53 protein-coding genes, 2 tRNA genes and 2 pseudogenes (1 of these 57 running past the window's edge) are annotated in these 55,806 nt (G+C 57.1%); 35 read left to right on the top strand and 22 right to left on the bottom strand.

Annotated features, from left to right (window positions below):
- Nucleotides 1-858, bottom strand: the 5' portion of a protein-coding gene (gene cls, locus ACR1XV_RS05010; RefSeq protein WP_480529257.1) for a cardiolipin synthase. The gene continues 555 nt to the left of window position 1, outside the view; only the first 858 of its 1,413 coding nucleotides appear in the window; its start codon is at nucleotides 856-858; its stop codon lies off the left edge, out of view.
- A gap of 71 nt (nucleotides 859-929) precedes the next feature.
- The gene (locus ACR1XV_RS05005; protein ID WP_480529256.1) at nucleotides 930-2,000 is read right to left on the bottom strand and encodes an AI-2E family transporter; all 1,071 of its coding nucleotides are present in this window, start codon (nucleotides 1,998-2,000) and stop codon (nucleotides 930-932) included.
- A 158-nt stretch (nucleotides 2,001-2,158) separates the two neighbouring features.
- Here ACR1XV_RS05005 and ACR1XV_RS05000 point away from each other — a divergent pair, with 158 nt between their 5' ends.
- Entirely contained in the window at nucleotides 2,159-3,016 is an 858-nt protein-coding gene (locus ACR1XV_RS05000; protein WP_480529255.1) for a YihY/virulence factor BrkB family protein, read from the top strand.
- Between the two features lie 99 nt (nucleotides 3,017-3,115).
- Entirely contained in the window at nucleotides 3,116-3,310 is a 195-nt protein-coding gene (locus ACR1XV_RS04995) for a hypothetical protein (RefSeq protein ID WP_480529254.1), read from the top strand.
- A 3-nt stretch (nucleotides 3,311-3,313) separates the two neighbouring features.
- On the opposite strand, the gene ACR1XV_RS04990 is transcribed toward ACR1XV_RS04995, so the two are convergent.
- From ACR1XV_RS04990 to ACR1XV_RS04980, 3 genes are read right to left on the bottom strand one after another with little or no spacing between them, the layout of a single operon-like run.
- On the bottom strand, nucleotides 3,314-4,030 hold the full coding sequence (locus ACR1XV_RS04990) for an RlmE family RNA methyltransferase (protein WP_480529252.1): 717 nt from the start codon (nucleotides 4,028-4,030) through the stop codon (nucleotides 3,314-3,316).
- Between the two features lie 52 nt (nucleotides 4,031-4,082).
- Nucleotides 4,083-4,418, bottom strand: coding sequence for a hypothetical protein (locus tag ACR1XV_RS04985; protein WP_480529250.1), 336 nt, complete (start codon nucleotides 4,416-4,418; stop codon nucleotides 4,083-4,085).
- Between the two features lie 11 nt (nucleotides 4,419-4,429).
- Nucleotides 4,430-5,542: a Ppx/GppA phosphatase family protein gene (locus ACR1XV_RS04980; RefSeq protein WP_480529249.1), complete on the bottom strand. Its 1,113-nt coding sequence runs from the start codon at nucleotides 5,540-5,542 to the stop codon at nucleotides 4,430-4,432.
- A gap of 241 nt (nucleotides 5,543-5,783) precedes the next feature.
- On the opposite strand from ACR1XV_RS04980, the gene ACR1XV_RS04975 reads away from it, so the two are divergent.
- The 5 genes from ACR1XV_RS04975 (at nucleotide 5,784) to ACR1XV_RS04955 (ending at nucleotide 9,188) form a co-directional block, all read left to right on the top strand.
- Nucleotides 5,784-6,080, top strand: a complete 297-nt coding sequence (locus tag ACR1XV_RS04975) for a virulence factor (protein ID WP_480529247.1) — start codon at nucleotides 5,784-5,786, stop codon at nucleotides 6,078-6,080.
- Between the two features lie 26 nt (nucleotides 6,081-6,106).
- Nucleotides 6,107-7,033 carry a methylenetetrahydrofolate reductase gene (locus tag ACR1XV_RS04970; RefSeq protein WP_480529246.1) on the top strand — a complete coding sequence of 309 codons (927 nt, stop codon included), beginning with the start codon at nucleotides 6,107-6,109 and terminating at the stop codon, nucleotides 7,031-7,033.
- 9 nt (nucleotides 7,034-7,042) lie between these two features.
- Nucleotides 7,043-8,104, top strand: a complete 1,062-nt coding sequence (locus tag ACR1XV_RS04965; protein ID WP_480529245.1) for a methyltetrahydrofolate cobalamin methyltransferase — start codon at nucleotides 7,043-7,045, stop codon at nucleotides 8,102-8,104.
- Between the two features lie 128 nt (nucleotides 8,105-8,232).
- Nucleotides 8,233-9,057 (top strand): polyphosphate kinase 2 family protein, encoded by an 825-nt coding sequence (locus ACR1XV_RS04960; protein WP_480529243.1) that lies wholly within the window; start codon nucleotides 8,233-8,235, stop codon nucleotides 9,055-9,057.
- A gap of 57 nt (nucleotides 9,058-9,114) precedes the next feature.
- Nucleotides 9,115-9,188 (top strand) — tRNA-Gly (locus ACR1XV_RS04955).
- A gap of 6 nt (nucleotides 9,189-9,194) precedes the next feature.
- Here the strand turns inward: ACR1XV_RS04955 and ACR1XV_RS04950 are convergent.
- On the bottom strand, nucleotides 9,195-10,055 hold the full coding sequence (locus ACR1XV_RS04950) for a class I SAM-dependent methyltransferase (protein WP_480529242.1): 861 nt from the start codon (nucleotides 10,053-10,055) through the stop codon (nucleotides 9,195-9,197).
- 23 nt (nucleotides 10,056-10,078) lie between these two features.
- Nucleotides 10,079-12,124, bottom strand: coding sequence for an ASKHA domain-containing protein (locus ACR1XV_RS04945; protein ID WP_480529241.1), 2,046 nt, complete (start codon nucleotides 12,122-12,124; stop codon nucleotides 10,079-10,081).
- 214 nt (nucleotides 12,125-12,338) lie between these two features.
- On the opposite strand from ACR1XV_RS04945, the gene guaB reads away from it, so the two are divergent.
- The 3 genes from guaB (at nucleotide 12,339) to ACR1XV_RS04930 (ending at nucleotide 17,365) form a co-directional block, all read left to right on the top strand.
- On the top strand, nucleotides 12,339-13,787 hold the full coding sequence (gene guaB, locus ACR1XV_RS04940) for an IMP dehydrogenase (RefSeq protein ID WP_480529240.1): 1,449 nt from the start codon (nucleotides 12,339-12,341) through the stop codon (nucleotides 13,785-13,787).
- A gap of 22 nt (nucleotides 13,788-13,809) precedes the next feature.
- A complete protein-coding gene (locus tag ACR1XV_RS04935) occupies nucleotides 13,810-14,973 on the top strand; it encodes an RsmB/NOP family class I SAM-dependent RNA methyltransferase (RefSeq protein ID WP_480529239.1) in 1,164 nt (387 codons plus the stop codon).
- A gap of 106 nt (nucleotides 14,974-15,079) precedes the next feature.
- Entirely contained in the window at nucleotides 15,080-17,365 is a 2,286-nt protein-coding gene (locus ACR1XV_RS04930) for a hybrid sensor histidine kinase/response regulator (RefSeq protein WP_480529238.1), read from the top strand.
- 5 nt (nucleotides 17,366-17,370) lie between these two features.
- On the opposite strand, the gene ACR1XV_RS04925 is transcribed toward ACR1XV_RS04930, so the two are convergent.
- Entirely contained in the window at nucleotides 17,371-17,964 is a 594-nt protein-coding gene (locus ACR1XV_RS04925) for a gamma-glutamyl kinase (protein ID WP_480529237.1), read from the bottom strand.
- A 190-nt stretch (nucleotides 17,965-18,154) separates the two neighbouring features.
- Here ACR1XV_RS04925 and recA point away from each other — a divergent pair, with 190 nt between their 5' ends.
- From recA to ACR1XV_RS04905, 4 genes are all read left to right on the top strand, one after another.
- A complete protein-coding gene (recA, locus tag ACR1XV_RS04920; RefSeq protein WP_480529236.1) occupies nucleotides 18,155-19,219 on the top strand; it encodes a recombinase RecA in 1,065 nt (354 codons plus the stop codon).
- A gap of 178 nt (nucleotides 19,220-19,397) precedes the next feature.
- Nucleotides 19,398-22,070, top strand: a complete 2,673-nt coding sequence (alaS, locus tag ACR1XV_RS04915) for an alanine--tRNA ligase (RefSeq protein WP_480529235.1) — start codon at nucleotides 19,398-19,400, stop codon at nucleotides 22,068-22,070.
- 1 nt (nucleotide 22,071) lies between these two features.
- Nucleotides 22,072-22,359, top strand: a complete 288-nt coding sequence (locus tag ACR1XV_RS04910) for a DUF1330 domain-containing protein (protein WP_480529234.1) — start codon at nucleotides 22,072-22,074, stop codon at nucleotides 22,357-22,359.
- 355 nt (nucleotides 22,360-22,714) lie between these two features.
- On the top strand, nucleotides 22,715-23,332 hold the full coding sequence (locus ACR1XV_RS04905; RefSeq protein ID WP_480529233.1) for a transglutaminase-like cysteine peptidase: 618 nt from the start codon (nucleotides 22,715-22,717) through the stop codon (nucleotides 23,330-23,332).
- Nucleotides 23,333-23,440: 108 nt separating this feature from the next.
- Here ACR1XV_RS04905 and ACR1XV_RS04900 read toward each other — a convergent pair whose 3' ends face one another.
- The 5 genes from ACR1XV_RS04900 to ACR1XV_RS04880 form a co-directional block, all read right to left on the bottom strand.
- Nucleotides 23,441-23,968 carry a hypothetical protein gene (locus ACR1XV_RS04900; RefSeq protein ID WP_480529232.1) on the bottom strand — a complete coding sequence of 176 codons (528 nt, stop codon included), beginning with the start codon at nucleotides 23,966-23,968 and terminating at the stop codon, nucleotides 23,441-23,443.
- 279 nt (nucleotides 23,969-24,247) lie between these two features.
- Nucleotides 24,248-26,065 carry a translational GTPase TypA gene (typA, locus tag ACR1XV_RS04895; RefSeq protein ID WP_480529231.1) on the bottom strand — a complete coding sequence of 606 codons (1,818 nt, stop codon included), beginning with the start codon at nucleotides 26,063-26,065 and terminating at the stop codon, nucleotides 24,248-24,250.
- A gap of 67 nt (nucleotides 26,066-26,132) precedes the next feature.
- Entirely contained in the window at nucleotides 26,133-26,468 is a 336-nt protein-coding gene (locus ACR1XV_RS04890; protein ID WP_480529230.1) for an SMR family transporter, read from the bottom strand.
- Nucleotides 26,469-26,831: 363 nt separating this feature from the next.
- Complete coding sequence (locus ACR1XV_RS04885) at nucleotides 26,832-27,077, bottom strand: hypothetical protein (protein ID WP_480529229.1); 246 nt, start codon at nucleotides 27,075-27,077, stop codon at nucleotides 26,832-26,834.
- Complete coding sequence (locus ACR1XV_RS04880) at nucleotides 27,077-27,730, bottom strand: alpha/beta hydrolase (protein WP_480529228.1); 654 nt, start codon at nucleotides 27,728-27,730, stop codon at nucleotides 27,077-27,079. Before ACR1XV_RS04880 ends, ACR1XV_RS04885 begins: the two co-directional genes overlap by 1 nt.
- Nucleotides 27,731-27,909: 179 nt before the next feature.
- Here ACR1XV_RS04880 and iscR point away from each other — a divergent pair, with 179 nt between their 5' ends.
- The 11 genes from iscR (at nucleotide 27,910) to ACR1XV_RS04825 (ending at nucleotide 36,341) form a co-directional block, all read left to right on the top strand.
- Entirely contained in the window at nucleotides 27,910-28,368 is a 459-nt protein-coding gene (iscR, locus tag ACR1XV_RS04875; RefSeq protein WP_480529227.1) for a Fe-S cluster assembly transcriptional regulator IscR, read from the top strand.
- A 54-nt stretch (nucleotides 28,369-28,422) separates the two neighbouring features.
- Entirely contained in the window at nucleotides 28,423-29,502 is a 1,080-nt protein-coding gene (locus tag ACR1XV_RS04870) for a cysteine desulfurase family protein (RefSeq protein ID WP_480529226.1), read from the top strand.
- Nucleotides 29,503-29,520: 18 nt separating this feature from the next.
- Entirely contained in the window at nucleotides 29,521-31,041 is a 1,521-nt protein-coding gene (sufB, locus tag ACR1XV_RS04865) for a Fe-S cluster assembly protein SufB (protein WP_480529224.1), read from the top strand.
- Nucleotides 31,041-31,244, top strand: coding sequence for a hypothetical protein (locus tag ACR1XV_RS04860; protein WP_480529223.1), 204 nt, complete (start codon nucleotides 31,041-31,043; stop codon nucleotides 31,242-31,244). Before sufB ends, ACR1XV_RS04860 begins: the two co-directional genes overlap by 1 nt.
- 49 nt (nucleotides 31,245-31,293) lie before the next feature.
- Nucleotides 31,294-32,049, top strand: a complete 756-nt coding sequence (gene sufC / locus ACR1XV_RS04855; protein ID WP_480529222.1) for a Fe-S cluster assembly ATPase SufC — start codon at nucleotides 31,294-31,296, stop codon at nucleotides 32,047-32,049.
- Nucleotides 32,049-33,329, top strand: a complete 1,281-nt coding sequence (gene sufD, locus ACR1XV_RS04850) for a Fe-S cluster assembly protein SufD (protein WP_480529221.1) — start codon at nucleotides 32,049-32,051, stop codon at nucleotides 33,327-33,329. Before sufC ends, sufD begins: the two co-directional genes overlap by 1 nt.
- Nucleotides 33,329-33,814 (top strand): YIP1 family protein, encoded by a 486-nt coding sequence (locus ACR1XV_RS04845; RefSeq protein ID WP_480529220.1) that lies wholly within the window; start codon nucleotides 33,329-33,331, stop codon nucleotides 33,812-33,814. The genes sufD and ACR1XV_RS04845 overlap by 1 nt, the downstream gene beginning before the upstream one ends.
- Complete coding sequence (locus tag ACR1XV_RS04840; protein ID WP_480529219.1) at nucleotides 33,811-34,377, top strand: Yip1 family protein; 567 nt, start codon at nucleotides 33,811-33,813, stop codon at nucleotides 34,375-34,377. The genes ACR1XV_RS04845 and ACR1XV_RS04840 overlap by 4 nt, the downstream gene beginning before the upstream one ends.
- Nucleotides 34,378-34,390: 13 nt before the next feature.
- Nucleotides 34,391-35,611: a cysteine desulfurase gene (locus ACR1XV_RS04835; protein WP_480529217.1), complete on the top strand. Its 1,221-nt coding sequence runs from the start codon at nucleotides 34,391-34,393 to the stop codon at nucleotides 35,609-35,611.
- Nucleotides 35,612-35,666: 55 nt separating this feature from the next.
- Nucleotides 35,667-35,743, top strand: a tRNA-Arg gene (locus tag ACR1XV_RS04830).
- Nucleotides 35,744-36,089: 346 nt separating this feature from the next.
- Nucleotides 36,090-36,341 (top strand): hypothetical protein, encoded by a 252-nt coding sequence (locus ACR1XV_RS04825; RefSeq protein ID WP_480529215.1) that lies wholly within the window; start codon nucleotides 36,090-36,092, stop codon nucleotides 36,339-36,341.
- Here the strand turns inward: ACR1XV_RS04825 and ACR1XV_RS04820 are convergent.
- The 4 genes and pseudogenes from ACR1XV_RS04820 to ACR1XV_RS04805 form a co-directional block, all read right to left on the bottom strand.
- A pseudogene (locus ACR1XV_RS04820) lies at nucleotides 36,285-37,283 on the bottom strand (recombinase family protein); the annotation flags it as partial. The gene ACR1XV_RS04825 and the pseudogene ACR1XV_RS04820 sit on opposite strands and share 57 nt — an antisense overlap.
- Before the next feature lie 29 nt (nucleotides 37,284-37,312).
- The gene (locus ACR1XV_RS04815) at nucleotides 37,313-37,648 is read right to left on the bottom strand and encodes a hypothetical protein (protein ID WP_480529214.1); all 336 of its coding nucleotides are present in this window, start codon (nucleotides 37,646-37,648) and stop codon (nucleotides 37,313-37,315) included.
- Between the two features lie 250 nt (nucleotides 37,649-37,898).
- Complete coding sequence (locus tag ACR1XV_RS04810; protein WP_480529213.1) at nucleotides 37,899-39,548, bottom strand: type IV secretory system conjugative DNA transfer family protein; 1,650 nt, start codon at nucleotides 39,546-39,548, stop codon at nucleotides 37,899-37,901.
- Nucleotides 39,549-39,625: 77 nt separating this feature from the next.
- On the bottom strand, nucleotides 39,626-39,772 hold the full coding sequence (locus ACR1XV_RS04805; RefSeq protein WP_480529212.1) for a hypothetical protein: 147 nt from the start codon (nucleotides 39,770-39,772) through the stop codon (nucleotides 39,626-39,628).
- A gap of 613 nt (nucleotides 39,773-40,385) precedes the next feature.
- On the opposite strand from ACR1XV_RS04805, the gene ACR1XV_RS04800 reads away from it, so the two are divergent.
- Entirely contained in the window at nucleotides 40,386-41,126 is a 741-nt protein-coding gene (locus ACR1XV_RS04800) for a hypothetical protein (RefSeq protein ID WP_480529210.1), read from the top strand.
- On the opposite strand, the gene ACR1XV_RS04795 is transcribed toward ACR1XV_RS04800, so the two are convergent.
- Entirely contained in the window at nucleotides 41,105-41,356 is a 252-nt protein-coding gene (locus tag ACR1XV_RS04795) for a type II toxin-antitoxin system RelE/ParE family toxin (RefSeq protein ID WP_480529296.1), read from the bottom strand. The two genes, ACR1XV_RS04800 and ACR1XV_RS04795, sit on opposite strands and share 22 nt — an antisense overlap.
- 41 nt (nucleotides 41,357-41,397) lie before the next feature.
- Nucleotides 41,398-41,679 carry a type II toxin-antitoxin system ParD family antitoxin gene (locus ACR1XV_RS04790; RefSeq protein WP_480529209.1) on the bottom strand — a complete coding sequence of 94 codons (282 nt, stop codon included), beginning with the start codon at nucleotides 41,677-41,679 and terminating at the stop codon, nucleotides 41,398-41,400.
- Between the two features lie 101 nt (nucleotides 41,680-41,780).
- Here ACR1XV_RS04790 and ACR1XV_RS04785 point away from each other — a divergent pair, with 101 nt between their 5' ends.
- Entirely contained in the window at nucleotides 41,781-42,542 is a 762-nt protein-coding gene (locus tag ACR1XV_RS04785) for a hypothetical protein (protein ID WP_480529208.1), read from the top strand.
- Here the strand turns inward: ACR1XV_RS04785 and ACR1XV_RS04780 are convergent.
- On the bottom strand, nucleotides 42,539-42,883 hold the full coding sequence (locus ACR1XV_RS04780) for a hypothetical protein (RefSeq protein WP_480529207.1): 345 nt from the start codon (nucleotides 42,881-42,883) through the stop codon (nucleotides 42,539-42,541). The two genes, ACR1XV_RS04785 and ACR1XV_RS04780, sit on opposite strands and share 4 nt — an antisense overlap.
- A 155-nt stretch (nucleotides 42,884-43,038) precedes the next feature.
- Between ACR1XV_RS04780 and ACR1XV_RS04775 the strand changes: the two genes are divergently transcribed.
- Nucleotides 43,039-43,641, top strand: a complete 603-nt coding sequence (locus tag ACR1XV_RS04775) for a recombinase family protein (RefSeq protein WP_480529206.1) — start codon at nucleotides 43,039-43,041, stop codon at nucleotides 43,639-43,641.
- A gap of 281 nt (nucleotides 43,642-43,922) precedes the next feature.
- Here the strand turns inward: ACR1XV_RS04775 and ACR1XV_RS04770 are convergent, their stop codons facing one another.
- Both ACR1XV_RS04770 and ACR1XV_RS04765 read right to left on the bottom strand, forming a co-directional pair.
- The gene (locus tag ACR1XV_RS04770) at nucleotides 43,923-45,452 is read right to left on the bottom strand and encodes a hypothetical protein (RefSeq protein ID WP_480529205.1); all 1,530 of its coding nucleotides are present in this window, start codon (nucleotides 45,450-45,452) and stop codon (nucleotides 43,923-43,925) included.
- A 497-nt stretch (nucleotides 45,453-45,949) separates the two neighbouring features.
- Nucleotides 45,950-46,196, bottom strand: a pseudogene (locus tag ACR1XV_RS04765) (IS5/IS1182 family transposase); the annotation flags it as partial.
- A gap of 201 nt (nucleotides 46,197-46,397) precedes the next feature.
- Between ACR1XV_RS04765 and ACR1XV_RS04760 the strand changes: the two are divergent.
- From ACR1XV_RS04760 to ACR1XV_RS04730, 7 genes are all read left to right on the top strand, one after another.
- A complete protein-coding gene (locus ACR1XV_RS04760; protein WP_480529204.1) occupies nucleotides 46,398-46,742 on the top strand; it encodes a hypothetical protein in 345 nt (114 codons plus the stop codon).
- Entirely contained in the window at nucleotides 46,720-47,994 is a 1,275-nt protein-coding gene (locus ACR1XV_RS04755) for an Ig domain-containing protein (RefSeq protein WP_480529203.1), read from the top strand. The genes ACR1XV_RS04760 and ACR1XV_RS04755 overlap by 23 nt, the downstream gene beginning before the upstream one ends.
- A gap of 642 nt (nucleotides 47,995-48,636) precedes the next feature.
- On the top strand, nucleotides 48,637-49,941 hold the full coding sequence (locus ACR1XV_RS04750) for a DNA cytosine methyltransferase (protein ID WP_480529201.1): 1,305 nt from the start codon (nucleotides 48,637-48,639) through the stop codon (nucleotides 49,939-49,941).
- Nucleotides 49,941-51,515, top strand: coding sequence for an ATP-binding protein (locus ACR1XV_RS04745; RefSeq protein ID WP_480529200.1), 1,575 nt, complete (start codon nucleotides 49,941-49,943; stop codon nucleotides 51,513-51,515). Before ACR1XV_RS04750 ends, ACR1XV_RS04745 begins: the two co-directional genes overlap by 1 nt.
- Nucleotides 51,508-53,709: a Z1 domain-containing protein gene (locus ACR1XV_RS04740; RefSeq protein ID WP_480529199.1), complete on the top strand. Its 2,202-nt coding sequence runs from the start codon at nucleotides 51,508-51,510 to the stop codon at nucleotides 53,707-53,709. The genes ACR1XV_RS04745 and ACR1XV_RS04740 overlap by 8 nt, the downstream gene beginning before the upstream one ends.
- 6 nt (nucleotides 53,710-53,715) lie before the next feature.
- A complete protein-coding gene (locus ACR1XV_RS04735) occupies nucleotides 53,716-54,678 on the top strand; it encodes a PD-(D/E)XK motif protein (protein WP_480529198.1) in 963 nt (320 codons plus the stop codon).
- Between the two features lie 30 nt (nucleotides 54,679-54,708).
- Nucleotides 54,709-55,551, top strand: a complete 843-nt coding sequence (locus tag ACR1XV_RS04730) for a hypothetical protein (RefSeq protein ID WP_480529197.1) — start codon at nucleotides 54,709-54,711, stop codon at nucleotides 55,549-55,551.
- Nucleotides 55,552-55,806 lie beyond the last annotated feature (255 nt).

The raw sequence follows: 55,806 nt of genomic DNA, 5'->3' as shown, positions 1-55,806 counted from the left end.
TTCGCTGCCGGCCCAGTCGAGCTTGTCGATCAGATCCTCGCCCCGAGCCCAATGCCAGTCCTCGGTGAAAATCAGCTGCAGTTGCCGGACCACATGACCGGTCATCTTGATATGCGTATCGCGCCAGCGCCCGAAGCGAGGGCTTTGGCCCAGATATTCGACCCCGATATTGTGGCCGCCAATGAACCCGGTCTCGCCATCGATGATCACCGTTTTGCGATGGTTCCGATAGTTGAGCTGAAAGCGGAAGTTCGGGCCGCGCTGCTGGCGGGGATCGGCGACGTCGATGCCCGCTGTGCGTAAGGCTTCAAGATAGCTGGACGGCAGGCCGTAACTGCCGACCGCATCGGTCATGAACCGCACATGCACACCCCGCCCGACAGCCGCGATCAGCCTGTCGCGCAGGTCCTGGCCAAGCGCGTCGTCGCGGACGATATAGAACTGGATCAATATGTAACTGCGGGCCGCGTCGATGGCCTCGAAAATGGCTTTGAACGTGGCCTCTCCGTCGATCAGCAGTTCGGCCCCGTTGCCGCGCGAGACGGGCAGATGTGCCAGTGCCTCGAACGGGCGGGGATTGATCCGCATCGTCTCAGCGTCGGGTTTCGAGAAATCTGCGAAGGTCTTGATCCCTTCGACCACACGCTCACTTTCCTGCCGCGCAATGCGGTAACCGCGAAAGCGGTGGTGGCCCAGAAACAGGTAGGATGGCACGCCAAACATCGGGGCCGATAGCAGAAACACCACCCAGCCGACCGCCCCCTGAGGCGTCCGGGCCGTCTGTGCCGCGCGCACGGCAAAGACGATCGCAACGCAGTAGAGCGCAAACAGAAAAAGCGAAACGAGCAATGTCCACATCGGTGCGTCAACATCCGTTCAGGTCTTGTTTTTTCAGTCTAGAGGGGCGGGCTTGGCCATATCAAGCGCCGTCAACCGCTGTCCTCGTCCAATCGCCCGTCCAGTGACATCAGGATAGCAACCGGGCGCAGGGCTGGAATATGGCTGAAGATGATCAGGATGCAGACGGTCAGCGGAACGCTCAGAAACGCGCCGATCAGGCCCCAGACGGTTGTCCAGAAGGTCAGCGCAAGGATGACCAGAAAGGTTGACATATTCAGCGAACGTCCCAGCATCGCGGGGTCCAGAAAATTGCCGATCAGGAACTGAAGCGTGCCGCAGCCCAGCACGATGATCAGAAACGGGCCGATACTGTCGAACTGGACCAGAGCGATCATGGCGGGGAAGATAACGGCGATGATCGACCCGATTGACGGGATGAAGTTCAGCGCGAAAGTCAGAACAGCCCACGTTTCGGCATATTCCAGCCCCAGGACCTTGAAAACCGCATAGCTGATCGAGGCCGTGATCAGGCTGATGAATGTCTTGACGCCCACATAGCGCTGCAGGCTGTACGAGATCGCATCCAGAACCGTGGCCAGATCGGCCCCCAGCTTCGGATTGCCCGCCGCAAGCTGGATTTTGCGGCGAAAGGCCAGACGTTCGGCCATCAGGAACGCGACATAGAGGCTGATCAGAAAGAACTGATTCAGCAAAGAGGTCGCGCTGCCCAGCAGAACGCGGGCGACATAGGACATATCGATGCTGACCAGATTGTCGCGGATAAAGGTCGTCACGTCGTTGCCCACCAGCCCTGTGATGCGATTCACCGCGCCGTCGAACTGGCTTTCATAGGTGTTGATCGAGCGGGCAAACTGCGTGGCCTGACTGCCAAGAATATACATGATCATGAACAAGCCCGCCAGAACGACGGTCACCCCGGCGATATTTGCCAGCCAGATCGGTGCGCGGGTCACGGCGATAACCCGGTCGCTGAGTGCGATGATCAGGACATTTATCAACAGCGCCATGGTCAGCGGCACCAGAAACTTGGACCCCGCATAAAGTCCAAGCACCACCAGAGTCGCAACGATCACCACATCCCGCAGCACGCTAAGCTGCAGGCGGGGCCGGGTTTGGCTGTTATCCTGATCTGGGTTCATGCGCGGGCCCTTGGACGGATCGCCCGGATGGGCTTGCCTCGCAATCCTGCACAGGCTTGCGGGTTTATGCAATCCACACAGGTGCTTATGCGGCGGAATTGGTGGTATTTGTCCGATTGACGGTTCTGCGGCGGGGTAAGGCAGGTTAGGCTCAACCCATGTCACGCGTTGCGATTCCCTCGTCTGGCCAGATGTTCCGGGGCCTTTGGCTTGCGCTGCGGCGGTTCAATGACAAGAACGGCTTTGTCATGAGCAGCCATGTCGCCATGTCGTTGATGATGGCGTTGTTTCCCTTTGTCCTATTCACCGTGGCCCTGGCTGGGGCGCTGTCACAGGGCTATGTCACTGATGAACTGATAGAGCTGATCTTCGGCGCTTGGCCCAAGGATGTCGCCGATCCGATCGTGTCCGAATTGCGCGCCGTTCTGGCCGGTGCGGGGTCCGGCGTGATCACGCTGGGCGGTCTGCTGGCCATCTATTTCGCCTCGAACGGCGTGGCCGCGGTGCGCAAAGCCATGACGCAGGCCTATCACGATAAGGATGTCTGGCCGTTCTGGAAGACCCGGCTGCTGTGCTTTGCGCTGGTTATCATCGGCGGGGCCGCCATTCTGGCCATCGCCGCGTTCGAGCTTGTGCTGCCTGTCTATACCCGTCTGGTGTCCGAAAAGACGGCGGTTGATGTGGCGGATTGGCTGTCGGTCGACCGGCTGCGCTGGACCTTCACCGTGGCGGTTCCGGCAGGGACAGTTCTGCTGGCGCATCTGATCCTGCCGACGCGGCGGCACAGCCTGTTGCAGATCCTGCCCGGCGTGGTGCTGACTCTGGCCCTGTGGGCTGCCGGAGGATGGGGATTTTCGGTCTATATCGCCCAGTTCGCCACCTATAGCGCCACCTATGCAGGGCTTGCAGGGGCCATGGCGGCGTTGATTTTCCTGTATCTCTGCTCGGCCATGCTGATCCTTGGCGCGGAATATAACGGGGCGCTGATCGACCTGCAAAACGCCGAACGCCCGTAATGACGGCAGCTGCCCGGCACCGAACCGGCTGATTTGCGCCACGTTCCGGTCCAAATCCCGCGATAGGCCTTTTGCACACACGCAAACGAAGGGTCCGCCATGTCAGAGCGTTCAGCAACATCTGCTCCGCCGTTAAACACGGCCCGTAAGGCCACGCTGGACCAGCGGATTGAAGAACTGCGCGCGCGCAAGCCGATGGATATCAATCACGGAGAGGCGTTGTTGCTGCAAGGCATTGCCAAAGCATCGCTGCGCGAACAGCGGTTGGCGCAGGGGCGGATCGACCTCGACTGACGCTCAGCCCCGGAAGCCGGTGGCGACCACGAACTTCTCAGAGCTGTCCGACCGGGATGCGGGCGGTTTGACGTTGGCCACCTTGTTGAACTTCTGTTTCAGCAGTTTTTGCAGGTCACCTTCGGCCCCACCGGCCAGAACCTTGGCAACAAAGGTGCCGCCCTCCTCGAGCACATCGAAGGCAAAATAGGCGGCCGTTTCACACAGTGCCATGATCCGCAAATGGTCGGTCTGCTTGTGCCCCGATGACGCCGCAGCCATGTCCGACATGACCACATCCGCCTTGCCGCCCAGCCAATCTTTGACCTTCTGGTCGGCGTCGTCCTCCATGAAGTCGAGCACATGGGCGGTGGAACCTGCAACGGGCTCGACCTCTTGCAGGTCGATGCCCAGAACGGTTCCGATCCGTTTGCCGCTTTTCTCGCCGAGCGCGTTAACCCGCTGAACCGCGACCTGCAGCCAGCCACCCGGGGCACAGCCCAGATCAACCACGCGCGCGCCCGGTACCAGAAACCGGAACTTGTCGTCCAGTTCGAGTATCTTGAAGGCCGCGCGACCGCGATAGCCTTCGGCATTCGCACGTTTGACATAGGGGTCGTTCAGCTGCCGCTCAAGCCACCGGGTCGAGCTGAGCTTGCGCCCGCGCGCGGTCTTGACCTTGACCTTCAGGTCACGCTGCCCGCGACCCGATGAGTTTTTTCCGCTCGGTTTTTTGGCCATGAAAGTGGTCTCCTGACGACTGCGAGGCGTCTATCGGTTCGCTTTGCGGGTATCAAGCGGATGATATCGGCAAATCTCTCAATAGCAGATCGGGCCATGGGGAAGAAATACCAAAGGCCAGCCAGCCGATGCCATTCATGGCTTTCGTCAGGCGCGGCTCTGATTTCGCATCGGATGACGCAAAGCTGTGAAGCAAGGTCAGGGCATCCTCGGCATGATTGCTGGGAACGGCGATGGCGATCCCACCGATGGCAAGTGCGAAATGCGGTACGTTGTTCGCAATGGTGAACCCGGGGCAAAAGACGTCAAAGCTGGCTGCCTCTAACGCGCAGATCGTGGTTGCCGCCGTGGACGGGCGATAGGCGATGGCTATGGTTGAAAATGGCATGCCGGGGGCGGTCAGAACGGTCCGTCTTCCAATACGCCATCCGCGCTCATTTGCGCATAAAGCAGACCCTCGCGCAGGCCCCGGTCTGCCACCGACAGGCGGTCAGTGGGCCAGCAGCGCAGCAAAGCCTGCAAAATGGCTGAGCCGGACATGATCAAGGCCTGCCGATCATCCCCGATCCGCGGATCACGGCGCCGACCCTGTGGGCCGAGTTCCAGATAACCGCGTATCACCTTGTCAATCTGATCGCTGGTCATGCGCAACCCGTCGACTTTTGTCCGGTCATAGCGCTTCAGCCCCAAATGCGAGGCCGCGACGGTGGTGACCGTGCCGCTGGTGCCGACGATCTGGAACCCTTCGCGGGTTTGCTCATCCTTGTACGGGGCAAAATCTGCGAGGTTTTCCTCAAAAAACCAGCTCATCAAGGCGAAGCGCGCCGCGTCGTCTTCGACGTCATGGAACTGATCGCGCAAAGTGGCGACGCCCAGCGGTACGCTGATCCAATCCACCACTTTTGCAGCCGGAAACGGGCTGTCAGCTGTGTGGAACCCATTATGCAGCCGCATGATTGCCGCCGGACGGTCGCGGCGCGGGACGGATGAGATGTCGATCCACACCAGCTCGGTCGAGCCGCCGCCGATATCGACCACGAGCAACTGTTCGGTCTTGGTGGATACCAGAGGCGCGCAGGAGATGACGGCCAGACGCGCTTCTTCCTCGGGCTGGATGATCTCAAGCGTCAGACCGGTCTCGCGTTTGACCTGCCGGATGAAATCGCGCGAGTTCTTGGCGCGACGGCAGGCCTCGGTCGCGATCAGGCGCATCCGCCTGACCCTGTTGCGTTTCAGTTTTTGCTGACAGATTCGCAGCGCCTGAACGGTGCGCGACATAGACGCCCGCGACAGCCGTCCGGTACGTTCCAGACCGGCACCCAACTGTACCGATTTGGAGAAGCTGTCGACCACGTGAAACCCACTGCCCTTGGGCTGGGCGATCAACATGCGGCAGCTATTTGTCCCCAGATCCAGTGCCGCATATAATGCATCCGGATCGGGTCTTGCCGGCGCGGGGCTTTCGACCGCTTTCGGGAACGCGCCCGCACCTTTGGGACGCTTGGGCGCCATTCGTCACGCCCTCCGATTTTCGAGTTACCCCGACCATAGGTCGGGCGGTTCGATCACGCAAGACGCTCATTAAAGTCATGAGTATTTTGATATGCGGTCACACGAAATTGTCAGGTACAAACCCGGTATCCCATCGTGGGCAAAAACGTCGCTGTGAATGCGCCGTATGTCGAAATTCGACCGACCCGCGCCCATATACGCGTTTAGAACCGGTCCATCTGGTTAGGAGGAATCATAGGCGATGCCTGACGTCACCATCGTATACTGGCGCGACATTCCCGCCCAAGTCATCGTCGGCAAGGGCCGTCGTGGTGCTAAGCGGCAGCTGGAAGAACGGTTCGAGCAAGCGATCGACCGCGCGGCCATGAAGGTGAACGCCAAGGACAGCGATGCCTATCTGGCCGAATGGCGCAAGGCTGAACCTTTCGCAGTCGACGGCGACCCGTCCGAGATTGCCGAGGCCGAGGCCGTGCGTCTGGAAACGGAATACGATCAGGACCGCGTGAAAGCGCTGATCGCAAATGACGGTTGGGCATGAGCCCGAAAGCTTTATGGGAGGCCACGATGGCTTTGCTGAACTTCAAGAAACGTGATGCGGCCGAAAAGGCCCCGGTGAACCCGACTGTCGAAGCCTTCCTGCAGGGCTATTCGATCGAGGTGATGCCGCGCACCGCCGAAAAGGTCGAAGATTTCCGCGCGCTGCTGCCCGAAGGCACCCGCGTCTACATCGCCCATATCGAGGGCACGCCCATTGAGGATATGGTCAAGACTGCCAAGCGCATCGCTGCCGAAGGCTATCCGGTCATGCCGCACTTCCCGGCGCGGATCATCAAGGATGCCGCCACGCTTGAGAACTGGATTTCGATGTATCAGGGCGAAGCGGGCGTCGAGCAGGCGCTGCTGCTGGCCGGTGGTGTTGAAAAGCCCCATGGCGACTTCCACAGCTCGATGCAGTTGCTGGAAAGCGGTCTGTTCGACAAGGCGGGCTTCAAGCGCCTGCATGTCGCTGGCCACCCCGAGGGCAATAAGGACATCGATCCCGACGGTTCGACCAAGAATGTCGACGACGCGCTGCGCTGGAAGCAGAAGTTCAGCGAAACGACCGATGCTGAAATGGCACTGGCCACGCAGTTTGCATTCGACGCCAAGCCGATCATCGCCTGGGCCGACAGCCTGAAAGAAGCGGGCATCGACCTGCCGATCCATATCGGCATCGCAGGCCCCGCCAAGCTGCAGACGCTGATCAAATTCGCCATCGCCTGCGGCGTTGGTCCGTCGCTCAAAGTTCTGCAGAAACGCGCGATGGACGTGTCCAAGCTGCTGCTGCCCTATGAGCCGACCGACGTTGTCACCGAACTGGCCAACCACAAGGCGGCCAACCCGGATTTCAACATCACCAACGTGCATTTCTTCCCGCTTGGCGGTATCAAGACCAACGCCAACTGGGCGATCAATAATGGCGGCGCTTCGGCAAAGCCTGCAAACTCCTAAGGACCGGACATGACCCGTACAGTCGTCGAATCAAAAACAAAAACTGCCATTCTGGGCTTTGACGAACCGTTCTGCGTGATCGGTGAGCGGATCAACCCCACCGGCCGCAAGAAGCTGGCGGCCGAGCTGGAAGCAGGCGATTTCTCGACCGTCGAGAAAGACGCCATCGCTCAGGTCGCCGCCGGGGCCACCGTTCTGGATATCAACGCGGGCGTTGTCTACAACTCGAACCCCAACCCGAACGAGACCGAGCCGCCGCTGATGACCAAGATCGTCGAGCTGGTGCAGGGTCTGGTTGATGTACCTCTGTGCATCGACTCGTCGGTTCCCGGCGCGCTGGAGGCAGGTCTTGAGGCGGCTGAAGGCCGTCCGCTGCTGAACTCGGTCACCGGCGAAGAGGATCGTCTGGAGCTGGTCCTGCCGCTGGTCAAGAAATACAATGTTCCGGTGGTTGCGATCTCGAACGATGATACCGGCATCTCGGAAGACCCCGATGTCCGTTTCGACGTGGCCAAGAAGATCGTTGAGCGCGCAGCCGATTTTGGCATCCCCGCCCATGACATCGTGGTTGATCCGCTGGTGATGCCCATCGGTGCGATGGCAACCGCTGGCAATCAGGTGTTTGCTCTGGTCCGTCGCCTGCGCGAGGAACTGGGTGTGAACACCACCTGTGGCGCATCGAACATCTCGTTCGGTCTGCCCAACCGTCATGGCATCAACAACGCGTTCCTGCCGATGGCGATGGGCGCGGGGATGACCTCGGCGATCATGAACCCGGTTGCTCTGCCGGTTGGCCCTAAGAAGCTGGCCGAGAAGAAGGCCGAGGTCGAAGCCAAGGGCATCGTTCTGCCGGCCGATATGGATGACGAAACCTTCTGCCAGCTGTTCGGTCTGGGCTCGACCTTGCCGCGTGCAGGCAAGGAAATGGAGGCGATCCGCGCCGCCAACCTGCTGACCAACAACGACCCGCATGGCGGGGCGTGGATCAAGTTCAACAAACCACCCTCCGAGGCCGGAGAGGCCGGGGCTGCAGGTGGTCGTCGTGGCGGAGGCCGCCGCCGCCGCGCGTGATCCTGACGCAGCTGAACCAAAAGGCCGGGCCCGACGCCCGGCCTTTTTCGTTTTGACCAGGATCAAGGCTTTTTGCCTCTCACCCCGAAAGACTGCCGGCATCGCGAAAAGACGAACAGGTGCACCCTATGGCTCATCACCCGCCGAAACTCTCAGACGTGGACTTGTCCAAGCGACTGGGCAAGAAAGAGTATCTGGATCGGCTGATCGACCTGCAGGCAAAGCTGGCGCGGATCCAGCAGGCCTATCTGTTCCACGGCCACAAGGGCGTCATCGTTTTCGAAGGCTGGGACGCGGCGGGCAAGGGCGGCACGATCCGGCGTATCAGCCAGGCACTCGACCCGCGCAGTTTCAAGGTCTGGCCTATAGGCGCGCCGCGCAATTACTATCTGAACCGGCACTATCTATTGCGGTTTTGGGAACGGCTGCCGCCTGCCGGGGCCATATCTGCCTTTGACCGCAGCTGGTACGGTCGCGTGCTGGTCGAACGGCTTGAACATATCACGCCCAAAGAACGCTGGCAGGCCGCGTATCAGGAGATCAACGATTTCGAACGGATGCTGTTCGATGACGGCACCCGGATCGTGAAGCTCTATTTCCACATATCTCCAGAGACGCAGATGGAACGATTTGCAGAACGGCTGCGTAACCCTCTGAAACGCTGGAAACTGACCTATGAGGATTTCAGAAACCGTGAGAAATGGTCCGAGACCGAACTGGCGGTCGAAGAGATGCTGGCCCGCACCTCGACCGCGGCCGCGCCCTGGCATGTCGTCCCCGCCAACAACAAGAAATTTGCCCGGATCGACGCGATGTCGGCGATCGTTCGGGCGTTTTCGGATGGGGTGGACCTCAGCCCTCAGCATCTGGACCGCAAGACGCTGGACGCCGCGGGCGAAGTGCTTGAGGACGACCGGGACCTGATCGCCTCGCTGCGGGCAAGAACCGACTGACCCTGTGTCGCTATCGCCTTGAACCCCGCAGCGGGGCGGGGTATCCACGCAATCGCGGCGGGTATGATGTAATGGTAGCCTGTCAGCTTCCCAAGCTGAACGCGCGGGTTCGATTCCCGCTACCCGCTCCAAATCCCCTAGATTGAGGCAACACGCGCCTGCAGCAGATTGATCACCGCAGGAACCCGGACACCGTCGGGCGTCTGATATAGCGCAAATTCATCTGCCACCGCGCCCACGATGGCATCGACGTCATCCTGCGTGCCCTCGAAATGCGCAACAACGCGCGCTGCAGGGCCGACCCGCGTGCACAAGAGCGCCGCGTCATGGGTGGTTTGCGGACCTGCAAGTGTCAACGGGACCGCGTCGACGTGTATCTCGGTCAATCCGGCATCTGCCATCAGGCCCGCCACCCGGTCGCGGTCGTGGAAGGCTAGCGGGCCGGGCGCGTTGCGGTCGACCTTTGGGGGCTGGCCCAGTCGTTTGACAGCGGCCACGTGCGGGGTCTTGAACCATGGGTTTTCGGACAGACCACCCCAGGCGGCAAAGGTCAGGCGACCGCCCGGTTTCAGCGCGCGCGCCATATTGGCGAACGCTGCCACCGGGTCCGAGAAGAACATCACACCAAAGCGAGAGATCATCGCGTCATACCGGGCGGTCCCCAGATCAGCGACCTGCGCGTCGGCATATTGGAAGGTCAGGTTGCTGAGATCGGATCGGGCTGCCCGGTCACGCGCCCGATGCAGAAACTGCTCGGATATGTCCGCGCCCCGAACCCGGCCCTGAGGCCCGATCATTTGCGCGACACGCAGCGCGCTGGCACCAGTGCCGCACCCGATATCAAGCACATGCATGCCCGGCTTCAGCGCGACGCGATCAAGTACCAAATCCAACACCGGCGTGAACAGGGCGTCCAACTGATCCTCAAACGTCAGCCAGCGTTTGCCCATGTCCGACTTGCCCCAGAATTCCTCCTGATCTGAGTTGGTTGTTTGCATCGTCAGCCCCCCTTGCTGAGGGACTATGACCTCCGGCGGCGACGGCGACCAGATTTTTCCTCATCCCCTCCGCCGGTGTTGAACGAGGGTGAGGGCAGGGTGACGACCTGCGCCAGCTCGGGGAACGGGTCTGTCTTGTGCGGGATCGCGTTGGCGGCGACGAAATGGTCCTGAAACTTGGGCTCGATGGCAGTTTCGACCTTGGTGATCTCGCGCACGACCCGCTCGATCTCGGCTCGCGCGCGGATATTGCACAGCGCAATCCGCGCGCCGGTGCCTGCGGCGTTGCCTGCGCTTGAGACCTTGTCCAGCGGTGCGTCAGGGATCATCCCAAGAACCATCGCGTGCTTGGTCGAGATATGCGCTCCAAAAGCTCCTGCCAACACAACGCGATCCACTCGGTCGACTTCCATCTCATCCATCAGCAGGCGAGCACCGGCATAGAGCGCGGATTTGGCCAGTTGGATAGCGCGGATATCGCCTTGGGTGACGGTGATGCGCGGGCCACCCTCACCGCTGGCGTCGTGGATCAGATAGGCATGGGTGCGGCCTTCGGGCACGCAGCGTGGGGTGCCGGTTTGCTCAGCCGATCCGATCAGGCCGCTTTCATCCAGCAATCCGGCAATGCGCATCTCGGCCACGGCTTCGATGATACCCGAGCCGCAGATGCCGGTGATTCCGGTGGTGGCGATGTCCTGATCAAAACCGTCCTCATCGGACCATTTCTCGGACCCGATGATGCGGAAGCGGGGTTCTTTGGTCTCGGGATCAATTTCGATCCGCTCAATCGCGCCGGGCGCGGCGCGCTGGCCCGAACTGATCTGCGCGCCCTCGAAGGCGGGACCGGTGGGCGAAGAGCAGGCCAGAACCCGCTGGGTATTGCCCAGCAGGATTTCCGCGTTGGTCCCCACATCGACGATCAGCACGAGGTCTGCGGATTTGCCGGGTTCTTCGGACAGCGCAACAGCGGCACAGTCAGCACCCACATGGCCTGCGATACAGGGCAGGATGTAAACTTGCGCACGGGGGTTCATGGTGGTCAGATCCATCTCGCGCGCGGGCAGGGACATGCTTTCTGATGTGGCCAGCGCGAAGGGCGCCTGACCCAGTTCCACCGGGTCCAGACCCAGCAGCAGGTGGTGCATGACCGGGTTGCAGACGAACACCGTTTCCACGATCAGGGCTGCATCAATCCCGGCCTCGTCGGCGATGGAGGTGGTCAGGTCGTTGATCGCCTCGCGCACCGCTTTGGTCATTTCCTGATCACCGCCGGGGTTCATCATGGCATAGGACACACGGCTCATCAGGTCTTCGCCGAACCGGATCTGCGGGTTCATCAGGCCCGAAGATGCCTTGACCTCGCCGGTTTCCAGATCAGTCAGGTGCGCCGCAATTGTCGTCGATCCGAGGTCGATGGCAAGCCCATAAAGTCCTTGCTCGTGCAAGCCGGGCCAGATTTCCACGACCCGCGCGACCTCGTCCTTGTGGCCTTTGTGGACGGCCACAGTGACCTCCCACTTACCCTTACGCAGAACAGGCTGCAGCTTGGACATCAGCGACAGGTCGGCGGTGACGGCCTCGATCTTCCACTGTTCGCGCAGGGCACGTTCCAGCCGTTCCAGATCGCCGGTGGGGGAATGCATGTCGGGTTCTTCCACCACCACGAAATACAGCCGGGTTGCCGGGTCCATAGTGATCGCGCGTGCAGCGGCGGCTTTGCGGACGACTTGCCGGTGCACCTGGCTTTCGGGCGGCACATCGATGACCACATCGCCCTGAACAGACGCCTGACACCCCAGACGCCGCCCCGGTTTCAGCCCCCGTTTGTCGTCATAGCGCTGCTCGACCGCGTTCCATTCGCTCAGCGCGTCCTCGGATACGGTCACGCCATGCTTCGGAAACTCGCCATAGCTGGGCGTGATCTGACATTTCGAGCAAATCCCACGCCCGCCGCAGACCGAATCCAGATCGACGCCCAACTGACGGGCAGCGGTCAGAATCGGCGTGCCGACGGGGAAGTGCCCGCGTTTGCCGGAGGGGGTGAAGACGACAAGTGGGTCGGTGGTCATGACAGGCCTGCCTTTGTATTCGCGCGTATGCGGCGGAAGATATGCGTTTGCGCGCAAAGGGAAAGGGCATTCAGCGGCACGTTTTGCACAGCTTGCGTCGTTTTCGGGCCTGGTAAAGCCCAACACGGAAAAACAACTTGGTTCAGGGCTTTCCCTTGGGTGAAATCCATGTAATAGGGTCACCGTCAAACGGGCTTTTGCATGGGGTTATCAGATGCAGATTCGTGAGGCACTCACCTTCGACGACGTTCTTCTTGTTCCGGGCGCATCTTCTGTGCTGCCGGCAACCGCGGATACGACCACACGCGTGACGCGTGAGATCACCATGAACATCCCTCTGCTGAGTTCAGCGATGGACACGGTGACCGAGGCGCGCATGGCCATTGCTATGGCGCAGGCCGGGGGCATCGGCGTGGTGCACAAGAACCTTTCGGTCGAGGAACAGGCCCGCGAAGTGCGCCGCGTGAAGCGCTTTGAATCCGGTATCGTGTATAACCCCGTGACCTTGCGCGCCGATCAGACGCTGGCCGATGCGCAGGCGCTCGTGGAACGGTACAACTTCACCGGTTTTCCCGTTGTTGATGAAAACGGCCGGGTCGTGGGCATCGTGACCAATCGCGACATGCGCTTTGCCACCTCGGACGATACGCCGATCCACGCGATGATGACCTCGGACAATCTGGCGATGCTGCAGGAACCTGCGGATTTGGAAGAGGCCAAAAGCCTTATGCGCGCCCGCCGCATCGAAAAACTGCTGGTCGTTGACGGCGGCGGTAAGCTGACCGGCCTGCTGACTTTGAAAGACACCGAACAGGCTGTGCTGAACCCAACCGCCTGCAAGGACCGTCTGGGTCGCCTGCGGGTGGCGGCGGCAACTTCGGTGGGCGATGCCGGGTTTGAACGGTCTGAGCAGCTTGTGGATTCGGGCGTCGATATCATCGTCGTCGACACCGCGCATGGCCACTCGCAAGGGGTGCTGGATGCGGTCCGCCGGGTCAAGACGCTGTCGAACGAGGTTCAGATCATCGCCGGGAACGTGGCCACGGGCGAGGCAACCAAGGCGCTGATTGATGCGGGTGCCGATGCGATCAAGGTGGGCATCGGGCCGGGCTCGATCTGTACCACGCGGATGGTGGCAGGGGTCGGAGTGCCTCAGCTGACGGCGATCATGGATTGTGCAGCGGCGGCGGGTGACATTCCGGTGATCGCGGATGGCGGCATCAAGTTCTCGGGCGACTTCGCCAAGGCGATTGCAGCGGGGGCCTCCTGCGCTATGGTCGGCTCGATGATCGCAGGCACGGATGAAAGCCCGGGCGAGGTCATTCTGTACCAAGGCCGCTCGTTCAAATCCTATCGCGGTATGGGCAGTCTGGGTGCGATGGCGCGTGGCTCGGCGGATCGGTATTTCCAGAAAGACGCGGCCAACGATAAGCTGGTGCCCGAAGGGATCGAGGGGCAGGTGCCCTATAAGGGCTCGGCCAGCGCGGTGGTGCACCAACTGGTCGGCGGTCTGCGCGCGGCGATGGGTTACACCGGCTGCGCGACCGTTGATGAGATGCGCAAGAACTGCAATTTCGTCAAGATCACCGGCGCGGGGCTGAAGGAAAGCCATGTGCATGACGTCCAGATCACCCGTGAAAGCCCGAACTATCGGATAATGTGATCGGCCAAGATCGGAGGTCGCGATGATCCCCGCAGCACGTGTTCAGGCGGCAATCGAGATACTCGATGACATCCTCGCCGGAGCGCCTGTCGAAAAAGCATTAACCGGGTGGGCGCGGCGCAGCCGGTTTGCGGGTTCGAAGGATCGCGCGGCGATCCGCGACCATGTGTTCGGCGCGCTGCGGTGCAAGCGGTCCTTTGCGGCGCGCGGCGGCTCGGACACCGGGCGCGGCCTTATGATCGGTGCAATCCGGGCCGAGGGCGGCGATCCGGCCGACCTGTTCAGCGGCGCACGTCATGCGCCCGCACCTTTGGCCGAAACCGAGCAGGGACGGGTGTTCGAGACAGATGCCGAGCGGCTTGATATCCCCGAATGGCTCTGGCCTGCTTTCCAAACGTCGTTGGGGGACGAGGCGGAGGTCGCAGCGACCGCTCTACAAACACGTGCGCCGGTGCATCTGCGTGTCAACCTGCTGCGGTCGGAGCTGCCAGACGCCATTCGACAGCTTGCCGATGATGGAGTTCAGGCCCACCCCCATCCGGCCTGCGACACCGCGTTGGAAGTCACGGACGGTGCGCGCAAGATCGCGCAAAGTGCGGCCTACAAAAGCGGGATTGTCGAACTGCAGGACGCCGCAAGCCAAGCCGTCATCGCCACGCTGGACCTGCGCCCGGGCATGCGGATCCTGGACTATTGCGCGGGCGGCGGCGGCAAGGCTTTGGCATTGGCTGCGCGCACACGGGGGGCAGACATCTTTGCGCATGATGCCAATCCGAAACGCATGCAAGACCTGCCCGAGCGCGCGCGCAGGGCAGGGGCCGATGTTACGATCCTGTCGCCGGATGATCTGGCAGGGTGCGCTCCCTTCGATCTTGTGCTGACGGATGTGCCCTGTTCTGGCAGCGGATCCTGGCGCCGCGCTCCCGCCGGGAAATGGGCGCTGACACCTGCACGGCTGGACGAGTTGACGCGTATTCAGGCGAGTATCCTTCGCGGAGTTGCACCGTTGGTCACCCAAGATGGGACGCTGGCCTATGCGACCTGTTCGATGCTGCAAGCGGAAAACGATCAGGTCGTGGACGGTTTTCTTCACGATCACCCCGACTGGAAATCCGGACTGCGTAAGACGTGGCTGGTTTCCCACGGTGCCGATGGATTCTACACGGCCCACTTGACGCGAATATAGCGTCCGATACACCACTTAAAGTAGTTCATCGGCTGTCTGTTATATTAAACAGCGGTTAACCACTCCTGGTCGATATTGGCCAAAATCATCTTGATACGAGCCACTTATGTCCGGTTTTTCAGAAGCTTCCCCCTTGCGCTCCGACTGGTGGGAGGCGGGGCGTGGCCGGTTCTTGTTGATGGTGTCAGTGGCTGTGATCTTGTGTCTGCTGTCGATTTTCGGAGTGCTACCGCCACGATGGAGCGCGGGCGTCGCGGCTGTCGGGGTATCGTTTCTTGCAGTCGGCATTCTGGTTGCCGTTCGTCTTTGGATTGTGGGACGAATCGAGGCGCGCAGCGATGCGTTCATCTCGGCGGTTCTGGAAACCGAAAGCGCCGCTTGCGTCATCGCAGATACAGACGGGAAGATTCTGCTGGCCAACACGCAGGCAAACCGGAGCTTTCGCGCAGCTGTGGGAGAGCGGCTGGATCGCAACTTGCGCTCGGCATTAGCCAACCCTCAGGCCATCCTGTTGCGGCTGCAGGCAAGGGCTCGCGCGCAGGGGCGGGCCAAGGATAAGATCGTGACCCGCGGACAGACGATGCAGATTTCGGTTCAGGTGGTCGGTCCTGACTGCTATTTTTGGCGCTTCGACACTGACGCGCAGCGCCCTTGGGATGATGCGGAGTTACCGGTTCTGAGGGTCGGGCGTAACGATGTTGTCTTGAACGCGAACTCAGCCGCGAGGGCGCTTTTTGGGACGGTGCCAACAAGCCTTGCCCCTCTGTTTCCCGACGGACTCGATGCCCCGATTACGCGCGCGATGACCGCCGACGGCGAGGCGCGGATGTCGGTATCGCAGCTGGAACAAGACGGGATCGTTCGCGATCTTCTTCTGACGCCGCTCGACGATCCCGGGCTCGGCACCGATGCGACGTCCTTTGCGGACTTGCCCGTACCGATCATGCGGTTGTCGCCGGGCGGAGATATACTCGAGGCCAACCGCCTCGCCGTCCATCTGGTCGGCGACATTGAACCCGGACGAACCAATATCGAAGGCATGATGCAGGGGCTTGGCTACCCGATCCGCGATTGGCTGGCCAAGGCTGCCGAGCAGGACCAGACTCCGCGCTCAGAATTTTTGCGCCTGACCCGCAAAGACAAAGAGATTTTCGTACAAGTCACCTTGTCACGCATTTGCCGCAACGGTCAGATCGCCTTGATTGCGGTGCTGAGCGACGCAACAGAGCTGAAGACACTGGAGGCCCAGTTTGTGCAAGGCCAAAAGATGCAGGCCGTCGGTCAACTGGCTGGCGGGGTGGCTCATGACTTCAACAACCTGCTCACCGCGATTTCCGGCCATTGCGACCTGCTGCTGCTGCGCCACGATCAGAATGATCCGAACTACGGCGATTTGGTGCAGATCAACCAGAACGCCAACCGCGCCGCGGCTCTCGTGAGCCAGCTATTGGCGTTCTCGCGCAAACAGACGCTGCGGCCCGAGGTGCTGGACGTCCGTGACACGATCTCGGACCTGATTCACCTCCTGAACCGGCTGGTCGGGGAAAAGGTGCGATTGACCCTTAGCCACGATCCGGTGCTGAAGCCGGTTCGGGCGGATAAACGGCAACTCGAGCAGGTGCTGATGAATCTCGTCGTCAACGCCCGCGATGCGATGCCCGAGGGTGGAGAGATTCGCATTGAGACCGAAGTTTTGATGCTGGATCAGCCGTTGTCGCGTGACCGCGCAACCGTGCCGCCCGGGGAATACGTGACGGTCAAGGTGATAGACAGTGGTGTCGGAATCCCCGCGGACAAGCTGCAGAAGGTGTTCGAACCGTTTTACACTACCAAACGCACGGGTGAGGGGACCGGGCTGGGCCTGTCCACGGCTTATGGCATCGTCAAACAGACCGGAGGTTTCATCTTTGTCGACAGCGTTCCGGATCGGGGCACCGAATTCACGGTGCTGCTGCCCGTCAGCCCCGCTGCTGAAACCCCCGAGCCTGACGCACCCGAGGTACCAGATGTGCAGGGGCCCCATCAGGGCGAAGGGGTCGTTCTGCTCGTGGAGGATGAAGCCCCCGTGCGCGCCTTTGCCACCCGGGCTTTGCGGCTGAAAGGCTATACGGTGCTTGAGGCCGACTCGGCCGAGGCGGCTTTGGACCTGCTCGAAGACCCGAATCTGTCGGTTGATGTTTTCGTGACGGATGTGGTGATGCCGGGCATGGATGGCCCGACCTGGGTCCGTCAGGCGATGCAGACCCGCCCCGATGTAAGGGTCGTCTTCATGTCGGGCTATACCGATGGCGCGTTCGGCGAATCCGGCCCCGAGGTCGAACATGCGGCCTTCCTGCCCAAGCCGTTTTCGTTGACGCAGCTGACCGAGGCTGTCTACCAGCAGCTTGGCTAATCTGATCACCGGGCCGATTGGTACAGCGCGAATTCGTGCGAGTATTCGTTGCGGAACTGCTGTTCTGTTTCTTCTGACAGCTCCAGCGGACGGTTCGGAGAGACATTCTCGCGCCTGAGGTTGATTGTCTGGTTCAACCGGTCCTGCAAGAAATCCAGTATCTTGTCTTGGTTTTCGTACTTGAACAGATGGGTCACGGTCGTCCCATCGCGACGGGGCTGCAGGAAATCGCTTTGACAGCCCACATCAGCGAAGGCCGGACATGGTTGCCTCAGATAACCGGTGAGGAATTCGTCGAAACTCAGACCTTGTGTGGAATGGGGGTGCCCTGCGCGCTCTGGCCTGCTGCGGTATCGGTACCAGCTGCCCAACCAGTCAATGGGTTCGCGGACGATGGCCATCACCTCCATCTCGGCGTCGAACACCTTGCGGAACATGGTTTGAAAGAACCGGTCATACCGGCGCAAGTTCGCATGTTTCAGGTCGGTCGGACCCGCGATGACGATATCGGCGCGGTCGCGCAGCGCGGTCTGATAGGCGGTGCTACCGGTTTTGGGAACGGACAAAAGCGCGAGGCGTTCTTTGTAAAAAACCAGCATTTCTCTTTTCTCTTCAACGCTTTTCGTGTCGCAGATTGTCGTAAACGACTCTTTAACACAATTGCTCAACAGTAGGTTGCATAAGTTTTAGTTGAAATGTTCCCTTTTTGGTCTCATAAGGAACAAGAGGCGAACAAAGCAGCGATTGCCGCCCGTCAACGGGTGTGACAAAAGGGATAATGACAGGACAATGGCGGATCTTCTGACAATGAGCGACAAGAAAAACGCGGACAAGCAAAAGGCGCTCGACAGCGCTTTGGCTCAGATCGAACGGCAGTTCGGCAAGGGCTCGATCATGAAGCTGGGCGAGGATTCCAAGCAGGATATCGAGGCAAGCTCGACCGGATCGCTCGGGCTGGACATCGCGCTGGGAATCGGCGGTCTGCCGATGGGCCGGATTGTCGAGATCTATGGGCCGGAAAGCTCGGGCAAAACCACGCTGACGCTGCACTGTATAGCGGAACAGCAGAAACGCGGCGGTGTGTGCGCGTTCGTTGATGCGGAACACGCGCTGGACCCGCAATACGCCCGCAAGCTGGGCGTCGATCTGGACGAGCTTCTGATCTCGCAGCCCGATACCGGTGAACAGGCGTTAGAGATTACCGATACGCTGGTGCGGTCGGGGGCTGTGAACATGGTCGTGGTCGACTCGGTGGCGGCGCTGACGCCGAAATCCGAGCTGGAAGGCGATATGGGCGACAGCAGCGTGGGCGTACAGGCCCGGCTGATGAGTCAGGCGATGCGGAAACTAACCGGCTCGATCAACCGTTCGAACTGCATGGTGATTTTCATCAACCAGATCCGGATGAAGATCGGCGTGATGTTCGGCAGCCCGGAAACCACGACCGGCGGCAATGCGCTGAAATTCTACAGCTCGGTCCGGCTGGATATTCGTCGTATCGGGGCGATTAAGGACCGCGACGAGGTGGTCGGCAACCAGACCCGCGTCAAGGTCGTCAAGAACAAGGTGGCGCCGCCCTTCAAGCAGGTTGAATTCGACATCATGTATGGCGAAGGCATTAGCAAGATGGGTGAACTACTTGATCTGGGCGTCAAAGCCGGTGTGGTCGAGAAATCGGGTTCATGGTTCAGCTATGGTGACGAACGGATCGGGCAGGGGCGTGAGAACGCCAAGCAATATCTGCGTGACAACACCCGCGCCGCGCTGGAGATCGAGGACAAGATTCGCGCCGCACACGGGCTGGATTTTGAGATGCCGCCCGAAGCGGAAGAGGATGACATCCTCGAAGCTTAAGACAGTCGCTGACGGGACAGCAGAAATCCCCGGCATCCCGATGGTGCTGAGAATACTTGGAACAGGGCGGTCCGCCGGGGCCGCCTTGTTTCGTTTCGGGCGCGAGGGCTGTGGACAGTCCGCAGGTGCGCGGCTAAACCATTGCGAACCAGAATGATAGCGCGCCGAGAGAGCCCACATGCCCACGCTGAACGATATCCGATCGACCTTTCTGAACTATTTCGCCAAGCAGGGGCACGAGGTCGTCGCTTCAAGCCCGCTGGTGCCGCGCAATGACCCGACCTTGATGTTCGTGAACTCGGGCATGGTGCAGTTCAAGAACCTGTTTACCGGGATCGAAACCCGCGATTACAGCCGTGCCACAACGGCGCAGAAATGTGTGCGCGCGGGCGGCAAACATAACGATCTGGACAATGTGGGCTATACCGCGCGCCATCATACCTTCTTTGAAATGCTGGGGAATTTCTCGTTCGGGGATTACTTCAAATCCGAAGCTATTCCTTTTGCGTGGGAGTTGATCACCAAGGAATTCGGCATCGACAAAAACCGCCTCCTGACCACGGTTTATCACACGGATGACGAAGCGTTCGATATCTGGAAAAAGGTCGGCGTGCCCGAGGACCGGATCATCCGCATCGCCACCAATGACAATTTCTGGCAAATGGGCCCCACCGGCCCCTGCGGCCCGTGCACCGAGATTTTCTATGACCACGGCGATCACATCTGGGGCGGCCCTCCGGGCTCGGCCGAGGAAGATGGCGACCGGTTCATCGAAATCTGGAACATCGTTTTCATGCAGAACGAGCAGTTCGAGGACGGCTCGATGGTCGAACTTGACATGCAGTCGATCGACACGGGCATGGGGCTGGAGCGGATTGGCGCGCTGCTGCAGGGCAGTCACGACAACTATGACACTGATCTGTTCAAGACTCTGATCGAGGCGTCGGCGGCTGTCACAAATGTCGACCCTTATGGTGACAAGAACGTGCATCATCGCGTGATCGCGGATCACCTGCGGTCGACCTCGTTCCTGATTGCCGACGGGGTGATGCCCAGCAATGACGGGCGCGGTTATGTGCTGCGCCGGATCATGCGCCGTGCCATGCGGCACGCGCATCTGCTGGGCGCGAAGGACCCGGTCATGCACAAGCTGGTTCCATCTCTGGTGCAGCTAATGGGCGCGCAGTATTCCGAACTGGGGCAGGCGCAACCGCTGATCGAAGAGACTCTGCTGCTGGAAGAAACCCGGTTCAAGCAGACGCTGGACCGTGGCCTGAAACTGCTGGACGACGAAGTCGCGGGTTTGCCCGACGGCGATCCCTTGCCCGGCGCTGCAGCGTTCAAACTGTATGACACCTATGGATTCCCGCTGGACCTGACGCAGGATGCACTGCGCGAAAAGGGCCGGACCGTCGACACCGATGGGTTCGATGCGGCCATGGCCGAACAAAAGGCCAAGGCCCGTGCTGCCTGGGCCGGGTCGGGCGAGGCTGCGGATCAGGTTGTCTGGTTCGATGTTTTGGATACTGCAGGCGCGACCGATTTTCTGGGCTATGACACCGAGAAGGCCGAAGGTCAGGTTACCGCTCTGGTGGTTGATGGCGCTCTGGTGGATCGGATTGACCAAGGCGGAAGCGGCTGGGTCGTCGTCAATCAGACGCCCTTCTACGGCGAGGCCGGCGGTCAGGTCGGCGATACCGGCGAAATCCGTCGTCTGGACGAACGCGACGATGTTGCCCGTGTCGAAGACACCCGGAAGTTCGCCGACGGCAAGGTCTATGCCCATAAAGTTACTGTCGATCACGGCACGATCTCGAAAGGCGACGCGGTCGAGCTTGAGGTTGATCACGCCCGCCGCACGGCGATCCGGGCAAACCACTCGGCCACGCACCTGCTGCACGAGGCGCTGCGCGAGACGCTTGGCGATCACGTGGCGCAGCGCGGCTCGCTTAACGCGGCGGACCGCCTGCGGTTTGACTTCAGCCATTCCAAGGCCCTCACCCCGGACGAGATTCGGACAGTCGAGCGTGAGGTGAATGAGTTCATTCGCCAGAACTCGTCCGTCGAGACCCGCATCATGACGCCCGACGATGCGCGGGCGTTGGGTGCTCAGGCACTGTTCGGCGAGAAATACGGGGACGAGGTGCGCGTGGTATCCATGGGGAAGGCACCCACCGGCAAAGGTCAGGATGGCGAGACTTGGTCGATCGAGCTGTGCGGCGGTACCCATGTGCGTCAGACCGGTGATATTGGCACCTTCGTCGTGCTGGGCGACAGTGCCAGCAGCGCAGGCGTGAGGCGGATCGAAGCGCTGACCGGGGACGAAGCGTTCAGCTACCTGTCCGCGCAGGATCACCGTTTGGGCGCAATCGCTCTCGAGTTGAAGGCGCAGCCGGATGATGTCGTGGCGCGCGTTCGGTCGCTGTTGGATGAACGCAAGGCACTGCAGAACGAGGTTGCGCAGTTGCGCCGAGATCTGGCGATGGCCGGTGGCGCAGGGCAGGGCGGTGGTGCCGAGGCCAAGGATGTCAACGGCGTTGCCTTTCTCGCGCAGGTGCTGACCGGCGTGTCGGGCAAAGACTTGCCGACCCTGATCGACGAACACAAAGGTCGGCTGGGTTCAGGCGCAGTACTGCTGATCGCTGATACGGGCGGCAAGGCCGCTGTCGCCGCCGGTGTGACGCAGGACCTTGTTGGTAAGGTCTCGGCCGTCGATCTGGTACGTGCTGCCGTGGGCGAGTTGGGTGGCAAGGGGGGCGGTGGCCGCCCCGACATGGCCCAGGGTGGAGGTAAGGATGCGTCAAACGCCGATGCCGCCATTCAGGCCGCGGAACAAGTCTTGGGAGGATAACATGCCTGCACTCTGGATCGCGCATGTCACGGTCACCGACGACGAGGCTTACGGAAAATATGCAGAACTGGCGGGGCCGGCGATTGCAGCCCATGGCGGCGAGTTCATCGCCCGTGCTGCTCGCTATGTTCAGTTGGAGGGCAAAGACCGCCCCCGCAACGTAGTGGCCCGGTTCCCGTCGGTCGAAGCCGCTGTCGACTGTTATAACTCCGCGCAGTACCAGAAGGCGCTGGATCACGCCCGCGGTGCAAGCGAGCGCGAGTTGGTTGTGGTCGAGATCACGGACTGAGAATCGCCGAGTCGTCAGAGCTCGCACAGGTCAACCAGCTCTTGGGCATTGCTTTTGCCCGATTGCCAGCATGGCAGTCGGGCTTTTCCCTAATTTGTTATCTTTTGCAGCAATAACAAAATATTACACCAGATATTGCGCAGGTTTTGACGCTCCGATCCGCGGGATTGTGGCATCGACGCCATGATCTGGCGCGGAAATGGTCATGAAAAGTGACGAATTTCCGCCGCTTTTCCCCCTCAGCCTGACCAAAGATTGCGTGCAGACCCGCGTTAACGGATATTTCAAGCCGGGCAGATAGGGTTCTGAACCACGCCAATCGCTGGGATCGAACAGGACTCGAGGGACAGGCATGATGACCGTTGGCACCACTGGAAATGCCTTCAGACGACATGCGGCAAAGCTCCGCAACCTTTGCGGGGCCGTTGCCCTGATCGGCGGCGCGCTATTGGTTGGCACGGTGGCCGAGGCCAAGGATGGCACGTTTATCTACGGCGTAGCAGCCTCGCCCCCACCGACCGGTGCGCGGCAGTTGTGCAGGCAGTATTCGTGGGCCTGCGCACAAAAAGGATCGGCATCGCTGTCCAGCAGCCAAGAACTGACCTTGGTCAAACAGATCAACCGCCGTGTGAATGCATCGACCCGGGAAGTGACAGATCAGTCTCAGTACAAAACCCGCGAGCTTTGGGCGCTGCCCACGTCGCTGGGCGGAGATTGTGAGGATTTCGCCCTTCTGAAAAAGCGCGACCTTATCAAGGCCGGGATTGATCCGCGCAAGCTGCTGATCGCCACGGTATTGGACACGCGCCGGAATGCTCATGCGGTTTTGGTGTACCGGTCAAGCCAGGGCGACCTGGTTCTTGATAATTTGACGAACCGGATCAAGCCGTGGACCGCAACGCGGTACCTTTTTCTGCGAATGCAGGACCCGAACCAGCCGCGAAACTGGGTTGGGGTATACGGGCGGAGTTGACCGCCTTCGGCTCGAAGTAAGCAATGTGCGGGATGGGCAGCGCTCCCATCCCTTTTCTTATTGCCAAGTTAGACACCCCGGCCTTGTGCCGACCACCTTACTTGTCAACTAGTTCGTTTTGGTGCCGACAGTTCCTACGGGATCTTTTGGATCCGGTTGGGTCGGAGGATCAGCCGGTGGGTCTTTGGGATCCGGATTGCCATCTCCGCTCGGTGGGTCCTTCGGATCGGGATCGTTGCCTCCCGGCGGGGTTGTCTCGGGGTCCGGATCTTTAGGCTCGGGGTCCGAAGGCGTATCTGAATCTGGAGGCTCGTTCGAACCGGCCGTCTCATCGTCCGGACCATCGCCCGATCGTTGTTCGGCAAAGCCGATAGAGGCGGTGGGAAGATCAGTCAGGATAGCCGCGAAAGCCGGGCAGTCCAGCAATGTCTGCTCGAGGATAGATTCGAAATCTGCGCGCCGCTGAATGTAACGTACCATCCGCGAACTGACGACATCGCAGGCACACAGCGCCTTGGACGATACGGATTGCTTCGCCGTCTTGACCGTACACATCTCAGAGGCCTGCGCGGCCCCGGCCGAGATGAAGGGCATCGTTGCCGAAACAAATACAATAGATAACAGTTGAGATTTCATGCGCATCGCATCCGCTCCTTGGAACTCATTAACTATGCCGCCGTATACAAAACCGACGCCACACTTTGAACACAAATACATCCGCATCCCGCCGTATTTTCAACGGCAAATTTGGTGATTGGACAGCAACGAACTCTATCTATGCGTGATTTTGTATAAAAAACAAAAAGAAAGCCCGGCGTTGTGACGGGCCTTCTTCTTTCAGCTTAACCTTGCATTGACGCAAAAATGCCACGATTGCGCGATTGTTTCCAATCTGTGAACCGGTTTACATCGCGATCACGCCGATTTGGACATCCGTTTACGCTCATGCGGGTCCAGATAGCGTTTGCGCAGGCGGATGACGTTCGGTGTCACCTCGACCAGTTCATCGTCGTCGATATAGGCGATCGCCTCTTCCAGCGAAAACTGCACATGCGGTGTCAGGCGAACCGCGTCGTCCGAGCCGCTGGCGCGCACGTTGGTCAGTTTCTTGCCCTTGAGCGGGTTCACCTCAAGATCATTGTCGCGCGAATGCTCGCCGATCACCATGCCCTGATAGACATCCGTCTGCGGACCCACGAACATGCGGCCGCGTTCTTCTAGGTTCCACAGCGCATAAGCGACGGCCTGACCTTTTTCCATCGAGATCAGCACACCCGCGCGCCGCCCCGGGATCGCGCCCTTGTGGGCCGCCCAGCCGTGGAACACGCGGTTCAGTACGCCGGTGCCGCGGGTGTCGGTCAGGAACTCTCCGTGATAACCGATCAACCCGCGCGAGGGGACATGGGCGATGATGCGCGTCTTGCCCGCGCCTGCGGGGCGCATCTCGACCAACTCGCCCTTGCGCGCGCCGGTGACTTTTTCGATCACCGCACCCGAGAATTCATCATCTACGTCGATGGTGACTTCTTCGATGGGCTCCATACGCTGGCCGTCTTCCTCGCGGAACAGAACCTGCGGGCGTGAAATGCTGAGCTCGAACCCTTCGCGGCGCATGTTTTCGATCAGAACACCCATCTGCAGTTCACCGCGACCGGCGACCTCGAAGGCTTCGCCGCCCGGCGTGTCGCTGATGCGGATGGCGACGTTCGATTCGGCCTCTTTCATCAGGCGGTCGCGGATCACGCGGGATTGGACCTTTTTGCCGTCACGGCCTGCTAGCGGCGAGTCGTTGATACCGAAGGTGACCGTTATGGTCGGCGGGTCGATGGGCTGTGCGGGCAGGGCTTCATCGACCTGCGGCGCGACCAGCGAATCCGCCACGGTGGCCTTGCTCATGCCGGCGATAGTGACGATGTCGCCTGCCTCGGCCACATCGATGGGCTGTTGGCTGAGGCCGCGGAAGGCGAGAATCTTCGACGCGCGGAAGTTTTCGATCAGGCTGCCATCACGGCTGAGTGCCTTCAGGCTGTCGCCCGCCTTCAGCGTGCCGCTTTCGACGCGGCCAGTCAGGATGCGCCCGATGAACGGGTCGCTGCCCAGCGTGGTGGCCAGCATCCGGAACGGCTCGGCCTTGCGTTCTGCCTGTTTCGGTGCGGGGACGTGGTCGACGATCAGGTCGAACAGGGCGGTCAGATCCTGACGCGGCCCGTCCAGCTCCAGATCCGCCCAGCCCGAACGGCCCGAAGCGTACATGGCCGGGAAATCCAGCTGGTCGTCGTCGGCACCCAGGTTGGCGAACAGATCGAAACATTCGTCCAGCGCGCGGTCGGGTTCAGCGTCGGGTTTGTCGACTTTATTCAGAACCACGATGGGGCGCAGGCCCAGTGCCAGCGCTTTTGAGGTCACGAACTTGGTTTGCGGCATCGGGCCTTCGGCGGCGTCGACCAGCAGGACCACGCCGTCGACCATGCTGAGAATCCGTTCAACCTCGCCTCCGAAATCGGCGTGGCCGGGGGTGTCGACGATATTGATCCGGGTGCCTTTCCATTCAACGCTGGTGGCCTTGGCAAGGATGGTGATGCCACGCTCGCGCTCCAGATCGTTGCTGTCCATGGCGCGCTCGGCCACGGCCTGATTTTCCCGGAACGCCCCGGATTGTTTGAGCAGCTCATCGACCAGAGTCGTCTTGCCGTGGTCCACGTGAGCGATGATTGCGATGTTGCGCAGGTCCATGAGAGGTCAGCCTTTGAACGGGAAGTTGGCCCGGCGCATAACGCGGCGCGACAAAATATGCCAGCCCCTAGTGGCCCGCGGTCTCGGAAAACAGGTGAATGATGAGGATTCCCGCCAGTATCAGCGTCAGTCCCAGTATCGCGGGCCAGTCCAGACGCTGGCCAAACACCAGAAAGCCGATCAGGGCGATCAGGAAAATGCCTAAGCCTGACCAGATGGCATAGACGATGCCGACCGGCATAACCTTCAGCGTCAACGCCATCAGATAGAATGCGCACCCGTATCCAACGACCACGAGAACGGAGGGCCACAGGCGCGTGAATTGCTGGCTGGCCTGCAGCGCGGTTGTTCCGATGGTCTCGGCCACCACCGCGAGCAAGAGGATCAGATAGGTCTTGGGCAATGAAGGTCTCTTTCCGGGGTTTCGGTCGCGATTGAGCACAGGTTTCAGGCGTCGGGCAAGGGGCTTCAGCCGTTTCGGGGAAGCCGTACGTGCGGAGCAAAGGTCGGGTAAACCTTACTATTCAAGGGGTTGCATGCGATGCTATGGTCGACTTGTTTTTAGTGTGTTTTTAATGAGTTTGATAAAATGACGACTTTCGCGAAATCCGTCATTATCGTTTCGGTACTGATCGTGGCGCTCGGGTGGCTTGCAGACGGGGGGTCCGTCGACATTGATGCAGCCCAAAATGTTGAACGTTCAATCAGGGTTCCAGTTTAAGCGCCCACCGAACGATTATTAAAAGGAGCTCTCGAGCTCCTTTTTTTAGTGTTTTTCAATCGCCTTCAGCTTGGACCGGTGTTCCGATAGCCTTTTGACCACGAACTGCCGTGCCTTGCGTTCGGCCAGCCGGACACGGATTTCGGTCAGGAAAGCCTCTTCCAGCGATTGCGAGGCTGCGCCCAACACTTCACCGACTTCGACAAAGAAGCGGTCGTCTCCGGTTTCGTCCATAACCTTCATCGTGTCCTCGGCCAACCGGGCCGCGAGGGTCGTGATGGTGTCGGACATCAGCGGGTGTTCTCGGTCAGGCGGCGTTTGACGTAATCGGTGACGTCGCCCATCAGCGTATCCATATGGCGATCCTGGAAGAAGTGATCTGCCCCATCCACCTCATTATGGGTGATGGTGATTCCCTTCTGCTCGTGCAGCTTGCCCACCAGCGAGGCGGTATCGGCCGGCGGCGCGACCCGGTCAGCCGAGCCGTTGATGATCAGACCGGAAGACGGGCAGGGGGCCAGGAACGAGAAATCGTACATATTCGCAGGTGGCGAAACGCTGATGAAGCCGGTGATCTCGGGGCGGCGCATCAGCAGCTGCATCCCGATCCACGCGCCAAACGAAAAGCCTGCGACCCAGCAATGCTTGGAGTTGTTGTTCATCGACTGCAGGTAATCCAGCGCCGAGGCCGCATCGCTCAGCTCACCGATGCCCTGATCATATTCGCCCTGACTGCGGCCCACGCCGCGAAAGTTAAAGCGCAGCACCGTAAAGCCCATGTTGTAGAAGGCATAGTGCAGGTTATAGACCACCTTGTTGTTCATGGTCCCGCCGAATTGAGGGTGCGGGTGCAGGACGATGGCGATCGGTGCGTCTTTTTCCTTTTGCGGGTGGTAGCGGCCTTCCAGGCGGCCTTCGGGTCCGGGAAAAATCACCTCGGGCATGTGTGCTTTGGTCCTGTTTTTTACCGTGTCGGGCCCGGGATTATCTTGACGGTAATCGTCGGGTACTTTAGAACGGTTCTAATTGCATTTATGTCGCGAAAAAACGCTGTCAGTGGGAGATACGCACTGGTCGCAGCGACGTCAATGTTTTCGCGCGGTTCTTGCCGAGAGGGAATGATATGAAGCTGTCGACCAAGGGCCGTTACGCGATGGTTGCGCTGGCGGATATTGCGCTGCAGTCGACCGACAAACTGGTGACTCTGGGCGAAATTTCCGAGCGTCAGGATATCTCGCTGCCCTATCTCGAACAGTTGTTTGTCAAGCTGCGCCGGGCCGAGCTGGTCAGTTCGGTGCGCGGCCCGGGGGGCGGGTACCGTCTGGCGCGCCCTGCGTCCGATATCCGCGTGGTCGAGGTGCTGGCAGCCGTGGATGAAACCGTCGATGCGATGCACAAGGGGGCGGGGGCATCCGGTGCCTCTTCGGGCAGTCGCGCGCAGTCGCTGACCAACCGTTTGTGGGAAAGCCTCAGCGCGAATGTCTACGTGTTCCTGCATCAGACGCGTCTGTCCGATGTGATCACCAATGATCTCGCCCCGTGCCCGGCGGTGCCGAATCTGTTTGCGGTCGTGGACGATTAATCGGATGAAAGCGCCGGTCTCTCAGACGATTCCAATATGGAAAAAGATGCATCCATGAAACGTGTTTATCTGGATCATAACGCGACTGCACCTTTGCGGCCCGAAGCGCGCGCCGCGATGATGGCGGCGATGGATGTGGCGGGAAACCCGTCCTCGGTCCACGCTGAGGGACGCGCAGCCAAGGCAGTGGTCGAACGCGCACGGGCGCAGGTGGCCGAGGCCGTCGGCTGCCGTCCGCAAGAGGTCATCTTTACCTCGGGCGCGACCGAGGCTGCCCGGGTTCTGGAAAACCGCCCGGATGGCTGCGACGTGTTTGTCGAGCCCACAGCCCATGACGCGCTCTGGTCGCATTTCGACCTGTCCAACTGTGATGCGCGGCCCTTTGGTCCGGGTCATACATTGGCAATGGGACTGGCAAATTCGGAAACCGGGATCGTCACCCGACCGCCCGAGAAGGTCGAAGGTCAGTGGCCCTATGGCGCGCGCCGCGCGGATTGGCTGTTGCTGGACATCACGCAGGCCGTCGGGCGCATCCCATTCTCATTCGCCTGGAGCGGCGCGGATATGGCGATCCTGTCGGCGCACAAGATCGGCGGCCCGAAAGGCGTTGGCGCACTGATCCTGCGGCAGGGGGTCGATATCGCGCCTTTGGCCAGCGGCGGCGGTCAAGAGATGGGGCGCCGTTCGGGTACAGAAAACATCATTGGAATCGCGGGCTTTGGGGCCGCAGCGGAAGCGGCCGCGCGTGATCTGGCTGATGGCGTTTGGGAAAAAGTTACCGAACTTAGAAATATTCTAGAAAACGCTCTTGAGGCTGCCTCTAAAGCTACTATTTTTGTCGGGAAAGGTCAGGAGCGACTCCCCAATACTGCCTGTTTTGCGATGCCCGGCTGGAAGGGCGAAACGCAGGTCATGCAAATGGACTTGTCCGGCTTTGCCATCAGCGCGGGTTCTGCCTGCTCCAGCGGCAAGGTAAAGACGAGCCGGGTCCTGACCGCGATGGGTTTTGACGAGGCGGTCGCCGCAAGCGCTGTTCGCGTGTCGCTGGGGCCTGAGACGACGGAAGAAGACGTGCTGCGTTTCGCGGAAACGTGGCTGGAAAAAGAGAAAAAGCATCGCGCACGTGCAGCGTGATCTGACGGAGGGTGTCACATGGCCGCTTTGGACCAGACCCAGGTAAAAGAAGGTGTCGATCAGGAAACCGTGGATGCGGTACGCGAGGTTGGCACTTATAAATACGGCTGGGAAACCGAGATCGAGATGGAGTATGCGCCCAAGGGCGTGAACCCGGATATTGTCCGGCTGATCTCAAGCAAAAATGACGAACCCGAATGGATGACCGAATGGCGTCTTGCCGCGTTTGATCGCTGGACCAAGATGGAAGAGCCCAAATGGGCGATGGTCAGCTATCCCGAAATCGATTTTCAGGATCAGTACTATTACGCGCGTCCGAAATCGATGGAAGAAAAGCCCAAGTCTCTGGATGAGGTTGATCCTAAGCTGCTGGCGACATATGAAAAGCTGGGTATCCCGCTGAAAGAACAGATGATTCTGGCAGGCGTTGAGGGGGCCGAGGATGCGCCCGCTGAGGGCCGTAAGGTTGCCGTGGACGCTGTGTTCGACTCGGTCTCGGTTGGCACAACGTTCCAAGAAGAGTTGAAGAAGGCGGGTGTGATCTTTTGCTCGATCTCCGAGGCGATCAAAGAGCACCCGGAGCTGGTGAAGAAGTATCTGGGCACCGTGGTACCGCAGTCGGACAATTTCTATGCGACGCTGAACTCAGCCGTCTTCTCGGACGGGTCTTTTGTTTACGTCCCGCCCGGCGTCCGCTGCCCCATGGAACTGAGCACCTATTTCCGCATCAATGCCGAAAACACCGGTCAGTTCGAACGGACCCTGATCATCGCCGACAAGGGGTCTTACGTTTCTTATCTTGAGGGCTGCACCGCGCCGCAACGCGATACCGCGCAGCTGCACGCGGCCGTGGTCGAGATCATCATCGAAGAAGATGCCGAGGTGAAATACTCGACCGTTCAGAACTGGTTCCCCGGTGACGAGAACGGCAAGGGTGGTATCTATAACTTCGTGACCAAGCGCGCCGATTGTCGGGGCGATCGGTCCAAAGTGATGTGGACGCAGGTCGAGACCGGATCGGCTGTGACATGGAAGTACCCCTCCTGCATCCTGCGCGGGGATGACAGTCAGGGCGAGTTCTATTCGATCGCGATTGCCAACAACTATCAGCAGGCCGATACCGGCACAAAGATGGTGCATCTGGGCAAGAACACCAAGTCGCGGATCGTGTCGAAAGGGATCAGCGCGGGCAAGGCACAGAACACCTATCGCGGCCTTGTTTCCATGCACCCCAAGGCGAAGGACAGCCGGAACTATACCCAGTGTGACAGCCTGTTGATCGGCGACAAATGCGGCGCGCATACGGTGCCGTATATCGAGGTCAGGAACAATTCGTCACGTGTGGAGCACGAGGCGACGACGTCCAAGGTCGACGACGATCAGCTGTTCTATTGCCGCCAGCGCGGCATGGATGAAGAAGAGGCCGTGGCGCTGGTCGTGAACGGGTTCTGCAAGGATGTGTTGCAGGCCCTGCCGATGGAGTTCGCCATGGAAGCGCAGCAGCTTGTGGCCATTTCGCTGGAAGGCTCGGTCGGCTGATGGCGCGTTCGCCTCGCAGCGGTATCCAGAAGGATGATGTGCTGACCTGGCTTGGCTATGCCCTGCCGGTTCTGGGCGGATTGCTGGGCGTGGCTTATGTCAACATCAACTATTTCGAATTCATCAACCCGGTCTGGGCAATAGGTGGTGGGGCAATCCTGGGTTGGATTGCAGCGCGCCTGATCCGCAAGGCGCTGGGATAAAGGTTATCTGGGGCCACCGGCCCGTTGCGATACGCAAAAGGACAAAGAAATGCTGGAAATCAAGAACCTGCACGTGAAGCTTGAGGAAGAAGATAAGCAGATCCTCAAGGGTGTCGATCTGACCGTGGATGCCGGGAAGGTACACGCGATCATGGGTCCGAATGGTTCGGGCAAGTCGACGCTCAGCTATGTGCTGTCGGGGCGTGATGGCTATGAGGTGACCGACGGGTCAGCCACGCTGGATGGCGAGGACCTGCTTGAGATGGAGCCCGAAGAGCGCGCCGCAGCAGGTGTGTTTCTTGCGTTCCAATACCCCGTGGAAATCCCCGGTGTGGGCAACATGACCTTCCTGCGGACTGCTGTAAACGCTCAGCGCAAGGCGCGCGGGCAAGAGGAACTGTCGGCCACCGATTTCCTGAAAGAGGTGCGCGCCAAGGCCAAGGCTTTGAAGATCGACGCCGATATGTTGAAGCGTCCGGTCAATGTTGGTTTCTCGGGTGGTGAGAAAAAACGAAACGAAATCCTGCAGATGGCAATGCTTGAGCCTAAGATGTGCATCCTTGACGAGACCGACTCGGGTCTTGATGTGGATGCAATGAAACTAGTGGCTGAAGGTGTGAACGCTCTGCGGGACGAAGGGCGCGGGTTTCTCGTGATCACGCACTATCAGCGCCTGCTGGATCATATCAAACCGGACGTGGTCCACATCATGGCGGACGGCCGCATCGTCAAATCCGGCGGGCCCGAGCTGGCGCTGGAAGTGGAACATAACGGCTATGCCGACATTCTGGCCGAGGTGAACTGATGGCGTTGCCCCAAGCAAAACAAACCGCGACCGAGGAGCGGCTGGCCGCCCTGACGATGCCGGACGCGGGCTGCACCCGTAAGGCGCGCGAGGCCGCTTTGGCCCGGGTGCGCGAGATGGGCTTGCCCGGTCGTCGCGACGAATACTGGAAATACACCCGTCCGGACACGCTGATTTCGGCCGAAGCCCCGGCGGCGGCTTTGTTCGAGACCGATGAACCGATGATGTTCCACGAATTTGATCGTCTGAAGATCGTGTTCATCGACGGGGTTTTCAGCCCAGAAGAGTCCGACGACCTCTCGATGGAAGGCGTGTCGATTGATCGGCTCGAAGACATCTGCTGCAAAGATATTCACTGGGGTAAGGAGTTATACGGCGTTCTGGAAGCCCGCGGTCAGGTCCCGGTGCAGCGTCCGCTGGCGGCGTTGAATACGGCTTTCGCCTCGGACGGGGTTGCGATTCATGTGACCGGGAAACCGTCCAAGCCGATCAGCCTGATCTATCGCCATGCGTCCGAGACCTCGGACGCGATCCTGCACCACATCGTTCGTGTGGAAAGTGGTGCCGAGGTGACGATCCTTGAAAATGGCCCCGCCGCCTCGCGTTTTAACAAATGCATGGAAATCGATATCGCCGATGGCGGTACCCTGCATCATGTCCGCGCGCAGGGGCGTGATCACCAGCGCCGTGCGGCAACGCATATGTTCACCCGCATGGGTGAAGAGTCGGTTTATAAATCGTTTACCCTGACGGTAAATGGCGTACTGACCCGCAATGAGCAGGTTGTCGAACTGACCGGGGACAACGCGGTTGCCCATGTTGCCGGTGCCTGTGTCGGCGACGGTGACTTCCATCACGACGACACGGTTTTTGTGACCCATGACGCGGTGAATTGCGAAAGCCGTCAGGTGTTCAAAAAGGTGCTGCGCAACGGCGCAACAGGCGTGTTTCAAGGTAAGATCCTTGTCAAGGAAGGCGCTCAGAAAACCGATGGCTATCAGATCAGTCAGTCGTTGCTGCTGGACGATGACAGCCAGTTCCTGGCGAAGCCCGAACTTGAGATCTACGCCGATGATGTGGCCTGCTCGCACGGCTCGACCTCTGGCGCGATCGACGAGACGGCGCTGTTCTACCTGCGCTCTCGCGGTGTTCCGGTAAAGGATGCGACGAACATGCTAACGCTCGCCTTCCTTGCCGAAGCGGTACAGGAAATCGAGGATGACGCACTGGCCGAGGTCATTGTGTCCCGTCTGCAAGATTGGCTGGCACGCCGCAACTGATGCCTGTCACAACGGATATCGTGGCCACGTATCGCGGACCGGGGCGCGTTGTGCGCCGCCTGATGGATATGGGGCCACGCGAAGATCGCGCCTTGGCGTTTGTCATGGCCTTCTGCGTGATCGGCTTTATCGCGCAACTGCCCAGCCTTGCGCGGCAGGCCCATTTGGACGGGTCCGAGCTGAACATGCTGATGGGTGGTGCGCTGCTGGGCTCGGTCTTTATCCTGCCGTTGCTTTTCTACGGTCTGGCTTGGATCTCGCATCTGGCCGCAAGGGCATTTGGGGGCAGGGGCACCGGCTATGGCGCGCGGCTGGCGTTGTTTTGGGCGCTGCTGGCCTCGGCCCCGCTGGTCTTGCTGAATGGTCTGGTCGCCGGTTTCATCGGCCCGGGGGGCGCGCAAACGCTGGTCGGGCTGTTATGGGTTGCGGTTTTCGTCTGGTTCTGGTTCTCGGGACTGAGGCAAACGCAAAGGGCGTCTGAATGAGCGCTGCCACCTTGATGAATATGGTCGTTCTGACCCTGTCAAACCCTGCCGAGGCCGCGCGTCGTCTGCTGGCGATGCGGTTGGGCGGCGATGTGCTGTGGCTGGCCTTTTTTCTGGCCGTTATCCTGAACGCATTGGTGCAATCTGCCTCGGGCTTTGTGCTGCCGCTGGTGTCACCCGAGGTCCAGCAAGTGGCCGAGCCGGTGTCGCGGACCCTGTTCGTCTCGGTCGGTGCCATCCTGATCAGCGTCGTCACCTTTCTGTTTGTCGGGCGGATGCTGGGTGGAACTGCTTCGCTTTTTGGGATCATGACCTTGGTGGTCTGGCTGCAAATTCTGCAGATCGTGGGGCAGGCGATCGTTCTGTTGGCCGTGTCAGTCGCACCGTTCCTGTTCCTGCCCGCCAGCCTCGTGATGCTGGGGCTAAGTCTCTATATCACCCTGCATTTCCTGAACGAGGCGCACCGGTTCGCCTCGCTCGGCAAGTCGTTTCTGGTGATGCTCATCTCGGGTGTTCTGGCCATCCCCTTTGTTCTTTGGTTGTCCCCCGGCGGACCTGTATAGGGAAACTCTGTCCATGTATGACGTGCAGAAAATCCGCGCTGACTTTCCGATCCTCTCGCGAGAAGTGAATGGCAAGCCGCTGACCTATCTGGACAATGGCGCCTCGGCGCAGAAGCCGCAGGTGGTGATTGATGCGGTCACGCGGGCTTATGCGCATGAATATTCAAATGTTCACAGGGGCTTGCATTATCTTTCTAATCTTGCGACTGAAAAGTACGAATCCGTCCGCGGCACCGTTGCGCGGTTTCTAGGCGTCGCGGATGAGGATGAGATCGTTCTGAACTCGGGCACGACCGAGGGGATCAATCTGGTCGCCTATGGCTGGGCCATGCCGCGTCTGCAAGCCGGGGACGAGATCCTCCTGAGCGTCATGGAGCATCACGCCAACATCGTGCCCTGGCATTTCCTGCGCGAACGGCACGGCGTTGTGCTGAAATGGGTCGATGTGGATGCGGCGGGCCATCTGGACCCGCAGGCGGTGATTGATGCGATCGGTCCGAAGACCAAGCTGGTTGCCGTCACCCATTGCTCGAACGTGCTGGGCACCGTGGTCGATGTAAAGGCGATCACGCAGGGGGCCCATGCCAAAGGCGTGCCGGTGCTGGTCGATGGCAGCCAGGGCGCGGTGCACATGCCGGTCAATGTGGCGGATATCGGCTGCGATTTCTACGCGATCACGGGACACAAGCTTTATGGCCCCTCGGGGTCAGGCGCGATCTATATCAAGTCCGACCGTATGGCCGAGATGCGGCCGTTCATCGGCGGCGGCGACATGATCAAGGAGGTCTCGAAGGATGAGGTGATCTATAACGATCCGCCGATGAAGTTCGAGGCCGGAACCCCCGGAATCGTCCAGACCATCGGGATGGGCGTGGCGCTGGACTATATGATGGATCTGGGCATGGAGAGCATCGCCGCCCACGAGGCGGGCTTGCGCGACTATGCCATGCAGCGCCTGACCGGGCTGAACTGGCTGCAGGTGCAAGGCACGACCGCCGACAAGGCCGCGATCTTCAGCTTCACGCTGGACGGGGCGGGGCACGCGCATGATGTCTCGACCATTCTGGACAAGAAAGGGGTGGCCGTGCGCGCCGGTCACCATTGCGCCGGGCCGCTGATGGATCACCTTGGCGTCACCGCCACCTGCCGCGCCAGCTTTGGGCTTTATAACACCACGGATGAGGTCGACACCCTGATCGATGCGCTGGAACTGGCGCATGATCTGTTTGCCTGATCCGGTCGTATTTGCAGTTGCACCCGGATCGGAACGAGGGTAGCTAACGGCCAAGGCACCTGTAGCTCAGCTGGATAGAGCGCTGCCCTCCGAAGGCAGAGGCCAGAGGTTCGAATCCTCTCAGGTGCGCCATTTCACTTTCGGCAGTTGAAAATCCCTCCAACACCTTGAAAGGGAAAGAAAAAATCGGGGTTCGAACACCCTGATTTCGGCTGTATCGAACAGGCTCCGAAAAGGCCAGTCGAAGCACCGTTTTTTGCCACTCAATCCGACCATTTTGCCAGATATTCCAAGGGCTTGATAGAAAGCGTAGCGCGAGTTCGAACGACTCCTCCAGAGTGTTCTTCGGCTTGCCGCCCATCGCCACCCGCTCTTCGAGTAGCGCCTTTTCACTTTCTAGCTTGCCGATGCGCTTCTCATAGGCAGCAATCACGCTGCCAACGCCCGATTCAACGATGCGGTCGAGCAGGGCTTCGATTTGTTTCTCAATCTTGTGGATATCTCGCTTGAGCGTCTTCGACGTGTCCGCAGCTTGCGCGAGACGCGTATCCCAGACGTCTTTGAACATCGCCTTAGCGAGCTTGAAGAGGCCTTCGGACGGCTCCAGGCGCTGGAGCAGTTCTTCGAAATCACCTTCGAGCTGATCGCGCTTGATCGACTTCCGATAGCTTTCGCAGTCCTTGGTCTTACAAAGATAATAGGGGTGCTTCTTACCCGTCTTGCTGGTTGACCAGCAGGCCGTCAGGGCTTCTCCGCAATCATCACACTGGATGAAACCACGCAGCGGGAAGTCCAGCGAGATGTCTTTGCGGGCTGGAGCTTTGGCTGTGCTCGTCAGCCGCTCCTGAATTTTCAGGTGGGTTTCATAAGAGATGAGTCCTTCATGTTGACCCTTTCGAACTGAGATGCCCCAATCAGTATGCTCGACATAGCCAGCATAAAGACATCGCGTTAGCATCTCATAGACACGCTGATTGCGAATCTCTTTGCCGTTTAGATCTTTCGGGAATGCAGGCTGGCGCTCAAGGAAGCGCTTCACTTCAACTTGCGTCTGGAAATGACCGCTGGCGTAGCCTTCTAGCGCTTCTTGCAAGATCGACGCATTGGGCTCATCACGCACCAAGATTTTGCCATGACCAGCGCTGGAGCGCTCATAGCGATATCCGATTGGTGCCTGAAAAGGCCAATAACCATTTTGAAGTCGTGCGCGCATGCGGTTTTTAGTTTGCTCCCCGTTCTTCTGTCGCTGGTGCTGGGAAACAGATGCCAGCAGATTTTCGACGAGAATTGAATCCGAGTCTTCTCCGAATTCAATCGATGGGCTTTCAAGGATTCCGCCTGCGGCACTGATGTCGGCACGGAGTTTAATATGTGCTTCGAGCCCGCGTGCCAATCGCGTGATGTCGTCGATGATCAGAACATGCGGAGTCTTCCGACGTTGGCGTAAAAACGATAGGGTTTCTTTCATGCCAGGGCGCATAGAGTATTTGCCCGACATATCGTCTTTGAAGACGGCAACGACTTCGTACCCTTTGTACTTGGCAAACTCGCGGCAGCGGGTCTCTTGCGAGTTCAGCCCATCACCGCGTGTGGTCTGCTTAGGATCGGACACACGACAGTAGATGACTGCCTTCGTGCCGATTCCAACATCCTTTTCTAGATGTACTTTCATATCGACTCCTAATCTCTGGCGGGTCGCGATTACGTATCATCGCTGGCGCGCTCGAATTCTTTGCTCAAAGTGTTTGCAGGCTTGGATTCATTAGAATCCTTGTTGCCTTGCACTTCAAGTGTCGCCCCGAGTTTTCCACAGGCTTCTTGGCCCAGTACCTCTTGGAGAGGATGAACGCCGAAGCCGAGGTCTACAAAGGAGACGATGATGCTCCAAAGCGCCTGAACGATCTCTTCTTTTTGAGCCTCGCTAAGCGATGGATCATCGAGGTAGGCCTGATACTTCGTTGTATCGATCCCAAGGCTGGGCTTGGCCGCTGAATTCAGCGTGAAGCGGAAACCCTGACTTTCATCGTTCTCGTTCATGGCTGCACCCTCCTTTCCGACTTCAAGCGTGCGTTGTCCCGCATCCGCAACATGCGGATGTTCATAATGTCCGTCACGTCCTTGAGGTGCCTCATGCCGAACAGCGGAGGCGGAAAGCGCAGCATCATTCGATACGCATTACTCTACTTTCATAATACCACCTTCGGTTGTTTCATGGCAAATTTGCGTGCCGTCACGGCAAGTGATCGTTTCAAGTTTCATGTTGTTTTCCTTTTTCTGGTTTCGGTTTTCAGACGTTCGGGCGATGGCCTTCGATGAAGCTCCACATCCCGTTTTGGTATTGCGGCAGATCAGTGAGTGACGAAGGAACGGCTTCCGTGATCACCTTGAGGGATCGCTTCAGTTTGAAGCGACCAGGCACTTTGACCACGCTAAGATCGCGGTCGAAGTACGGGTTCGGCGCGTAAAGGCCAGAATAGTGCGGCATGGCGAAGTACGGGCTTTTATCCGTGAGGAAGGGCGGAAGGCCGTAACCCGATGCCATCACCAGAGATTGCTTGTGACTCATCCCGAGGATTTCTTCGGGCGTCATGAGCGCGCGCGCCTGTTTGCGCTTGTGCCCGCGTTCATAATCCAGTGCCTTCATCGCAAGTCCTGTGCGAATGGCACCGCCCTTGTTCCCAAAGAGCGCATCATGCATCGCTACGCGCATCTCGCGTTGCGCGCGGTGCTGGGTGAGATGATCGTCCAGCTCCAGCGTCTGGTTGCCGAGCTTGGCGCTTAAGTGCCGTGCGGTTTCCAAATCCGAGATGCCGCCGCCGAGATGGACTTCGATATCTGCGCTGGCCGAGAGCGTCATCGCCCCCGTTGGCCCGAGGTTGTTTCGGATTTGTCCGATGTCCTGATAGACGCACACGGGACAAAGACCGAAGCCGCGCCCAATCGAGTAGAATTCGGCAATCTCGGGGAAGCGCCCGAGCTGGGCGGCTTCATCAATCACCAGATTGAGCGTCGGCGCATCGGGATGCAGTTGCTTGAGCGTTCGAAGCGTCGAGAAGAACTGGCGGATGACGGCAGCATTCTGTTCCGTCATCTCCGGGGGCATGACAAAGAAAACGAAGACGGGATCGCTGGTCTTCTCGCAGAGAACATCCAGCGTGAAGTCTGCCTCGCCTGTTCGAACGAGCGCGGCTTGCAGACGCGGATCATTCATGAAGGCCAGTGCGTTACTGATGCCGCCCATGACCGAGTCAAAGGTGCGGCGGCTCTCGGCTGCCATATCCAGCATCTCATCGAAAGTGATGCGAAGATCGCCTTCACCCAGAGCGCTCATCACCTCAGCCGTCTCTTCCCAGGCATCGGGGTACGAGCGCACCATGCCGATCAGCTCATAAAGTGAAGTCGGGGATACGCCGCCATCCAGATGCACAAGGCCGCGCATCAGGGCATCCAGCCAGTTCTGTCCCTTTTGATCGAAGAAGGCCGAGTCGCCCCCGCCGCTTTCGGGCAGGAAGGTTCGCGCTGCACGGCGGCAATCTGCAACCAGTCGCGGGCTATCGGGCGTAAGGTGACTCAGAAGCGAAAGCCGATTACCTTGAACGCCATGCGTGAGGTACGGGTTGATCTCGTACACGCGCGCTTTCACTTGCGCAAAATACGGTTCCATCACCGCGCGCAACTCGCGCTTGGGATCGAAGATCGCATGGCGCGCGGGCTCGCCGCTTCGACCGGGCGCATCCATGAGATGCGAAAGGACAGAGGTGAATTTGCCCGAGCCAGCGCCGCCGATCAGCAGCATGCCAGCATTTTTCGCGTGGAAAAGCTTGCGCCCATTGTGGAACCCAAAGGGTACACCGCCCTTGGCTTTGAAGGCGCGGCTGATTTCGAGGCCTTGCGCGAAACGCGCCGAGCCATAGGGATATTGTTCCTCAAATCGCATGAGGGTCTCCTTTCATTTTGAGTTTTGGGTTGGGGTGGGATGACGGCTTTTAGAGAGCCGCCATCCTGTTGGTCGGATCAACCACCGATGAAGACACCGATGATTGCCATGATGATGATAAATCCGGCGAGTCCTTCGAGGAATTCCTTCACCTTGTCACCGAAGGATTTAACCTTCTGGCGGTGAACAATTTTTCCGACTTCGCGTTCAATGATCTTAGGCATTTGGTTTCCTTTCATGTTTCGTTTCAGTTTTGATGTCCGGCCACGTCATTGCGGCCAGCCAGATTGGTTCTCAGATGAGTCTGTACGAAATGTAGACTCCGGCTACAGTCAGCCCTGCGGTGATCCCAGCACGCGCTGCAAAGAACGTGAGAGGCCAGCAGAGCAGCATGTAACAGACAATGATGAAGTCGACCGTTTCTGGTCCGTAACTCCGCCTACAAAGCTGCCAGACATAGGGTGCTGTGAACTCGTAGAACGGTGGACTAACGACAATTGACACCATTGCTGCTGCGCATGTCGCAAAGCCTCCTTTCATGTCTTGGCCTGGGCCTCGGCCTCCTTGGCCAGGGTGGTAAGGTGGTTGATACATTCTCGTGTCTTCCTTTCTGTCTATTATGCGGTCGAGGCCGCAGTTCGCCGTTCACTGAAAGCGGTGCTTTCAGCGTGGCTTTGGTTGTCGTCGTTGGGCTATGTGTTTGGTGCCCCGTTTGCCCGTTCGGGCGGCGTGCCCTTTGTGGCGGCACAAGTAGATTTGTAGGCTGTGCGCCATGGGGCTGTAAATCTGGGCACGGAAGCAGAACCATGAAGCGCCCGTCTGTAAGCAATTAATAATATGACAAAAAAACGGAAATATCAGAGACAAAAACAGGCCGTGAAATCGCGCCCACGCAACAGATATGTCGTCGGGGCAAAGCTCTCCGAATATCGGTTTTTGAAGATTTTGAAGGGATTCGCCGAGGCCAAATCCGTCAAGGATTTGAACGCTGAATCGGGGATTTCAGAGAAGACTATTCGCGATACCTATTGGGAGCTTCGGAGGAAGCTTTACGCTGCTGTTCACACCAACAAAGCAAGCTTCAACAATGCTGGCCGCTATCTATTTCCATTTGGGAAGATCGAACGCCCGGGCACATTGCTTATGGAAGCCGTAGCGGACAGCGGCGCTTTCGCCGACTTGATAGACCGCCAATACCCAGGCAACCGACCACCCACCGACAAACAAGTTGGCCTGTTAGTCTTCGAGATGGGGATACGGGTCTTGTGTAAATCACCAAGCATGAGGCGCAAGCTGGCCGAGGCTTCAGCGCCCGTAGTTCAGTGCCAACGCGAACTGGAGAGCCTGACAGCCGAAATCGAACGGGTTCAAACCGAGCCGGCCAACAGATGGACGGCGGGCTATCTCATGATCGAACTGGAACACAAGCTCATAGAGCTTGATTTGCTCAAGTTGCAGCAAAACCTTGAAGCCATCACGGCAGACCATCGCGTTTCGATTGATCCCAGCCACATGATATTCACACAACTGCGCAGCTTTTTGGCGAAGAACCCGATTCAGTTTTCCTCTTCATCTTGATCATTGAAGAGGGCCGCTGCATCGCGCGCACCATGTACAACATGAACGATGATTAGCTCGGTATTGGTGAAGGTATAATAAATCGCGTAGTTACGGTGAAAGTGAACGCGAAGGCCAGCGGCCAAATCTGCGCGGGAAGGGCCGATTTCTGGGTGATGGAGCAGAGGTTCAAAGTGCTGGGCGATCTGGTTGACGAAAGATGTTGCCGCCTGCGGTGACTCTTGCGCGATATAGGCCCAAATCTCGGACAGGTCGGTTTCGGCTTTGGCCGTTATTCTGAGCTTGAGCGGGCGGATAGAATGGCCTCCCCTTTGACAATTAGCCGCTGTGCATCAAAGTCGGATACACGTCCCGTCCTAATGTCATCCAGACCCGCCTTAATGCCAGCCTCCAGCATCTGCCGTTCGGCAGCGCGGCGTTCTTCTTCATCCTCTAAAAGACGCAAGCCAGCACGGACAACCTCCGAGACGCCGTGGTAACGTCCGCTCGAAACCAGAGCCCGGACAAATTCCTGCTGGTGCTCTGTCAATGATATGCTGGGGTTGCGTGCCATATCGGTCTCCTTTTAACCATTGTAGCATATAATGCGACAACACTGCAAACGCAGTGGAGCGATTAACCAAAACTTAACGCTCGCAAGCGTATAATATCATTGTGAATTTTGGAAATGACGAAGAGATATTGAACCTAACCCAGCGCTTTGCCAAGCATGCGCGCGACTTTGACGATCTACAGCATGAAATCGCAGGCCGCGATGTTGGCCGAATGGGACGCTTCTTGCCAGACGGCGCTCAGAGCGCCACATCCTCTGGCAAGTCCAATGATAAACGCGCCGAAGTGCTGACGCGCTTGCAAGCCGTGCTTTTGAGTAATCCAGCCTATGCGCAGGCTTTTCACGAAACCGAACGCGCACTCAACGACGCACAAAGCCAATTGGATACTCTCCTAGAGCGCGTACAACGGGAGATAGAAGCCAATGATCTGGCTTTGGTGGGCATTCGGGAACGTGCGGCGCGTCTGGAGGACGGCACTCGCGTCTACAAGGATCAGCACGGGCGTATCCGCTCTGAAGATGGCGATGAAATCAATGATGCCATGGCCGCAGGCATTCTGTGGATAGGCAATGAGCCTAGCTTTGAAGACATGAAAGATGCCCGCGAGCGCGGCGAGCGTTTGAAGGGTATCGAGCATGATATTCAGATCGGCCAAGGCCGCATCGGTGAAATGCAAGCGGACATGAAGGATGAGAGTACGGTCGAAACAACCGAAGAATTGGATGGCTTCCGAAAGCAGGCCGACGAGATTGTACAAGATGCGGAAGAGCGATTAGAAACCGAGTTGTCGGCGCGATTGGGTGAAGAACAATCTAAGCCATCTACTGTTTCGCAGGCGAGCGTACCGACGCTAGACTTCTAGAAGTTCCCACATTCTTTCTCAATCACAGCAAGGATTACCGCTTGCGGATGATGGTCTGGCAGCGCTCGCATTACTTCCTGAATACGGGCTGCCCGTTGTTCAGCGCCCGCGACAGGTCCCCCAAACCACGAATCGATACAGTCAGCGATCCCCTCACGCCCTTCCACCTGAGTTGCAACGATTCCGATCATCGTCACCGAGTTCTGAAAGAAATTCCTCTGGCTTTCTTCTCCCCATTCCAGCACATCCGCGCTTGTAAATCCTTCCGCCGCACAAAGCTGTGGAGAAGAAGCGAAAACGGCAACAAAAGTATGTAACAACAACGATTTAGCGGTGATCATAATCGAAGGATTTTGAACACTGACTCTTTCCGGAGGATTATGAAAGAGCTATATTTCACACACGCTGGAATCCGGCGTTTTCAAGAGACCTATGCGGACGCTTTGTCGTCGCGCGGCTCCTGTTCAGAAAGGTTCATTTTTGAGCAGGGGGCGGTATGAGCATCTGGCCAAGCATAAGCGCGCCTGGGCGGCGGATCGGTTACGCCCGTGTCTCGACCAAAGACCAGAAGCTCCGCATGCAGCGCGACGCTCTCAATTCTGTTGCTTGCGATATGATTTTCGAAGACCACGGTGTCTCTGGCACCAAAGCCAGTCGCGCCGGGTTGGATGCGATGCTGGAGGAACTAAAAGCTGGTGATACAGTGATCGTCTTCAAGCTGGATCGGCTGGGACGTTCTGTTCTGCATCTGGCCGACCTTCTGGTCTGGTTCCAGAAGAAAGGTGTTCATTTTTGTTCGATCAGCGAGGGAATCAACACGACAACGCCCGGCGGCAAGCTGGTGTTTCACTTGTTCAGCGCGTTCGCTGAATTCCAGCGCGACATTATCGCAGAAAACACCCGAACGGGCCTGAACGCCGCCCGCAAACGCGGTGCAAAGCTGGGCAGACCAATAGCTGTAGACGTAAACACCATTCTGGAAGCTCAACAAATGATTGAGCATGATGGATTAAGCGTTTCTGAAACGGCACGCAGGCTTGGTGTATCCAGGGCCACACTGTCACGGCGACTGCACGCCGAGGCAGATGAAATGGTGTGATGCTTGAAGGCGAGGTAAAAACGCGCAAACTGCGCCTCTAGCTGTAGCGGATAGCAATACTTGCGAACGGTATGCAAGCTGAAGAACACAGAGCGGATGCAAGCGCAGCAACTGCCGCTCGCTGCGCAGGCCACATGAGCACGAAAGACGCGGACTTTCCCGGCATTCGCCGCATAAAGCGTCTATGGCAGCTATTAAATACGTTACAGCCGCAGCATTGTGCCAGAGTTACCCACGCGAAATCGTGAAAAACGCGCTCGAACAGTTCTGTAGTTGGACTTCTATTGAAGAGAGGTGCCCTGTTCGACAAACGCCGCAAGATTGTTGGAAAACTGCTCTGACATTACACTTTCACATCCGGTGGCCGTAACGATCTCCCTTGCGTCCGCTACTAATTTGCCAGCGGCACCGATATAATCTGGCCCCATATAGGAAATCATTACGACAGGGCTCGATAGATTGGCATGTGCTTCCAAGAATGGCGCTCCGAACCGGTTTCTATAGCGAACTGTCTCGGATTCGCCCAAAACTCGATCAACCTCGACACCATTCTGGGTCGTAACAAGGTCCAAGCGAGATTCGAAAGCGGAGATGGGCTCAGAGATACTGGCTGCACATGTTTCCATGTATACTCGTTCGTGTACATAAAGCAGGACCAGCGCGCGCATCTCAATCGCCATACGAACTCTCTGGTCAAACTTGTCGAAGCCATATGCACCTTCAAACTCACCGGCGTAAATATGTCTTGCCATCTTGTTGCCGACTGCAAGTTCGGAATCTGAAGCTGCCTTGGATAAGGCATGAATTGTAAGCACAACGCGTTCACCCGAGGCTTTCTGCACATGAACTTCGACACGCCCGTCTCGTTCGATGGCAGCGTTCATCATTCCAATGTGTGACTCAACCATTCCCATGCCGTTGTCGATAATAAGCAGAGAATCGTTTTTCATAATGCCTGCCGCTGCTGCTGGGCTGCCAGCTTCGACAGCAATTACTATAGAAGATGCATTAGGGCCCTTTCCCAAGAACAGACCTAAGTCTAAATCTGCGGCTACTGTGCCTGGTGGCAATTGCGCGTTCGCTTTCTGGTTGGCTGGTTTGGAGATATTTCCTACCTCTAAAGTCGCAGGTTCGTTGATCATCCAAGGTCTCGCGCCGGTTGTGCCGCCACCACGCTCGATCATCCAATTAGTGCGTCCACCATCCCATGATAAAATCTTCATACCGCCACTCGTCGGACAGTCAGGACCTTGAACGATCTCCGTAAAACTAACAGAGCCGTTTTCCATAAGGTATTGGTAAACATCTGCAACATAATCAGGAATGACTAGAGTTCCGCTGCATCCAAGATCCGGATACTCGACGAATGCTTCATTCTCAATCACCGTAACAACAACTAGGTGATCTGGCGAACCTAGCGGGCCTATATGGCCAGAGATTTGAAAATTATGAGAACCATGCATTTCGGGTTCCGCATTCGGCACAGCGTCGGTGTCTATCTCTTCTTTAGGCGGTGTGGCCGTTTCATCCGGTGTCTGACCCGTTTCTACCTCCGCCTGCAGACTGGGCTTCGAAGTCGCAACATTGAAGGATAATGTCACGGGCCCCTCAACAATCGGGGCAGCGCCTCTGCGACTGGACCACTGATACACCCACTGATCGCCTTCGAACAGCGTTAGCTTAATGAAACCGCCATACCCGCATGCGCCTGTACCACGATCAAGAGTTTCGTTGAATTCAATTGCGCTCTCAATCTGTTGGTGAAGAAGGACCGTGCCACCGCAATTCAATTCGGGATAGTCGATGTGCATTACTTCGCCATCATTCCATATCCTAACTGAATAGTCTTGGTATCCATGTTGGGACACCTTTCCCGAAAACTCAAAATTCCTAACAGACAGGTCAGCCTGTTCAGCCGACACTTGCAAAGAAAAAAGGGCTAGGGACGCCACAGAAGATAGCAACACTCGGACAGCAAAACCAATCACGTCAATCGAACCTCAGAAAACGAGAACTCAAAACATCAATAAGCAGGAAGGTAGTGAGTTCGTCGATTCGGTTCAACGTTCTTGATTCGCAAGAACAAAACGGCACCATCCGTTGCCAGCGGGACAAGCCCGGAGTTTCAGAACTGTAGTCACTTCAACAGAAGAGCTTAATCGATAATCTCAAAGAGCCGCCATTCCTTTGCATCGCAGTATCTGCCCACTTTGGGTTCTCCTGGAACCTTCGCCGCGCAGATCGCCAAGGGCTGGATCGCGATAATGAGAATTGAAAAATCAGCGAAGAACTGAGGCTAGGTTGGCATATCGCAGATGGCGTGCAGCTTTGTGTTCATGCCGCCCTTGGTTCTGCCGATCAGTCGACCACCTTTTTGATGCCCAAACTGGACGCAGTACGGTGGGCTTTAAAATATGTAGCATCGATCATCACGGTCTTTTTCACGCCATAGTCGGTTGCCAGCCCGACCAGCATCTCGGCAAAGATGCCTTTCTGCTCCACAGCTTCCAGCAGTCGTAAAGTGTCTTGAGCGGCCTATATTCCTTCGGCGCATCGCGTCATCTCCGCATTGGCAGTTTTTGCGCATTTCTATTTTTTGTTTATGCTGACGCGTCACGAAAATTGAATATTGCGCGAAGCTATTTGCGAACGGTTTGCTCCAAAGAACTCTGAACAAACGAATTTTGCTGTGGAAAAATGGTCCCATTTTTATTAACTTAGTATTTTAGTAAGTTTTTGTATTGTATAATTAAAATATGAGTTTAGATATTTCTCACAAAATGCTGAGGGGTAAATCCCACCTTTGGTTAGCAACGATTATTGGCCTTGCTATGGGCTCTTTCTTGGTATTCTCACACACATCCGTTTTTGCCCAAGAAGCAAATCCTTCAAAACCAAAGACTGAGATCATTGCAGATGAGGTTGCCGGAACAGTGAGTATTGTCATTGACGGCGAGACGGTTGGTTTTTTCAATAAGCACGGTCTGCATGTTCTGGGCGATGTCATTTATAGCGGAACAATTCGCGACGGCGGTGAAGATGTTCCAAAAGTAATTTCTGAAAACAAAGATGGCGGGCATGCGGATGAAGAAAACCAGTAGCCGTTTCCTGCCTACGTTTCTTTTTGCTCTTTTTGCGCTGGTTTCTGCGTTTTCTGCTTATGCACAGGAAGCTGCTCCGGGGGATGCCTGCGCCGCCGGAGAAAATGGCCGTTACGCTCTTACGGGTGGCCCCGAGCTATCGAATACCGGACATTTGATCATTTGCAATGGGAGTAACTGGATCAAAGTTATGAGTTTTACGACTGACGGAGTGACTCAATTACAATTTACCAACACAGGCAGTTGTTCGGATGGTGAGGCACTAACTTACAATGCGGCGACAGGCGGGCTGACTTGCGGCGTTACCGATATAATTGATCCTATCTGGGTAACTTCAGCAGGCACGATCACCACAACAAATGTAAATTTGGCGATCTCTGAGGTGGTGGCTGCGAGCGATGAAAGCGGAACGCCGACTTACCAGAAGGTTTCGGGCGCAGGGTGGCTGAATGTTGCAACGAATGGAACTATCAGTGGAAGCGCCCCAGCAGGGGGCGGCACCTATTCGGTTGTGGTTCGCGCAACAGATGGATCTGGCAATACGGCGGATCGTACATTCGATGTGGTAGTAAATGGCGGCTCCGGCCCCGTTGGATGTGTAAATCCGGGAGATATATGTCCTGACCTAACACTATACGCAGGTTTGTCGCCGGATGGAGATGTAAATATGTTTACCACCCAAGCTGATTTGGGCGCATTTGCGTTTAATGACGGGACAAACAATTGGCTCGACAGCACGATTACAAACTGCACAAATGTTCAATCAACATGCCGCACTGGTGAAGCCAACACAAATGCTATGATCTTAGCGGATTCAGCGACCACCACTGCGGGGATTGATCCTCACAACGCTGCATTGGCCTGTTTTTGTTTTGGCGAAGAACATACTAACCGACCCAATACCGTTGTTCCACCTGAATGCTCTGGCGACCCACTAGGTACTAATTCCATGGACGGGTTCGGGTATGACGACTGGTATCTTCCTTCGATCGCCGAACTGGACGTGATGTATGTCAATCTTGTCTCTCCCGGAGATACCGACAATCCAACTTACCAAGACGGAATAAACTATGGAGATGGGGGAGGCGTCAATGCGGCCAACGATGGACCAGCAGCAGGCTCTTTTGGAACCAATTGGTATAGATCGTCTTCTGAACGTTATGACGAAGAAGCGTGGGTTCTAAATACCGGTGCTGGGCAAATACAAGATTCAAAAGACTACCCTGATCGTGTTCGTTGCATTCGAAAGTAGATGCCAGCTTTGAGACATTACGTTTGTACTGACCCGAAAACCCTGACGTTGGTGGTTTTGGCAGATTTAGTGATGTGCAAGATGTGTGCGTGGTACTACCACACACATCTTGGCAAGGGGGCCCGCTCCGAAACTTCGTTCCTGCGCGCCCCCGTTGCATCCCCCCGGCCAGTGGCTCGGATCAGGGCATAAAGCCCCTCCCAGAGCCACATAGAACGTATCCCCGTTCAATCAGTCGTTGGGCTTGGAGACGTGCCTCTCCACCAACACCGAACCATGCACAAACGGCTGCCCGTTTGACCACCAATCAGGGTAGCCTTCGAGCTCCCAACCGATACCCCCATGAGGATTTCATCCAGATCATTTCATGAAGACCAACCTTCCTCAGATTGGATGCGCGCCATGTCATGGAGACAATTTCATTGAGACCAACCCTGCGCGGTCTGGACTCACGCCATCTTGTCAAAGATGGACCATGATCAACATGCCAATTGCCACCTTGCTAAACCAGTTCGTGCTGCCTACGTTTCGTGTCCGACCGGACCCACACCCCCAACATCGTGTGGTTAAGTCACTTTGCCCCGTTGCAAGATGCAACCCATGTGTGTACGATGAGCGAAAAACACGAGCAGTCGTAAGCCCATGAAATTTATTGATTTATTTGCAGGACTCGGAGGATTTCACCAAGCGCTAAGCCAACGCGGAGGCGAATGTGTCTTTGCATCCGAGCTAAATCCGCATTTGGCTGATCTCTACGAGAAGAATTTCGGCATTCGCCCTGCTGGCGATATTCGAGACGTTGATCTCGATTCCATTCCCGAACATGATGTGCTATGCGCCGGGTTTCCCTGTCAGCCATTCTCCAAAGCTGGTGATCAAAAAGGCCTAGAATGTCCCCAATGGGGAAACCTCTTCGACTACGTTATCGATATCCTGCGCAAGAAAAAGCCGCGATATTTCATCGTCGAGAATGTTCCCAACCTCATGAGGCACAACGGCGGCGACACATGGGAAATCATTTGTAATCAACTGCGGGACGTCGGTTACGATATCGACTTTGACCGACTGTCGCCGCATATGTTCGGCATACCGCAAAAACGTGAGCGGGCATTCATTGTTGGCGATTCTCAAGGGCTCGATGGTTTTATCTTTCCAAAACCCGAGAAGATGAAACCTACATCAATTCGCACCGTCTTGGACGATGAACCTTGCGACACACACGACCTGAATGCCAACCATATCCGCTACCTTGAAACTTGGCAGGATTTTATCGCTTCATTCCCTGAGGACGAAGACCTCCCATCCTTTCCGATTTGGGCTATGGAGTTTGGGGCTGATTATCCGCTGGATGGGCTAACGCCGCACGCCCGAGAATATAAAGGTCTCGGCAAGTACAAGGGAGCATTTGGCACCCCGCTAGCGCGCAAGCGATCAGACACTGTTAAGAACCTGCTTCCAGCTTATGCTCAAACGAAACTGGATTATTTTCCTGACTGGAAAATTGATTTCATACACAAGAACCGAGACTTCTATGCCAAACATCAAAAGATCATTGATCCTTGGATTGATCGCATAAAAGGATTTCCGCCAAGTTTCCAAAAGCTGGAATGGAATTGCAAAGGGGCTGAACGCAATATCTGGAATCACGTTGTTCAATTCCGAGCTAGCGGCATCCGTGTAAAGCGGGAAGACACCGCCCCATCTTTGATCGCCATGACCACCAGCCAGGTCCCAATCATCGCTTGGAAGAAACGCTATATGACTCCAAGAGAATGCAGCAGATTGCAAAGCATGGGGAGCTTGGTTCATTTGCCGGAGACAAAATGCGGTGCCTACAAAGCTTTTGGGAACGCGGTAAATGTTGATGTTGTCCGAACCATATTCGATGCGCTCGTATCGAGAGAAAACCCACAAAACAATGAAGTTAGCGTGGTGGCGGCAGAGTAATGGGTAAGCTAAGTTCTGTGAACATCAGGCCGGGTGTCAATGTCTTATCCGTCCTGCCCCACCTGAATTACAAAGCGTGGTATGCGCTCGCGGAGTTCGTCGACAACGCCATTCAGAGCAGCATCGATAAAAAGAAAGAACTAAAGAAATACAATGGCGGGCAGTTCCAACTCATCGTCGATATTGATTTCAACCCTCACGAAAACTGTATAACGATCAAGGACAACGCCGCAGGCATTGCTGAAAGCGATTACTCGCGAGCGTTCCGTCCTGCGGAAATTCCTCCCGACGCTACAGGCCTATCAGAATTTGGCATGGGCATGAAGAGCGCCGCGTGCTGGTTCGCTCCGAATTGGAGCGTCAGATCAACAGCGCTCGGCGAAAGCACTGAACGGGCAGTGTTCTTTGATATAGATAAGATCGTCGAAGACAGTATCGAAGAGTTGCATGTTGTCTCAACGCAGGTCTCCGCCGAGAAACACTATACCGAAATCCGTTTGGATAACATTCGACGCTTCCCTCAAGGCAACACTGTTAAGAAAATCAAAAGTCATCTGGCCAGCATCTATCGAATTTTTATTCGTGACGGCTCCATGGTCCTGCGCATCGACGGTGAGCCGCTGACACATGATGACCCCGAAATTCTTGTCGCACCGAGCTATCGAGACCCGGATGGCCCTGAGATCAAATGGAAGAAAGAGATTGAGATCGATCTGGGAGAGGGAAAATCAGCAACTGGGTTTGTTGCCATACGCAAAACCATAAGCAACCAGTTTGCGGGTTTAGCGCTCTTTCGCCGAAAACGTCTTATCATGGGTAGCTTCGATGAGACTTATCGTCCGAAAGACATCTTTGGTGCTTCAAATACTTACGCATATCTGCGCGTGTTCGGCGAAGTACACCTACGTGGTTTTCACGTGAGCCACACAAAAGACGGGATTAAATGGGAAGAAAGTGAAGAAGCGTTTCTGACCGAACTCAGAAAAGTGCTTTCCTATGACGAGTTGCCGCTCTTGCAGCAAGTTCGCGAGCACCGAAGCAAAAAAGATGCATCGTCCAAACGAACGGAAGCAGGCTCGGCACTCAAGACGATGGCGCAGCGTCTCAAAGACAAAGAGATTTCTGCGCGACCGCCAAGCGGGCCAGATGCCCCAACCTCGCCCTCTCCGATTGAGCCGGAGCGCCCCGTAGAAGAGCCGCTTCCTGACATCCCCGAGTCGAAACAAGAGCGTGTGCGGTTTCGAACCAACTTTCGCGGCGAGCAATGGATGGTATCGATTGAGCTATCTTATGCGGATGAGGCGTCAAACTGGCTTGAGATCAGCAACAGACCATCCATAGCGGACCCGGAGCCGCGTGAAATTACCATCCGTGTTTCAATGCTGCATCCATTTATGGCTCAATTTGGCACATTGGATTCCGAAGGCTTTTTGGCCGTTTTGAATGTTGCTGCCGCCATGTCACTCGCAGAGATCGCGGCCAGCGAACTTGCCGACCGGAATCCATCGGCTATTCGTCGTTACACAAATGAAATTTTAAAAACCCAACTCTCTAAACCTGTTGCCAATGACTGAAAAACCCAACGTTGTTACTATCTCTACAAGCCCGAAGCACAGCAGCGGAGCGTGGTCCCCAGTGCAGGGTGATGCGCTCACAAGCCTATTAGAAGCCAATAAGAAACTCTCCGCTGATGAGAAAGAACGCCTTGTCCAGGAAACGGTCTCTATCCTTAGCGAATGCGCACCCCCGACAAGTACAAATCACAACAATACCGGACTTGTAATCGGTTACGTGCAAAGCGGAAAAACGCTATCATTTACGAGCCTTACGGCGCTTGCCAGAGACAATGGATATCGTCTCGTCATCCTATTGGCCGGAACAACAAACAACCTCGTTGAACAGTCATTTGATCGGCTGAAGGGCGATCTAAGTGCAACCGGAGCTCGCGAGTGGAACCTGTTCACGACGCAGCGGAAGGCCTTTCAAGACAGCGAGGTTGACCGCGTAAATAAAGAACTCGGCGCATGGCGAAGAAATAGCGAGCGAGCCCGCACGATCATCATCGTGTCTATGAAGCAGCACAAGCATCTTGAGAACCTTGCAAAGCTATTGGAGAAATCTGATTTTTCCGACATTCCGACGCTCATCATCGACGATGAAGGTGATCAGGCCGGGATGAATACAAAGGCCAAACAGAAAGATGAGAGCACGACTTATTCTCGGATAAGAGAGTTGCGAGCTTTGTTTCCCCATCACAGCTACGTCCTTTATACGGCAACACCGCAAGCACCGCTTCTCATTAGCCGCATCGATGCGCTCTCTCCCGATTTTGGACGCGTTTTGACGCCCGGCGATCATTATGTCGGTGGGCAAGAGTTTTTCGGTGAAGGAACCAATAAGTATGTCAAACTTATCCCTGATACCGATGTGCCTGACAAAAACGAGTTTCCCTCGGCTCCGCCGGAGAGCCTTCGCGCCGCGCTGCGAGATTTTTTTATTGGCGTTGCGATAGGCTTTCTTGAGGATGAATTTAAGAAGGGGCGCAACCGCACAATGATGATCCACCCAGCGGTAGCTAAAGATGAACACCTCATGTTCGCGCGTTGGGCCAAACAAATTAAGGACAATTGGGCGGTAATACTTCAAAACTCCGATCACCCTGAACACGATAACCTGATAAGCCAATTTAGGGCGTCAGCAGCGGAGCTTCTCAAGACCTACGAAACAGAACTTACGTTTTCGGAGATTTTGCCGGAGTTGTTTGCGGCTATGGAAGAAACAGCTGTTCAGGAAATCAACACCAGGCAGCAGGGAAGAATTTCCTCCGTTGACTGGGAGAACGAATACAGTTGGATTCTCGTCGGCGGTATTGGCCTTGATCGCGGCTTCACTGTCGAAGGACTTACGGTCAGCTATGTACCGCGATCAACAGGCGTGGGGAACGCTGATAATATTCAACAAAGGGCGCGTTTCTTCGGGTATAAGAAAAACTATCTCGGGCTCTGCCGTATCTACCTTACAGAAGAGAACATCGAGGCATTTTCCGAGTATGTGAAGCACGAAGAGGCTATTAGAGGGTCAATCCGAAACCACCTTCGTGGCAGTGGCAGCCTGAAAGACTGGCGCAGAAACTATCCCCTAGACAAGAACCTCAAGCCGACGAGGTCATCGGTTATCCTTCTGGAGATGTACCAGTCGAAGGGAAAAGGCGGTTGGATCACACCAGATCATCCATTCGACGATGCAGAAGTCGTATCTGACAACCGTGACACCGTTGATCAACTCCTAAACGCCTTCGATTTTTCGCGTTATACCGAAGAGGGGTGGAATAACGAGCAGGCCGTACCTGCATTCAGCAACTCACTCCTACTTGCTGATATCGTTCCTTACATTGGCCAGTTTAGATATAGATGGCCGAGTGACAATCTTGCTCACGGCGCGCTCATGCTCAGCTTGGAGCGGATGATCGCAAATGAGCCAAATATGAGATGCAGTTTTTATGCCCTTTCAGGCCCATGGTCAGGCGTCCCCTCCAAACGAACATTGACCGATAAGAACCCGCCCAAGATCAGGGCGCTATTTCAGGGTCCAAACGCACGTACCAATTATCCGGGTGCAAGGTCTTTGATTTCAAGTGAAACGGTGACGTTCCAACTTCATCGCTACGATGTCCAAACCTCTAATAAGAAACGGATATTAAGGGACGTCCCAATATTGGCGACGCACATCCCGGACCCGCTCATGAAGCGAGTTTGGATTGAGCGATAAGCAAGCATGCTAAACGATCTCTACAAGCAACTATGCGCCTATCAGCCTCGTTCCCAAGATGAAGTATTGGGATTGCGTGGTAGTCTGGAACACGAGCTTTGGCTATGTGTCGCCGCAGATGACTTTCCAACTCTGTTATTACCCGCAAACCCGGATGATATAAGACCTGACATAGCGCTGCGGGCGGTAGACGTAGAATTTTCTCGCGACTGCCGGATCAAGACTCCGAGCGGTGATGCTCATGAGGCATGTTACACAGCCATTCGCTTAAAAGAGACCGACGCGGATATCGTCAGGTTATTCCTTCGCCTGATGGAAGAGTTGTTCTGCCACGCTTCCCTTGCGCGAAAGAATGCCGCGATTGCAGAGAGCATTCAGGAGGTAGCATCGCTCTTCAGCCGCCTATTCGACGATGTGAGAGGTGTTCTTGGCCTTTGGGGAGAACTCAACCTGATAAATGCTGCGGCTGATGTTGGATTAGCGGTAAGCGCATGGTCAACCGCCAAGCGAGCAAAATATGATTTCGTTACAGATACGTATGTTCTAGATGTCAAAACTAGCCTTTCCCATTTGCCTAAACATCGGTTTTCGTTGGAACAACTAAGACCCGCAGGAGAGCGCAGGGCATACATCGTATCGATCTGCGTTGTTGAGCAGCCCGCTGGCAAAACCGTCGGGGAGTTGATGGATGAAATCGCAAATCGGCTTGCTGATACCGAACTTACAACTGGATTCATCAAAACTTGCATCGCCAAAGGTGGCAAAGAGATTTACAGAAGCGATCTCAGGCTAAAGCCATATCCCGAAGCAAGCTCGCTGGAGCTATACGATGCGTTAAGCATCCCTGTTCCGCTCATAGGTCCCGGCGAGCCCATATCCAATTTACGCTTTGATGTGGATCTTACGGATGTGAACGCCAAACCAGCAAAAGATGCGCTCAAGGTTCTTGGGTTCGAAAAAGAAACCTAAAGCGAATGACCCTACAGTTGATGAGATTCCATGCAACGATTTGAAACTACCGTTTATTTCTCGTGCCCCAAATGTGAAAAAACCAGCCGCATAGATGTTGAAGTGCCAGAGTTGGATTTATCCGGCGAAAGCATGTCTGATCATTCATCCGAAGGCACTATCCAACTCGAATGCCCGGCATGCGCCACGGTCTTCGATGGATACGCGATGTGCAGCGCGTATGAATGCACCATTACCCTCGAAGATGGCAAGACCGAGATTCAAGGCGATCCGCCGATGTACTCGCCCGAAGAAGACTCAGACTGGAGCCAGTATGAGATACCCGATGACCCGTATGGCATCTTTATCTCAACCTATGAGCAGATGATCGATTTGATAGAGGTCGAGATCAGCTGGCCCAAAGACGAACAGGTCATTGCTCGTATGGTGTTCGTCCAGCTTATCTCGGCGATGGAAGCATTTCTTGCTGACACGCTCATAACCAGCGTTTTAGAAGAAAAATCCCGGATAAACGCTCTCTTGGTGGCGGACAAAGAGATCAACAAACAGAATTTCTCCCTTCGTGACATAGCCGCCGATGAGACGCTCGTTGAGAGGCATGTGCGCGAATACTTGAGGAAAATCATCTATCACAACCTTGGAAAGGTGCAGTTCCTATACAGCGCTGCACTTGATCTCGATGTGAAAACCAACGACGAGGATTGGGCACATCTCCACAAAGCAATCCTTAGCCGCCACGACTGTGTTCATCGGAACGGATATGACAGCGAAGGCAATAAGAATGAGTCATTTTCTACCCAGTACGTGAGAGAGACGGCTGAGACGATAAAACGTCTGATCGATAAGATTGATAGCTCTCTTTCGGCCTTTTGAAGACGGGCGCGCATCCTTTCGGATCGGGCTGTCGTGAACCGAGCCTGTAGTCTCGGCCTTGCGGCTTCCATCCCTTGCGCGTATTCAGCCAGCCTTTATCGGCTGACACTTCTTTTTCATGTTTGGGGCCTTGCAGGCCCATCGTCCATCAAGACCAAGCCCTTCGCCAAAGCTTCGGGCGAAAACCCAAGAGCCGTGGCTCGGCTTCGCCTGCGCCCGCACCACCTCCATCGGGTTTTCGATCTGTGACGGCCT

The organism is Ruegeria sp. AD2(2025) (assembly GCF_056542385.1).
This window is presented reverse-complemented; position numbering and strand designations above follow the sequence as displayed.

What these genes read in the sequence shown, in the direction of transcription:
- ACR1XV_RS04845 (WP_480529220.1), top strand. Translation starts at nt 33,329, where the DNA reads ATGCCTGTCACAACGGATATCGTGGCCACGTATCGCGGACCGGGGCGC.
- ACR1XV_RS04985 (WP_480529250.1), bottom strand. Translation starts at nt 4,418, where the DNA reads ATGCCATTTTCAACCATAGCCATCGCCTATCGCCCGTCCACGGCGGCA.
- ACR1XV_RS04805 (WP_480529212.1), bottom strand. Translation starts at nt 39,772, where the DNA reads ATGCCTAAGATCATTGAACGCGAAGTCGGAAAAATTGTTCACCGCCAG.
- ACR1XV_RS04900 (WP_480529232.1), bottom strand. Translation starts at nt 23,968, where the DNA reads ATGAAATCTCAACTGTTATCTATTGTATTTGTTTCGGCAACGATGCCC.
- recA (WP_480529236.1), top strand. Translation starts at nt 18,155, where the DNA reads ATGGCGGATCTTCTGACAATGAGCGACAAGAAAAACGCGGACAAGCAA.
- ACR1XV_RS04885 (WP_480529229.1), bottom strand. Translation starts at nt 27,077, where the DNA reads ATGTCCGACACCATCACGACCCTCGCGGCCCGGTTGGCCGAGGACACG.
- ACR1XV_RS04945 (WP_480529241.1), bottom strand. Translation starts at nt 12,124, where the DNA reads ATGACCACCGACCCACTTGTCGTCTTCACCCCCTCCGGCAAACGCGGG.
- ACR1XV_RS04780 (WP_480529207.1), bottom strand. Translation starts at nt 42,883, where the DNA reads ATGATCACCGCTAAATCGTTGTTGTTACATACTTTTGTTGCCGTTTTC.
- ACR1XV_RS05005 (WP_480529256.1), bottom strand. Translation starts at nt 2,000, where the DNA reads ATGAACCCAGATCAGGATAACAGCCAAACCCGGCCCCGCCTGCAGCTT.
- guaB (WP_480529240.1), top strand. Translation starts at nt 12,339, where the DNA reads ATGCAGATTCGTGAGGCACTCACCTTCGACGACGTTCTTCTTGTTCCG.
- ACR1XV_RS04840 (WP_480529219.1), top strand. Translation starts at nt 33,811, where the DNA reads ATGAGCGCTGCCACCTTGATGAATATGGTCGTTCTGACCCTGTCAAAC.
- ACR1XV_RS04735 (WP_480529198.1), top strand. Translation starts at nt 53,716, where the DNA reads ATGCTAAACGATCTCTACAAGCAACTATGCGCCTATCAGCCTCGTTCC.
- ACR1XV_RS04810 (WP_480529213.1), bottom strand. Translation starts at nt 39,548, where the DNA reads ATGCGATTTGAGGAACAATATCCCTATGGCTCGGCGCGTTTCGCGCAA.
- ACR1XV_RS04975 (WP_480529247.1), top strand. Translation starts at nt 5,784, where the DNA reads ATGCCTGACGTCACCATCGTATACTGGCGCGACATTCCCGCCCAAGTC.
- alaS (WP_480529235.1), top strand. Translation starts at nt 19,398, where the DNA reads ATGCCCACGCTGAACGATATCCGATCGACCTTTCTGAACTATTTCGCC.
- ACR1XV_RS04835 (WP_480529217.1), top strand. Translation starts at nt 34,391, where the DNA reads ATGTATGACGTGCAGAAAATCCGCGCTGACTTTCCGATCCTCTCGCGA.
- sufC (WP_480529222.1), top strand. Translation starts at nt 31,294, where the DNA reads ATGCTGGAAATCAAGAACCTGCACGTGAAGCTTGAGGAAGAAGATAAG.
- ACR1XV_RS04935 (WP_480529239.1), top strand. Translation starts at nt 13,810, where the DNA reads ATGATCCCCGCAGCACGTGTTCAGGCGGCAATCGAGATACTCGATGAC.
- ACR1XV_RS04950 (WP_480529242.1), bottom strand. Translation starts at nt 10,055, where the DNA reads ATGCAAACAACCAACTCAGATCAGGAGGAATTCTGGGGCAAGTCGGAC.
- iscR (WP_480529227.1), top strand. Translation starts at nt 27,910, where the DNA reads ATGAAGCTGTCGACCAAGGGCCGTTACGCGATGGTTGCGCTGGCGGAT.
- ACR1XV_RS04750 (WP_480529201.1), top strand. Translation starts at nt 48,637, where the DNA reads ATGAAATTTATTGATTTATTTGCAGGACTCGGAGGATTTCACCAAGCG.
- ACR1XV_RS04905 (WP_480529233.1), top strand. Translation starts at nt 22,715, where the DNA reads ATGACCGTTGGCACCACTGGAAATGCCTTCAGACGACATGCGGCAAAG.
- ACR1XV_RS04790 (WP_480529209.1), bottom strand. Translation starts at nt 41,679, where the DNA reads ATGGCACGCAACCCCAGCATATCATTGACAGAGCACCAGCAGGAATTT.
- sufD (WP_480529221.1), top strand. Translation starts at nt 32,049, where the DNA reads ATGGCGTTGCCCCAAGCAAAACAAACCGCGACCGAGGAGCGGCTGGCC.
- ACR1XV_RS04960 (WP_480529243.1), top strand. Translation starts at nt 8,233, where the DNA reads ATGGCTCATCACCCGCCGAAACTCTCAGACGTGGACTTGTCCAAGCGA.
- ACR1XV_RS05000 (WP_480529255.1), top strand. Translation starts at nt 2,159, where the DNA reads ATGTCACGCGTTGCGATTCCCTCGTCTGGCCAGATGTTCCGGGGCCTT.
- ACR1XV_RS04755 (WP_480529203.1), top strand. Translation starts at nt 46,720, where the DNA reads ATGCGGATGAAGAAAACCAGTAGCCGTTTCCTGCCTACGTTTCTTTTT.
- ACR1XV_RS04910 (WP_480529234.1), top strand. Translation starts at nt 22,072, where the DNA reads ATGCCTGCACTCTGGATCGCGCATGTCACGGTCACCGACGACGAGGCT.
- ACR1XV_RS04990 (WP_480529252.1), bottom strand. Translation starts at nt 4,030, where the DNA reads ATGGCCAAAAAACCGAGCGGAAAAAACTCATCGGGTCGCGGGCAGCGT.
- ACR1XV_RS04730 (WP_480529197.1), top strand. Translation starts at nt 54,709, where the DNA reads ATGCAACGATTTGAAACTACCGTTTATTTCTCGTGCCCCAAATGTGAA.
- ACR1XV_RS04775 (WP_480529206.1), top strand. Translation starts at nt 43,039, where the DNA reads ATGAGCATCTGGCCAAGCATAAGCGCGCCTGGGCGGCGGATCGGTTAC.
- ACR1XV_RS04970 (WP_480529246.1), top strand. Translation starts at nt 6,107, where the DNA reads ATGGCTTTGCTGAACTTCAAGAAACGTGATGCGGCCGAAAAGGCCCCG.
- ACR1XV_RS04930 (WP_480529238.1), top strand. Translation starts at nt 15,080, where the DNA reads ATGTCCGGTTTTTCAGAAGCTTCCCCCTTGCGCTCCGACTGGTGGGAG.
- ACR1XV_RS04740 (WP_480529199.1), top strand. Translation starts at nt 51,508, where the DNA reads ATGACTGAAAAACCCAACGTTGTTACTATCTCTACAAGCCCGAAGCAC.
- ACR1XV_RS04745 (WP_480529200.1), top strand. Translation starts at nt 49,941, where the DNA reads ATGGGTAAGCTAAGTTCTGTGAACATCAGGCCGGGTGTCAATGTCTTA.
- typA (WP_480529231.1), bottom strand. Translation starts at nt 26,065, where the DNA reads ATGGACCTGCGCAACATCGCAATCATCGCTCACGTGGACCACGGCAAG.
- ACR1XV_RS04965 (WP_480529245.1), top strand. Translation starts at nt 7,043, where the DNA reads ATGACCCGTACAGTCGTCGAATCAAAAACAAAAACTGCCATTCTGGGC.
- ACR1XV_RS04870 (WP_480529226.1), top strand. Translation starts at nt 28,423, where the DNA reads ATGAAACGTGTTTATCTGGATCATAACGCGACTGCACCTTTGCGGCCC.
- sufB (WP_480529224.1), top strand. Translation starts at nt 29,521, where the DNA reads ATGGCCGCTTTGGACCAGACCCAGGTAAAAGAAGGTGTCGATCAGGAA.
- ACR1XV_RS04860 (WP_480529223.1), top strand. Translation starts at nt 31,041, where the DNA reads ATGGCGCGTTCGCCTCGCAGCGGTATCCAGAAGGATGATGTGCTGACC.
- ACR1XV_RS04760 (WP_480529204.1), top strand. Translation starts at nt 46,398, where the DNA reads ATGAGTTTAGATATTTCTCACAAAATGCTGAGGGGTAAATCCCACCTT.
- ACR1XV_RS04995 (WP_480529254.1), top strand. Translation starts at nt 3,116, where the DNA reads ATGTCAGAGCGTTCAGCAACATCTGCTCCGCCGTTAAACACGGCCCGT.
- ACR1XV_RS04980 (WP_480529249.1), bottom strand. Translation starts at nt 5,542, where the DNA reads ATGGCGCCCAAGCGTCCCAAAGGTGCGGGCGCGTTCCCGAAAGCGGTC.
- ACR1XV_RS04925 (WP_480529237.1), bottom strand. Translation starts at nt 17,964, where the DNA reads ATGCTGGTTTTTTACAAAGAACGCCTCGCGCTTTTGTCCGTTCCCAAA.
- ACR1XV_RS04880 (WP_480529228.1), bottom strand. Translation starts at nt 27,730, where the DNA reads ATGCCCGAGGTGATTTTTCCCGGACCCGAAGGCCGCCTGGAAGGCCGC.
- ACR1XV_RS04815 (WP_480529214.1), bottom strand. Translation starts at nt 37,648, where the DNA reads ATGAACGAGAACGATGAAAGTCAGGGTTTCCGCTTCACGCTGAATTCA.
- ACR1XV_RS04800 (WP_480529210.1), top strand. Translation starts at nt 40,386, where the DNA reads ATGACAAAAAAACGGAAATATCAGAGACAAAAACAGGCCGTGAAATCG.
- ACR1XV_RS04770 (WP_480529205.1), bottom strand. Translation starts at nt 45,452, where the DNA reads ATGCACATCGACTATCCCGAATTGAATTGCGGTGGCACGGTCCTTCTT.